The 57256-nt window shown below is 52.9% G+C and carries 60 protein-coding genes (1 of these 60 cut by a window edge); 43 read left to right on the top strand and 17 right to left on the bottom strand.

Going from position 1 to position 57256, the window contains the following annotated elements; all coding sequences use genetic code 11:
• On the bottom strand, positions 1-168 hold the 5' portion of the coding sequence (locus VMT71_01400) for a 2-oxoacid:acceptor oxidoreductase family protein (protein ID HVN22597.1). It extends 390 nt beyond the left edge of the window; 168 of the gene's 558 nt are visible here — the first part of the coding sequence; its start codon is at positions 166-168; its stop codon lies off the left edge, out of view.
• A complete protein-coding gene (locus VMT71_01395) occupies positions 165-851 on the bottom strand; it encodes a GntR family transcriptional regulator (protein ID HVN22596.1) in 687 nt (228 codons plus the stop codon). The genes VMT71_01400 and VMT71_01395 overlap by 4 nt, the downstream gene beginning before the upstream one ends.
• Before the next feature lie 165 nt (positions 852-1016).
• Between VMT71_01395 and VMT71_01390 the strand changes: the two genes are divergently transcribed.
• The 13 genes from VMT71_01390 (at position 1017) to VMT71_01330 (ending at position 15279) form a co-directional block, all read left to right on the top strand.
• The gene (locus tag VMT71_01390) at positions 1017-1559 is read left to right on the top strand and encodes a 2-oxoacid:acceptor oxidoreductase family protein (GenBank protein ID HVN22595.1); all 543 of its coding nucleotides are present in this window, start codon (positions 1017-1019) and stop codon (positions 1557-1559) included.
• A 34-nt stretch (positions 1560-1593) separates the two neighbouring features.
• Positions 1594-3363 (top strand): NAD(P)-binding protein, encoded by a 1770-nt coding sequence (locus tag VMT71_01385; GenBank protein ID HVN22594.1) that lies wholly within the window; start codon positions 1594-1596, stop codon positions 3361-3363.
• Positions 3360-4529 (top strand): hypothetical protein, encoded by a 1170-nt coding sequence (locus VMT71_01380; GenBank protein ID HVN22593.1) that lies wholly within the window; start codon positions 3360-3362, stop codon positions 4527-4529. The genes VMT71_01385 and VMT71_01380 overlap by 4 nt, the downstream gene beginning before the upstream one ends.
• Entirely contained in the window at positions 4511-5398 is an 888-nt protein-coding gene (locus tag VMT71_01375; protein ID HVN22592.1) for a thiamine pyrophosphate-dependent enzyme, read from the top strand. Before VMT71_01380 ends, VMT71_01375 begins: the two co-directional genes overlap by 19 nt.
• Before the next feature lie 144 nt (positions 5399-5542).
• Positions 5543-6238 carry a GntR family transcriptional regulator gene (locus VMT71_01370; GenBank protein ID HVN22591.1) on the top strand — a complete coding sequence of 232 codons (696 nt, stop codon included), beginning with the start codon at positions 5543-5545 and terminating at the stop codon, positions 6236-6238.
• 54 nt (positions 6239-6292) lie between these two features.
• Entirely contained in the window at positions 6293-6787 is a 495-nt protein-coding gene (locus VMT71_01365) for a TRAP transporter small permease (protein ID HVN22590.1), read from the top strand.
• Between the two features lie 3 nt (positions 6788-6790).
• A complete protein-coding gene (locus VMT71_01360; GenBank protein ID HVN22589.1) occupies positions 6791-8113 on the top strand; it encodes a TRAP transporter large permease subunit in 1323 nt (440 codons plus the stop codon).
• 70 nt (positions 8114-8183) lie between these two features.
• Complete coding sequence (gene dctP / locus VMT71_01355; GenBank protein ID HVN22588.1) at positions 8184-9188, top strand: TRAP transporter substrate-binding protein DctP; 1005 nt, start codon at positions 8184-8186, stop codon at positions 9186-9188.
• Positions 9189-9268: 80 nt separating this feature from the next.
• Positions 9269-10273 carry a TRAP transporter substrate-binding protein DctP gene (gene dctP, locus VMT71_01350; GenBank protein HVN22587.1) on the top strand — a complete coding sequence of 335 codons (1005 nt, stop codon included), beginning with the start codon at positions 9269-9271 and terminating at the stop codon, positions 10271-10273.
• Positions 10274-10276: 3 nt separating this feature from the next.
• The gene (larA, locus tag VMT71_01345; GenBank protein ID HVN22586.1) at positions 10277-11572 is read left to right on the top strand and encodes a nickel-dependent lactate racemase; all 1296 of its coding nucleotides are present in this window, start codon (positions 10277-10279) and stop codon (positions 11570-11572) included.
• 94 nt (positions 11573-11666) lie between these two features.
• A complete protein-coding gene (locus tag VMT71_01340; GenBank protein ID HVN22585.1) occupies positions 11667-12644 on the top strand; it encodes a TAXI family TRAP transporter solute-binding subunit in 978 nt (325 codons plus the stop codon).
• 41 nt (positions 12645-12685) lie between these two features.
• Positions 12686-14080, top strand: a complete 1395-nt coding sequence (locus VMT71_01335; GenBank protein HVN22584.1) for a UbiD family decarboxylase — start codon at positions 12686-12688, stop codon at positions 14078-14080.
• A gap of 176 nt (positions 14081-14256) precedes the next feature.
• On the top strand, positions 14257-15279 hold the full coding sequence (locus tag VMT71_01330) for a TRAP transporter substrate-binding protein (GenBank protein HVN22583.1): 1023 nt from the start codon (positions 14257-14259) through the stop codon (positions 15277-15279).
• A gap of 117 nt (positions 15280-15396) precedes the next feature.
• Here the strand turns inward: VMT71_01330 and VMT71_01325 are convergent, their stop codons facing one another.
• Positions 15397-16389 carry a tetratricopeptide repeat protein gene (locus VMT71_01325; GenBank protein ID HVN22582.1) on the bottom strand — a complete coding sequence of 331 codons (993 nt, stop codon included), beginning with the start codon at positions 16387-16389 and terminating at the stop codon, positions 15397-15399.
• A gap of 529 nt (positions 16390-16918) precedes the next feature.
• Positions 16919-17830, bottom strand: coding sequence for an FAD-dependent oxidoreductase (locus VMT71_01320; GenBank protein ID HVN22581.1), 912 nt, complete (start codon positions 17828-17830; stop codon positions 16919-16921).
• Positions 17831-18288: 458 nt separating this feature from the next.
• Between VMT71_01320 and VMT71_01315 the strand changes: the two genes are divergently transcribed.
• The 3 genes from VMT71_01315 (at position 18289) to VMT71_01305 (ending at position 19751) form a co-directional block, all read left to right on the top strand.
• A complete protein-coding gene (locus VMT71_01315; GenBank protein HVN22580.1) occupies positions 18289-18630 on the top strand; it encodes a cupin domain-containing protein in 342 nt (113 codons plus the stop codon).
• 108 nt (positions 18631-18738) lie between these two features.
• On the top strand, positions 18739-18975 hold the full coding sequence (locus tag VMT71_01310; GenBank protein ID HVN22579.1) for a hypothetical protein: 237 nt from the start codon (positions 18739-18741) through the stop codon (positions 18973-18975).
• Between the two features lie 128 nt (positions 18976-19103).
• Positions 19104-19751, top strand: a complete 648-nt coding sequence (locus tag VMT71_01305) for an HAD-IA family hydrolase (protein ID HVN22578.1) — start codon at positions 19104-19106, stop codon at positions 19749-19751.
• Positions 19752-19909: 158 nt separating this feature from the next.
• Here the strand turns inward: VMT71_01305 and VMT71_01300 are convergent, their stop codons facing one another.
• Positions 19910-20788: a hypothetical protein gene (locus VMT71_01300; GenBank protein HVN22577.1), complete on the bottom strand. Its 879-nt coding sequence runs from the start codon at positions 20786-20788 to the stop codon at positions 19910-19912.
• 107 nt (positions 20789-20895) lie between these two features.
• Here VMT71_01300 and VMT71_01295 point away from each other — a divergent pair, with 107 nt between their 5' ends.
• The 4 genes from VMT71_01295 (at position 20896) to VMT71_01280 (ending at position 23567) form a co-directional block, all read left to right on the top strand.
• Positions 20896-21651 (top strand): N-acetylmuramoyl-L-alanine amidase-like domain-containing protein, encoded by a 756-nt coding sequence (locus tag VMT71_01295; GenBank protein HVN22576.1) that lies wholly within the window; start codon positions 20896-20898, stop codon positions 21649-21651.
• Positions 21652-21864: 213 nt separating this feature from the next.
• Positions 21865-22434 (top strand): hypothetical protein, encoded by a 570-nt coding sequence (locus VMT71_01290; protein HVN22575.1) that lies wholly within the window; start codon positions 21865-21867, stop codon positions 22432-22434.
• A 172-nt stretch (positions 22435-22606) separates the two neighbouring features.
• Positions 22607-22918 carry a YtxH domain-containing protein gene (locus VMT71_01285; protein HVN22574.1) on the top strand — a complete coding sequence of 104 codons (312 nt, stop codon included), beginning with the start codon at positions 22607-22609 and terminating at the stop codon, positions 22916-22918.
• A 196-nt stretch (positions 22919-23114) separates the two neighbouring features.
• Positions 23115-23567: a hypothetical protein gene (locus VMT71_01280; protein ID HVN22573.1), complete on the top strand. Its 453-nt coding sequence runs from the start codon at positions 23115-23117 to the stop codon at positions 23565-23567.
• Between the two features lie 61 nt (positions 23568-23628).
• On the opposite strand, the gene VMT71_01275 is transcribed toward VMT71_01280, so the two are convergent.
• The 4 genes from VMT71_01275 to VMT71_01260 form a co-directional block, all read right to left on the bottom strand.
• The gene (locus VMT71_01275) at positions 23629-24237 is read right to left on the bottom strand and encodes a hypothetical protein (GenBank protein ID HVN22572.1); all 609 of its coding nucleotides are present in this window, start codon (positions 24235-24237) and stop codon (positions 23629-23631) included.
• A 307-nt stretch (positions 24238-24544) separates the two neighbouring features.
• Positions 24545-24811, bottom strand: a complete 267-nt coding sequence (locus tag VMT71_01270; protein ID HVN22571.1) for a hypothetical protein — start codon at positions 24809-24811, stop codon at positions 24545-24547.
• Positions 24812-24837: 26 nt separating this feature from the next.
• Positions 24838-25008 (bottom strand): DUF1328 domain-containing protein, encoded by a 171-nt coding sequence (locus VMT71_01265; GenBank protein ID HVN22570.1) that lies wholly within the window; start codon positions 25006-25008, stop codon positions 24838-24840.
• A gap of 127 nt (positions 25009-25135) precedes the next feature.
• Complete coding sequence (locus VMT71_01260; GenBank protein HVN22569.1) at positions 25136-25834, bottom strand: cell wall hydrolase; 699 nt, start codon at positions 25832-25834, stop codon at positions 25136-25138.
• 261 nt (positions 25835-26095) lie between these two features.
• On the opposite strand from VMT71_01260, the gene VMT71_01255 reads away from it, so the two are divergent.
• The 9 genes from VMT71_01255 to VMT71_01215 all read left to right on the top strand — a co-directional run bounded on the left by VMT71_01255 (position 26096) and on the right by VMT71_01215 (position 31978).
• Positions 26096-26230 (top strand): DUF3096 domain-containing protein, encoded by a 135-nt coding sequence (locus VMT71_01255; GenBank protein HVN22568.1) that lies wholly within the window; start codon positions 26096-26098, stop codon positions 26228-26230.
• Between the two features lie 151 nt (positions 26231-26381).
• Positions 26382-26693, top strand: coding sequence for a BON domain-containing protein (locus VMT71_01250; protein HVN22567.1), 312 nt, complete (start codon positions 26382-26384; stop codon positions 26691-26693).
• 110 nt (positions 26694-26803) lie between these two features.
• Positions 26804-27772, top strand: a complete 969-nt coding sequence (locus tag VMT71_01245; GenBank protein HVN22566.1) for a hypothetical protein — start codon at positions 26804-26806, stop codon at positions 27770-27772.
• Positions 27773-28022: 250 nt separating this feature from the next.
• Positions 28023-28256 carry a YMGG-like glycine zipper-containing protein gene (locus VMT71_01240; protein HVN22565.1) on the top strand — a complete coding sequence of 78 codons (234 nt, stop codon included), beginning with the start codon at positions 28023-28025 and terminating at the stop codon, positions 28254-28256.
• Positions 28257-28284: 28 nt separating this feature from the next.
• A complete protein-coding gene (locus tag VMT71_01235; GenBank protein HVN22564.1) occupies positions 28285-28902 on the top strand; it encodes a hypothetical protein in 618 nt (205 codons plus the stop codon).
• A gap of 117 nt (positions 28903-29019) precedes the next feature.
• On the top strand, positions 29020-29223 hold the full coding sequence (locus VMT71_01230; protein ID HVN22563.1) for a hypothetical protein: 204 nt from the start codon (positions 29020-29022) through the stop codon (positions 29221-29223).
• Positions 29224-29257: 34 nt separating this feature from the next.
• Positions 29258-29737 carry a Spy/CpxP family protein refolding chaperone gene (locus VMT71_01225; GenBank protein HVN22562.1) on the top strand — a complete coding sequence of 160 codons (480 nt, stop codon included), beginning with the start codon at positions 29258-29260 and terminating at the stop codon, positions 29735-29737.
• Positions 29738-29766: 29 nt separating this feature from the next.
• Positions 29767-30090: a hypothetical protein gene (locus tag VMT71_01220; protein HVN22561.1), complete on the top strand. Its 324-nt coding sequence runs from the start codon at positions 29767-29769 to the stop codon at positions 30088-30090.
• Between the two features lie 31 nt (positions 30091-30121).
• Complete coding sequence (locus VMT71_01215) at positions 30122-31978, top strand: mechanosensitive ion channel domain-containing protein (protein ID HVN22560.1); 1857 nt, start codon at positions 30122-30124, stop codon at positions 31976-31978.
• Between the two features lie 130 nt (positions 31979-32108).
• On the opposite strand, the gene treY is transcribed toward VMT71_01215, so the two are convergent.
• The 6 genes from treY to VMT71_01185 are packed head-to-tail and all read right to left on the bottom strand — an operon-like array spanning position 32109 to position 41584.
• Positions 32109-35138 carry a malto-oligosyltrehalose synthase gene (gene treY / locus VMT71_01210; GenBank protein ID HVN22559.1) on the bottom strand — a complete coding sequence of 1010 codons (3030 nt, stop codon included), beginning with the start codon at positions 35136-35138 and terminating at the stop codon, positions 32109-32111.
• Between the two features lie 39 nt (positions 35139-35177).
• Positions 35178-37022, bottom strand: a complete 1845-nt coding sequence (treZ, locus tag VMT71_01205) for a malto-oligosyltrehalose trehalohydrolase (GenBank protein ID HVN22558.1) — start codon at positions 37020-37022, stop codon at positions 35178-35180.
• A gap of 19 nt (positions 37023-37041) precedes the next feature.
• The gene (locus VMT71_01200; GenBank protein ID HVN22557.1) at positions 37042-38262 is read right to left on the bottom strand and encodes a glycosyltransferase; all 1221 of its coding nucleotides are present in this window, start codon (positions 38260-38262) and stop codon (positions 37042-37044) included.
• On the bottom strand, positions 38259-38933 hold the full coding sequence (locus VMT71_01195) for a DUF5752 family protein (GenBank protein ID HVN22556.1): 675 nt from the start codon (positions 38931-38933) through the stop codon (positions 38259-38261). The genes VMT71_01200 and VMT71_01195 overlap by 4 nt, the downstream gene beginning before the upstream one ends.
• Before the next feature lie 9 nt (positions 38934-38942).
• Entirely contained in the window at positions 38943-40316 is a 1374-nt protein-coding gene (gene cls / locus VMT71_01190; protein HVN22555.1) for a cardiolipin synthase, read from the bottom strand.
• A gap of 29 nt (positions 40317-40345) precedes the next feature.
• On the bottom strand, positions 40346-41584 hold the full coding sequence (locus tag VMT71_01185) for an MFS transporter (protein HVN22554.1): 1239 nt from the start codon (positions 41582-41584) through the stop codon (positions 40346-40348).
• Positions 41585-41991: 407 nt separating this feature from the next.
• On the opposite strand from VMT71_01185, the gene VMT71_01180 reads away from it, so the two are divergent.
• The 6 genes from VMT71_01180 (at position 41992) to VMT71_01155 (ending at position 48706) form a co-directional block, all read left to right on the top strand.
• Positions 41992-42639, top strand: coding sequence for a hypothetical protein (locus tag VMT71_01180; protein ID HVN22553.1), 648 nt, complete (start codon positions 41992-41994; stop codon positions 42637-42639).
• 34 nt (positions 42640-42673) lie between these two features.
• A complete protein-coding gene (locus tag VMT71_01175) occupies positions 42674-44515 on the top strand; it encodes a PEP-utilizing enzyme (GenBank protein HVN22552.1) in 1842 nt (613 codons plus the stop codon).
• 120 nt (positions 44516-44635) lie between these two features.
• A complete protein-coding gene (locus VMT71_01170) occupies positions 44636-45700 on the top strand; it encodes a PEP/pyruvate-binding domain-containing protein (GenBank protein ID HVN22551.1) in 1065 nt (354 codons plus the stop codon).
• A gap of 157 nt (positions 45701-45857) precedes the next feature.
• Positions 45858-47009, top strand: coding sequence for a hypothetical protein (locus VMT71_01165; GenBank protein HVN22550.1), 1152 nt, complete (start codon positions 45858-45860; stop codon positions 47007-47009).
• Between the two features lie 43 nt (positions 47010-47052).
• Complete coding sequence (locus tag VMT71_01160; GenBank protein HVN22549.1) at positions 47053-48285, top strand: Tm-1-like ATP-binding domain-containing protein; 1233 nt, start codon at positions 47053-47055, stop codon at positions 48283-48285.
• A 1-nt stretch (position 48286) separates the two neighbouring features.
• Entirely contained in the window at positions 48287-48706 is a 420-nt protein-coding gene (locus VMT71_01155; protein ID HVN22548.1) for a hypothetical protein, read from the top strand.
• Between the two features lie 14 nt (positions 48707-48720).
• Here VMT71_01155 and VMT71_01150 read toward each other — a convergent pair whose 3' ends face one another.
• Complete coding sequence (locus tag VMT71_01150) at positions 48721-49608, bottom strand: LysR family transcriptional regulator (GenBank protein HVN22547.1); 888 nt, start codon at positions 49606-49608, stop codon at positions 48721-48723.
• Between the two features lie 208 nt (positions 49609-49816).
• On the opposite strand from VMT71_01150, the gene ppcB reads away from it, so the two are divergent.
• The 8 genes from ppcB (at position 49817) to VMT71_01110 (ending at position 56640) form a co-directional block, all read left to right on the top strand.
• Positions 49817-51229 (top strand): phenylphosphate carboxylase subunit beta, encoded by a 1413-nt coding sequence (gene ppcB / locus VMT71_01145; GenBank protein HVN22546.1) that lies wholly within the window; start codon positions 49817-49819, stop codon positions 51227-51229.
• Between the two features lie 140 nt (positions 51230-51369).
• Complete coding sequence (locus VMT71_01140) at positions 51370-51927, top strand: HAD hydrolase family protein (protein HVN22545.1); 558 nt, start codon at positions 51370-51372, stop codon at positions 51925-51927.
• Between the two features lie 13 nt (positions 51928-51940).
• Positions 51941-52471: an HAD hydrolase family protein gene (locus VMT71_01135; protein ID HVN22544.1), complete on the top strand. Its 531-nt coding sequence runs from the start codon at positions 51941-51943 to the stop codon at positions 52469-52471.
• A gap of 49 nt (positions 52472-52520) precedes the next feature.
• Positions 52521-53966: a phenylphosphate carboxylase subunit alpha gene (gene ppcA / locus VMT71_01130; protein HVN22543.1), complete on the top strand. Its 1446-nt coding sequence runs from the start codon at positions 52521-52523 to the stop codon at positions 53964-53966.
• A gap of 9 nt (positions 53967-53975) precedes the next feature.
• On the top strand, positions 53976-54230 hold the full coding sequence (locus VMT71_01125) for a phenylphosphate carboxylase subunit gamma (protein ID HVN22542.1): 255 nt from the start codon (positions 53976-53978) through the stop codon (positions 54228-54230).
• A 3-nt stretch (positions 54231-54233) separates the two neighbouring features.
• Positions 54234-55568 carry a UbiD family decarboxylase gene (locus VMT71_01120; GenBank protein ID HVN22541.1) on the top strand — a complete coding sequence of 445 codons (1335 nt, stop codon included), beginning with the start codon at positions 54234-54236 and terminating at the stop codon, positions 55566-55568.
• Positions 55565-56158 (top strand): UbiX family flavin prenyltransferase, encoded by a 594-nt coding sequence (locus VMT71_01115; protein ID HVN22540.1) that lies wholly within the window; start codon positions 55565-55567, stop codon positions 56156-56158. Before VMT71_01120 ends, VMT71_01115 begins: the two co-directional genes overlap by 4 nt.
• 92 nt (positions 56159-56250) lie before the next feature.
• The gene (locus VMT71_01110; GenBank protein ID HVN22539.1) at positions 56251-56640 is read left to right on the top strand and encodes a DUF120 domain-containing protein; all 390 of its coding nucleotides are present in this window, start codon (positions 56251-56253) and stop codon (positions 56638-56640) included.
• Here VMT71_01110 and VMT71_01105 read toward each other — a convergent pair.
• Positions 56624-57256: hypothetical protein (locus VMT71_01105; protein ID HVN22538.1), on the bottom strand; the 633-nt coding region annotated here is incomplete at its 5' end. The genes VMT71_01110 and VMT71_01105 overlap by 17 nt on opposite strands.

Below are 57256 nucleotides of genomic sequence, written 5' to 3'. Positions count from 1 at the left end.
TTTTTCATCGCAGCGAAGAAAAGCCGCCACAGGCGCTCCTCTGCGTTCTGCCCCGAAGGTCGGGAACGAAGAAGCGTACTTGCCCTCGAGGACAAACGCGTATGCCAGCATTTCAGCGCCCATCACTACCCCTTGCCCTCCCCTGCCGTGTAACCGTATCTCTTTCATTGCACTCTCAACCCTCCCAGGAACTCCTTCTCGGTCTTTCTTCTTGCGTGATCGATATGGTCGTTCAGCGCTTTCTTCGCGTTTCTATAATCCTTCAGTTTCAGGAAATTGACTATTTTCTGGTGGTACCTGAGGGATTCCTCAGCCAGTTCGTGGTCCAGTTTTGTACGCCTTCTGAATCTGTGCATTTCCTTCCGCAGCGCATCTGCCATCCTTATCAGGCGCTCGCTATGACTCAGGGAGCATAATACCTGATGGAACTCCGCATCCAGCTGGATAAAGAGATCACCTTTGTACTCTTTCAAAGCTCTTTCCGCCTGCTTGAGATTCGTCTCCAGCCTGCGTATCTCAGTCTCCCCTATACTGTCAATCGCCTTTTTTAGGGCAAGGGTCTCGACGGTTTTTCTTAGTACCGAGATCTCTTCAAGGTCCTGGACATCTGCATCGACTATTTGATAACCCACCTTGTCGATTGCAGTGATGAGCAGTTCCCGCTCGAGGGCATGAAGCGCCTCCCTCACCGGAGTCCGGCTTATGCCCGTCTCCTCTGCAATTTTTGATTCGTAGAGTTTCGTACCTTTCGGAATCGAACCGGTAAGAATTGCATCTTTCAACCGTTCATAAACGATTTTCCGCAGGTGGGGTTGCTTTTCTATTTTGAAGTTGATGATATGCTGCTTCATTGTCTTTCTTGTAGCGCATCTAGGGTACAGTATTTTTGCTCGGGTGTCAAAAGGTTTTGCCAGGGCGAAAGACGTTTCTTTCCGCCTTCCTTGACACACCCCGGTTATTGGGGTACAGTATCCCAATAAACATCCCCCATTCTTTGAAATAAAGCAGAGGCCCAGATGATTGAGATAAAGTTCTTCGGCAGAGGAGGACAGGGCGCGGTCATCGCGTCTCAGATCCTTGCAAGGGTTTTTTTCACCATGGGGAAGTACCCTCAGTGCTTCTCCGTTTTCGGCGGCGAACGCAGAGGCGCCCCGGTTGCCAGCTTTCTCAGGGTGGACGACAAGAAGATCCTTCTGAAATGCGAGATCACCGCACCGGACCAGATGATTTACATGGCGCCTGATCTTGTGGACGAAAGAGAGATTGAGTCAATGCTTAAGCCCGGAGGGCTCCTGCTCATAAACAATGCTCTGACCGACAGAGATTTTCAAGCGTTGAAGAAGTTTCGTTTGGCTCTTATCGACGCACTCTCCGTCTCTGAGTCTCTGGGATTGGGGGCTACGATCAATACAGCTATGCTGGGCGCTTATGCAAAAGCCAGCAACGCGGTGCCCATGGATCTTTTGGAAGAAGTAATTAAGGAGTCGGTCCCGGCAAAAGTTTCGGCCAACGTAGCTGCGGCAAAAAAGGCTTACGAGTTGACGCAACTCTTTTACTGATTTGCCTTCACAAGGGCCCATAAGGAGTGGATAGATGAGCCATCGCACCATAGGGATAAAAGACATAGAGCCTATAATTCCCTTCTCCAGAGGAACCACCGAGGTTTTTTTTACAGGTCACTGGAGCAGCAAGAAACCGTTTTACGCGGAGAAGACATCGCCCTGCCGGCGAGGATGCCCTATAGGCAATGATATTGCCCGTGCATTCAGTCAGGCATCTCTGGGTAACCACGACGCTGCATTACGCATCTTTCGTCAGGATAATCCTCTACCCGGTGTCTGCGGGAGGGTCTGCTATCACCCGTGCGAATCTGACTGCAACCGGAAAGAATTTGATGAAGCGATCAACATTCGTGGCTTCGAGCGCTTTCTGGCCGACCACGGCAAAGTCGACACAAAGAGGGAAATTCAGGTCCAAAAAAGAAAGGCGAAAGTCGCTGTAATCGGCTCCGGACCGGCGGGGTTGAGCGCTGCCTACCATCTGGCGCGACTTGGTTATCCTGTCACAATCTTCGAGGCTCTGCCTGAAGCAGGGGGCATGCTCCGTTATGGCATCCCAGAATACCGACTACCGAAAGCTATCCTGCGCAAGGAGATAGGTTACATAGAGCAATTGGGCGTGCAGATAACAACGGGAGTTCGCGTCGGCAACGACATTTCTCTCGAACAGATTAGAGACAAGCACCAGGCCATCTTTATTGCCGCAGGCGCCCATAAGGGAATGCGCCTGAGCATCGAGGGAGAGGAACTCCCCGGCGTGATGGAAGGCATGGGTTTTCTCAGGAGTGTTAATCTCGGGGAACAAATAGCTGTGGGCAAGAGAGTAGCTGTGATAGGAGGCGGCAACACGGCCATTGATTGTGCGCGGGTCGCACGGCGTCTTGGCGCAGAAGAAGTGACCATCATATACCGCCGCTCACAAAAAGAGATGCCGGCTCTCCCCGAAGACGTGGCAGCCGTGGAGCGCGAAGGGATAAAGATCGATGTCCTTGCTGCGCCGAAACGGCTGATCGGTGATGGTACCCGGCTTTCGAAAATCGAGTGCATGCGCATGACATTGGGAGCACTAGACGAAAGCGGAAGAGCACAGCCCCTTCCTCTTCCGGGATCTGAATTCGATCTGCCGGCAGATACCGTCATCGGAGCCATAGGACAGGTGCCGGATCTCCAGTTCACAAATGGAGTTGGAATTCGTTTGGGCAGAAACGGCGTTATCGCTATTTCTCCTGAACGCGCGGAAACGAATATCGAAGGGATATTCGCTGGCGGAGATAGCGCAGGAACGAAGGCATTCGTTGCAGATGCCATTGCGAGCGGAAAGACAGGCGCTTTGGCCATACATTGCTACATCGAAGGCATCGATTTCGGACAAGAGTTTCAAAGCCATCAAATTGGTGAGAAACCCGCCTTCTCATTCCAAAGTATTATGCATCAGGGAGATTACCAGATTGATCTCAAGAAAGTCGTTCCGTATGAGAAGATAAACACCCTTTGTTTCTCTCGCGGAGAACGTGCAATGGCGCCTGACCGGCTCTCGCCGAAGCGAGCGGTAAAGAGCTTTAAAGAGGTCGCGGGCGGCATTGATCCGTCGCAGATGACGAACGAAATCGAGCGATGCTTCAAGTGTGGGACATGCACAGAGTGCGATCTTTGCTTCCTGCTCTGTCCTGACATCTCTCTGGTGAAGGAAGGCAAAAAAGGTTACACCGTTAAGATGGACTACTGCAAGGGTTGCAGCATTTGCGCCACGAGCTGCCCACGCAATGTGATAGAGATAGGAGCAACCACAGGAGCTGGCACATGAAACAACTTCTTCAGGGAAATTACGCAGTGGCTGAAGCCGTTCGCCTTGCACGAGTTCAGTTGGTAGCCGCATACCCCATCACCCCGCAAACGCCTATTTACGAAAAGCTTTCTGATATGGAGCTTGAAGGAAAGTTGACCGGCGTGATGATGCGGACAGAATCGGAACATTCTGCTATGGCAGCCTGCATTGCCGCCTCCCTCACGGGCGTGCGCACCTTTACCGCCACAGCTTCTCAGGGGCTCGCCCTCATGCATGAGATGCTCCACTTTGCTTCTGGAAACAGAGTGCCTATTGTCATGTGCAATGTGAATCGTGTAGTCGCTGTTCCCTGGGCGTTCGGCAGCGATCAATCGGACAGCCTCTCCCAGCGCGATACCGGGTGGCTGCAGTTCTACTGCGAGGACGCCCAGGAAGCGCTCGACACGGTCATCCAAGCATATAAGATAGCAGAACAGACGCTCTTCCCCGTCATGGTGGCAATCGACGGCTTTTTCACATCTCACTTCATGGAACCAATTGAGTTACCGAGCCAGGAGGCAGTGGATTCCTTTCTGCCGCCCTTCAGCATTCCCACCAGATTTAACATTGAAGACCCCGCGTTCATTTCAAACGTGGTGAGCCCGGAGCAGTACATGGTCTATCGGGAGACAAGCTTCAGGGATATGGAGAAGACGCGGCCTGTCATTGAGGAGGCAAACAGGGAATACCGCCAGATCGTGGGGAGGGGGTACGGTGTGGTGGAGGCTGTGAATACTGACGATGCCGAAATCGTCCTGGTGACGAGCGGCGCCATGACGAGCACTGCACGTGTAGCGATAGAGTCCTTGCGAAGCAAAGGCTGCAAAGCGGGACTCCTCAAGATAAAAGCCTTCAGGCCCTTCCCTACAGAAGAAGTGCAGGGGGCTTTGAAGAATGTACCGAAGGTAGCTGTGCTCGACCGGAATATATCCCTTGGCAAGGAAGGCATATTCTGCCACGAATTAAAGTCGGCACTCTATCCGCTCGTAAAAAGACCTACCGTGACTGGCTACATTGCGGGCATCTGCGGCGCAGACGTCTCACCGGAGATGATTGAAGACATGGTGCTCGAAGCTCTACAGCATGACAAACCGACCGATTTACCAGTATGGGTAAGGAGAGAAACATGGCTACAGAAACACTAGACATGGGCACGGAGATGGAATATATGCGGTCAGGCCACATGGCCTGCCCGGGGTGCGGCCTCGCCAGCACTATTCGGCTCGTCATGAAGGTGTTGGGGAAGAATACAATCGTGGTCATGATCCCTTCATGCGTGGGTCCCATCAGTGCAAATTACCCCAACAGTGTCTTTGAGGTGCCCTGCTTTCATTCGGCGTTCGAGATCGCCGCACCCACAGCAGCCGGCATAGCCAACGCGCTCAAAGTCCAGGGACGAGATGATATTATTCCTGTTGCATTTGCAGGCGATGGCGGCACGTTCGACATAGGGCTCCAATCTCTGTCGGGCGCAGCAGACCGGGATGACAACTTCATCTATATCTGCCTCGATAACGAGGCGTACATGAACACAGGTATCCAGTCCAGCTCGTCGACCCCCCAGAACGTCTGGACCATGACCACACCCGGCGGCAGGCACGGCAAGAAAAAGAAGTTCATGCAGATCATTGCCGCGCATCGCATGCCTTACGCAGCCACCGCGTCTTTCGGTCATCCTCACGATCTCATGGCCAAGGTGGAAAAGGCGAAAAGAATCAAGGGCACACGCTTCATTCATACGCTGACACCCTGCCCCACGGGCTGGAGAATGCCTGAAGAACTCTCCGCGAAATCAGCAATGCTTGCTGTCGAGACAAAGATCTTCCCGCTCTACGAGATCATAGATGGAAGGGAATACCGGATTACGCACCAGCCTCAAGGTCTGCCGGTGAGCGAATACACGAAGATTCAGGGCAGATACCGCCACTTTACCAATGAGGATGTGGCAAGGCTACAGAAGCAGGTGGATGAAGACTGGGAACACCTGGTAGCGCAGGAAAGAGGAATCTGTTGAAAAGACGGTTAACGGCTGACGGCCCACGGCTAACGGGAGAAACATACAGAACTTGTAACTGTTAGCGTTTAACTTTTGGCCTTTGGCCTTCACCTTTGGCCCTTAACCTTTTGCCTCGAGCCGTAAGCTTCAAGCTTGGTTCTTATGAAAAAACTCATCATCACCGATAGCACCACCATCCGCAAGAAGGTCCATGCGTATTTGAGGGAGCAGATCCTCAGCGGTGAGATAGGTCCGCAAGAGCGCCTCATTGAAGCGAAGATCGCAAAAGATATAGGCACATCGAGGACACCCGTCAGAGAGGCTCTTCACACCCTCGAAATGGAAGGCCTTCTGGAATCGATACCCCGTGTCGGCTATAAAGTAAATACGGTGAGCGACCAGGAAGTCGAGGAAATATGCGAGATCAGAACAGTCATCGAAACCCTGGCTGTTCGATGGGCTATGGAAAAGGCCCACGCGAGATTAGTCAAGGAGCTCAAGAAAAACATTGCGACAGCCGAGCAGCGGGTGATGCAGGGCGAGGTGAAAGCATACGTGGACCTCGATGCCCAGTTCCATGAAATTATCGCTGGACTGAGCGGAAGCAGGAGACTCCTGGAACTGGCACAGACCCTGAGGCGCCACATGGTGCGTTACAGGATCCAGAGCATCTATGCGCCGGACAATGTTATCCGGGGAATAAACGGCCACAAGGAGATACTGGCAGCGATCGTGACAGGCGATGTGGAGACAGCTGCAAAGGCCATCAGGAATCACCTCGAGCAATCAAAGAAAGACATACTGTTTTACGCGTTCCGCGAGCATGGGGAGGAAAAGATCAAACGAAGACAGACGTGATGAGGCACCGGATGAAGGTCCGGTTATTTTAAGACGACGCAGGGGGAACTGACTATGGCGGGTTTCTGGAAAGGGTTCGACAGATTGCTGGATATAATGGCTGCGCTTGCGGGTGTGATACTGGTCTTCATTTGTGCTGCCGTCTGCTACACGATAGGCATGCGGTTCTTATTCACGCGCACGACAATATGGATCATGCAGACGACCGAATATGCATTACTATGGATCGTCTTCCTCGGAACCACGTGGCTTCTCAGAGAGGGCGGTCACATCACCACGGACATCATATACAGCCACCTCAATGACAAGACAAGAGGTTACCTTGACTGCACCATGTTCATAATCTCCGGAGTTGCCTGTATCGTCATGGTCTATTTCAGCATCACCTACATGATAGAGTGCATCCAGCGCGGCATCACTGACGTACGCGCCGTTACCATCCCGAAATGGACCGTCTTTGTCATTATCCCTGTGGGGAGCATCCTCCTTACCATCCAGTTCTTCCGAATGGCCTGGAGCAGGGTTGCCGAAATCAAGGCGGGGAGGTAGCCCATGGAATGGTATACGACCATATGTATACTCTTCGGAGGCATGGTATTCCTGCTCCTCACAGGCGTGCCCATAGCCTTTGCCTTTCTCATTGTCAACATGGTGGCCGCCTACTTCTTCCTCGGCGGGATACCGGGCCTGATAGGCGTGGTCACGGGTGTTTTCACCTCCATCACCACATTTACCCTGCTCCCCGTGCCCTTCTTCATTCTCATGGGAGAGCTTATCTTTCACTCGGGCATGGGACTCGATGCAGTCAATGTCCTTGACAAATGGCTCGGCAAGCTCAAAGGCAGGCTCTCGATCCTTGCAGTCATCATGGGAGTGATCATAGGAGCACTCTCCGGTTCCACGATTGCCACATGCGCACTCCTCGGTACAATCCTGCTTCCCGATATGCTGAAAAGGGGGTACAGCAAGAACATGAGCCTCGGCCCACTCATGGGAGTTGGAACGGTAGACGCCCTTATCCCTCCTAACGCCCTCACGGTGGTGCTTGCGAGCCTCGCGAATATCGATGTGGGGCAGCTCCTGATCGCCGGCATATTGCCGGGCATTATCATGTCATCCCTCTATTTTGTATATGTCCTGGGATGGTGCCATCTCTTCCCCAATGAAGCGCCTATGTATGAAGTCGCACACGTGCCGTTGAAGGAAAAAATACGGGTCACTTTCGTCTATCTGCTGCCTCTTGGCTTCATCATCTTCATGGTCATAGGCCTTATCTTCCTAGGTGTGGCAACGCCGACCGAAGCTGCGGCAACAGGAACATTGGGCTCCTTCATCCTTGCCATATGTTACAGACGCCTCACGTGGGACATAATGAAGAAGTCGGTCATGGGCACGGTGAAAGTGACGTCCATGATATTCATGATCATCATCGTGTCGAGCACGTATGGCGAGATACTGGCCTTCACCGGTGCCGCTGCCGGTATGACCGGCTATATCACCGGCCTCAGCATTCACCCGTTGATAATACTCGTCGGTATGCTCGTGGTCGTGCTCATCATGGGCTGTTTCATGGAAACGGTGGCGATCATGATGATCACCATTCCTATCTACATGCCCGTGGTCACTGCGCTCGGGTTCAACACGGTTTGGTTCGGCGTGATGATGCTGATCGCCCTTGAGACAGGCTTGATTACCCCACCCTTTGGTGTTACGCTCTTCGTGATGAAAGGCGTGGCGCCTCCCGACGTAACGATGGGAGATATATGGAGGGCGGTAACCCCTTACGTCATAATAGATTTGCTCTGCATTGGGATCGTGCTCGCCGTACCATCAATAGCAACTGTGGTTCCGGCACTTATGGGTATGGTGAAGTAACTGAAAAATAGGATCAGGGGTCAAGGGACACGGGTCTAGTGAGGCAGAAAACAATAAATGAGGAGGAATTATGAAGCAGAAAGCAGGCTTTCTTTTTGCTGCAGTCGTTGCCTTATTCTTTTTTGCTTGTACGATACACGGTATCGCCAACGCACAGACAATCACGCTGAAGGTCGTCACTGCCTGGCCAAAAAACACCACCGACAACAAATCACTTTTTTATTTCATGGACAGCGTCGAGCAACAGGTGGCGAAGAAATATCCCGGCGAGCTGAAACTGAACCTCGTCGGTGGTCCCGAAGCGGTCAAGATCCAGGACCAGGCGCACGCTGCTCAGACCGGCATGGTTGATATCGTCCATACGACCAACGCGTACTATGTCTCTGAAGTTCCCGAGGTCGATGCTATGAAGCTCTCGGACTTCAAACCATGGGAGGAGAGGGCAAACGGAGCCTGGGCGTACTTCAATGACTTGCACGAAAAGAAAGGCCTTTACCTTCTGGGTAGACTCGGTATAGATGCGCCGTTTTACCTTTACCTGACACGACCGATAAAGACGGCCGACCTTAAAGGGTTCAACATTCGAGTCTCTCCCATGTATCTTCAGGTCATCAAGGGCCTTGGCGGTAATCCAGTGGTCATTCCACCGAGCGACGTGTACCAGGCGCTCGAGCGCAAAGTGGTAGATGGATATTGCTTTGTCCTCGTGACGATCCGGGAGTGGGGATGGGAGAAGCAGACCAAGTACATCGTCGATACGGGATTTTATTCAGGACCGCATCCTCTCATCATGAATCTGAAAGCATGGAATGCGCTGCCTAAGAAATTCAAGGATGTGCTCACAGAGGCCGCCATGGAGTCGGAAAGAAAGACTGTCGCCTATTATGAGGAGGAAGGCAAGAAAGAGATCCCTCTTCTGAAAAAGGCCGGTATCCAGGTGATCGAGCTTCCTCCGGCCGAGAAGGAGAAATTCCTCAAAATAGCCTACGACGAGGGCTGGAAAGACGTGATAAAGAACAACCCGAAAACAGGCCCTGAACTGCAAAAGTTACTGACAAAGAAGACCGGAAAGTAAGTCAGGTATATCACGGTAGAGTAAAGGCGGTCCGGCTCAGACAAATACGGGCTGCACAGAAACTTGAAGGGAGGCCACCGATGAAAAAGGGATCATTCATTCTTTTCTGCACAGTTATTTTCATGGCTTCTGTATTTACCGTCCACACCCCTGTTGCTCGGGCTGCTGAATCTGTCACCCTCAAGGCAGTGACCGCCTGGCCAAAAACAGCCACAGATAACCAGGCTTTCTTCATTTTCACCGACCTGGTCGAACAGCTTGTAGCGAAGAAGGCGCCGGGTGAGTTGAAAATTCAGTACATCGGCGGCCCGGAAGCTGTGAAGACAAACGAGCAGGTGGCAGCTGCGCAGCGCGGCATGGTGGATATGGTCTTCACTACAAACGCCTACTATCTCTCGGTGCTCCCCGAAGCGGATGCAATGAAGCTTTCCACGATGACACCCATGGAGGAAAGGGCGAGCGGAGCCTGGGCGTACTTTAACACGCTCCATGAACAGAGGCTAGGGCTTCGTTACCAGGCGAGGCTCGGACTCGATCTCAAATTTCACCTTTATCTGGTTAAGCCGATCAAGAGCGCCGATTTAAAAGGGTTGAACATCAGGGTATCTGCAAACCAGCTGCAGGCAATAAAGACCCTGGGCGGGAACCCGGTGGTGATACCACCGACAGAAGTATACGCGGCACTGGAACGCCATGTTGTGGACGGTTATTGCTGGCCCTCTGTCGGGATCCGCGACTGGGGCTGGGACAAGGTAACGAAATACGTCGTCGAGCCGGGGTTCTACAACGTGCCCAATCCCGTCCTCATCAACCAGAAGACATTCAATGGTTTGCCGAAGAAGCTTCAGGATATCCTGAATGAGGCTGCAGTGGAAGGCGAGAAAAAAGCAGTCGCACTCTTCGACGATCTGAAGAAGAAGGAACGCCCTATACTGCAGAAGGAAGGCATCGAGGTCATCCAACTCTCCCCTGCTGAAAGCGAAAAATTCCTGAAAACAGCGTATGATGCGGGATGGGCAGAGTTGATGGAAAAAGCTCCCAAGACAACTCCCGAGTTGAAGAAATTACTTACCAAGACGAGGTGATAGATGGCCGAGGCACGTGAACGTTACGTCATCTGCGAGGGAAAGCAGATGTGCTTCTCTTTACCCCCGGGGTGGAAAGTACTCTCTGATCAGGACAAGCCGACAGTTCCAGGCGTAGCCGATCCTGTAGCCGAAATCAAGAGGGCGCTCGACAATCCCGTAGGAGGGCCAAGGCTGGAGGAGCTTGCTAAGCCCGGGATGGATGTCGTGCTGCTGTTCGACGATCTTCAGCGGCCGACACCCGCACACCTGGCGCTGCCTGAATTGATGAACCGCCTTAACCGCGCGGGGATTCCTGATTCGCGCATGACTGCGGTATGTGCCCTGGGAACACACCCGGTCCTATCATATGAACAGCTGAAGAAAAAGGCGGGCGAGGAAGTCGCAAAACGGTTGGGTGAACGGCTCGTCTCCCACGATCCCTACTCCACACAAAACGTTGTCATCGGTCGAACCCACAGGGGCGCTCTGATCGAGATCAACCCTCACGTGGCCTTTGCTGACCTGATCGTGGGCGTTGGTGAGTGTATGCCGCATCCCACTGCAGGCTTCGGTGGCGGAAACAAGATTATAATGCCCGGCGTCTGTTCCTATCGGGCAGTAGCAGATCATCATTTCGCCTGGATTCGTCATCGATATGCCAAAGTAAACGTGATGGACGGCAATCCTTTTTACGAAGAGATCACCGACGCAGGACGACTGGCACGGCTCGCGTTCAAGCTCGATCTCGTCATCAACGACAGGAAAGAAATCATTCGCGCGTTCGCAGGAGAAACGGTGGCTGAGCACAGAGAGGCTGCCAAGTTCGCGGCGTCCCTTTACTTCGTTCCTCTTGCCAAGGTCGCTGATGTGACGATCACGTCGGCGTATCCCCTGGAAATCGCCGTGCAGGCTACCAAGGCCCTGACCATGGCCGGCTACTGCACCCGTTCGGGAGGCATCATCATCTGGGTCGCCCCTCAAAAGGAGGCCGGTCCGATACTGCCTCTCGTCCAGGAGATGGCGAGTTCTGAAACCGCCACTGATTTTCACCGCAGGTTGATCGCCGGGAAGATTCCCGACCAGCTAACCTCGTTTGGCATCTCGTATATTATGCAGGTGGTCTTCTTCAAGGAACTCGCAGAGAAGTTTGACGTGATACACGTCACCGAAGGGCTGCCGACAGAGACCGTACGGATGATGAAGTTCACTCACGCTCGCACGCTCCCCGAGGCAGTGGATATGGCTGCGAACAAGATGCCGCAGGCTGATGTTGCGATCTTCCCCTCAGGGGGCAATATCATACCGGGAGTGGCCTAAGAGCAGCAGCAAGTGAGCAGTCAGGGGTAAGCGGTGAACAGCCTTGAGCATCTTGCAGGAGACAAGCGACCAGCAAGAGCGTGGGAGGATCAAAATGAAAGATATCATCCTGATCACCTTAGTGAGCTTAATATTCGCAGTCACGGTACTGGCAACGAGCACATCCCGAGCTGCGGAACTTGCTCCTTTATATACGCCGCCCTCAGGGGGAACAGTCTACGTGCTCGGCGCCGGGGTGGCGGCAGTTACCAATAAATACATGACCGATGTCAACTTCGTTCATGAGGCAGCCACAGGAACCATGGAGATGGTCCGCCGCATGATGCAGAGGGAGGCAGGCAAAAAACCGGCATTCGCTCTTTTCGGCACGCCTGACGGCTATCGTGCGTATAAGGGGCTTGGCGAATACGCGGGTAAGCCCTTCTCAACATTGCGGGCGATATGTTTTATCAACGGATCGGACCAGTACTTTGCTGTACCTGCCAGGGGCCCCATCAAATCCTTTGCAGATGCCAAAGGCAAGCGCATAGGCATCGGAGGGCCGGGCAGCACTGTCTCCACAAGCGCTCTTCTTTTTTTTGAAGCGCATGGTGTGACAAAAAACGATTTCAAACCGTACTACTATGTCTTCAAAGAAGTAGTCGAGGGCATACAGAACGGGAGCCTGGACGGTGGCTTTCTTGGAGGAGCTTATCCGATGCCCTCCTACATGGAGCTTTCACAGCTTACGCCCGCACGCGTGGTACCGGTGGATGAACAGGCATTTAACAAGATACTTCCGGAACACCCTTACTATTACAAGAGGATCATCAAAGCAAAATCATACAAAGGAATGGACCAGGATACGCCGGTCTACGGATTTGCCACCAGCATCTTCACGCATGCTGACGTGAGTGAAGATCTTGTATATCGATTCCTGAAAAATCTCTGGGAACACCGGCAGGACTACTATGCGATCCACGCTTCGACAACAGGTGATTTTACAATTGAGAATATGACGAAGGCCACACCTGTTCCTTTTCACCCGGGAGCGGAAAAATATCTGAAAGAAATCGGCGCTTGGAAGAAGTAGTTACTCTAGCGTGAAATGTGTTCCTTAAGGAGGGCTTATTAATGGCGAGAGATTTAAGGACGTTCATGGCGGATTGCGAAAGAGAGCTGCCGCAGGAGTTCGTGAGGGTCACGCGGGAGGTTGATCCCAAGTATGAGATCACCGCAATAGTAAAGAAACTGGACCTTATGGGCAAATACCCCATGGTTCTCTTCGAGAAGGTGAAAGGGTACAGCACGCCTGTCGTATGTAATACCGAGACCAGCGCCACCAAGTACAGCCTCGCCCTTGGTATCCCTCCGCAAAGAGTTGAAGACTTTTACGGCGAGAAGGAAGAGGAGGCAATCCGGCTGAATAAGTATCCCGCAAAGGAGATCAAGAAAGAAGATGCTCCTTGCAGGGATGTTGTACTCACGGGCAAAAAGGCGGATATGACGCGTTTCCCTTTTATCACTCATCACAAGGGCGAAGCGCCTTATCTCACAAGGGCGGTGGGCATAGTGATGGATAGAAAGATAAATGCTCCCCATTGCTCTCACTACCGCTTCATGGTAAAAAAGCCGCACCTCGGTGTAACTCACATCACGCCCGGTCGTCATTTCTGGCACATCTATAATGATTACATGGAACGCAACGAGCCGATGCCTATCGCATTTGCCATAGGGCTTCATCCTGCGTGGGCTACCGCTTTTCAGAGCCGTGTGAGCCATCCACCTTCAGAATTTGACATTGCGGGAAGCCTGATGGGAGAGCCCCTTGAGGTGGTGAGATGCGAGACAAGCGACGTACTTGTGCCCGCACGTGCCGAGATCATCATAGAAGGCGTCATCCCCCCGGGTGTCCGGGAGCAGGAAGGCCCGTGGGGTGATTTCACCAAGTACCACCAGGTGGCCATGCGCCACCCTGTAAAGATCACAGCGATAACCCATAGGAAGAACCCGATCGTGCACGACATGGGAGCCTGGCCGAGCAAGGGTATGCTGATGGGCCGTATCCCGCAACATTCCTTTATGAACCGCAAAATTAAAGAGGCCGTACCCGACGTAAAGAAATTCAAATTCATCGCGGCAGCAGGTTGGTGGTACGGGTTTATTCAAATCGATAAGAAACATGCGGGGCAGCCAAAACAGGCTATCCTTGCGGCATTTGCCAATGACCTGTACCTCAAGTACGTTGTCTGCGTTGATACCGACATCGACCTGGACAATGGTGCCCAAATGACCTGGGCGCTCGCCACAAGGGTGCAGGCAGACAGGGACGTAATGATCCTGCCGGGCGTGCTCGGTACGGACCTTGATCTGTCGTCAGCGCAAGAGGCTGTCGTGACAAAAGTGGGCATAGACGCGACCGCAAAGCCGTTCCGCAAGGATCTGCCCCCTGTGGCAGCTATACCTGAGGATGTAATGAAACGGATAGATCTGAAGAAGTTTATTCCAAATCCGGAGGACCTGGTCTAAGACAGAAAACAGGAAAAAGATAAAGCAGGTTGAGGTAAAGGCTGAAGCGAAGGTTAAGATAAAAACGAAAGTGGTGTACGCTTTGTCTCAACCTTTATTTCGTTTTTTCCTCTGCCTGCTTCTGCCTTCACCTTGTTCTATCCTTAACCTGTATTCACTACGAAGGAGGAATTGTTATGAAAAAGTTTTCTGTTGTTGGCATCGGTCTTATCATGCTGGCTTTTCTTATCTGCCTCATCCCTAGTCAGGGAGGCGCAGCCGAAGAAAAAACCATTACGCTCCGCTATTCGACCATGTTTCCGGCTCCGCACCGGCAGAGTCAGGTAGTCAATGACTGGTGTAAGGAGGTTGAAAAGAGGACCAATGGACGGGTGAAGGTAACGGTGTACCCCAACAACACGCTTACGCCTGCCGTGCAGACATACGACAGCTTGGTTAAGGGCATCGCCGACATCGGTCTCGCTGATGCGGCCTATACCAGAGGAAAGTTTCCGCTCACCGAGGTTGTCGGTCTCCCTCTCGGTTACAAGAGCGCCACGCAGGCAACGCACATGACCAATGCATTCTACAACAAGTTTAAGCCTAAGGAATGGGATGAGACGAAGGTCCTCTATTTTTACAGCCACGGCCCGGGTCTCCTTCACAGCAAGAAACCGGTCATGAAGCTCGAAGATGTCAAAGGTCTCAAGATCAGATCTCAAGGTGTAGCAGCGAACATTGCTCTGGCTCTTGGGGGCGCGCCTGTCGGCATGCCAATGGGTGAGTCATACGACGCCCTCTCCAAAGGCGTCGCAGATGCCATTCTTTGTCCTTTTGAGGCGATGAAAGGATGGAAGCTGGCAGAAGTCGTCAGCAGCCATACGCTGGATTACGGGGCGGCTTACACCTCTGCACATTTTGTCGTCATGAACAAGGCGAAGTGGAATTCCATCTCTCCTGTGGATCAGAAAATAATCGAGAAGATCAACGAGGAGTGGATCGAGAAAGAGGGCAAGGCATGGGATGAGATAGACAAAGAAGCCATGGATCTGGTACAGGCGCGGGGTAGCAAAATCATAGCCCTCTCAAAAGAGGAAGACGCGCGATGGGCTGCCCAGGTAAGGCCCCTGCTGGATGAGTACGCGAATAACATGAAGGCAAAAGGACTTCCCGGCGATGAAGTCCTTAAGTTTTGCCTCGAGTATCTAAAGTCGCACTAGCGGTGAGCGCGAACATCTGAGAAGAACCGAAGAAGCGGGCGGGTTCAATAGGCTGCACAACACTTAACAGACCGGTCCGCTTCTTCGCGTTATCAATTCCTCATTTCCTGTCCACTATTACGTCTGCTGAAGTTTCTGGAGGAGCTGTTCCACTTTCGCATTCTTCGGGTTCATGGAAAGCACGAACTGGAGTCGCCGTGCGATCGGTTCCTTCTTGTAAGCCCCGGGGTTTGCGGCATACTGGTAATACTCGAGCCTGGCGAGGTTAAAATGAGCATCTTCGTGGAAAGAGTCTATAGAGATAGACTTTTCGTACGCTGTCACCGCATCATGGTATCTTCCCAGTTCTTCGTAAATCGCACCCAGGTTATTGTGTGCGTCCGCATTGTCCCCTGATACCCCCAGCACGCGCTGGAGGCACTCTATAGCTTTTCGGTACTGGCCCTGTTTGGTCAGCAGGCTTCCCAGGTTGAGCAGAGCCTTTACATGTGCGGGATCCAACTTGACAACCCTCTGATATTCTTCGACGGCTTCATCGAACATATCGTGGCGATCGTACAATGTGGCAAGACAGAAATGCGCTGACACTGCATCAGGACGGGCTTTGATTGCCATCTGATAGTAGCCGAGGGAGCCTTGATAGTCCCCCTGCAGGTCCGCGATGTGGGCGAGGTTGATCAATGCTTCGACATCATCAGGCCGCACCTGCAGCGCTTTCTCGTACATCTGCTTTGCGGCACCCAGCCGGTCCATCTTCTCATAGACGTAGCCGAGGTTGTTGTATGATTCGGGATTATCGCCTTCGAGTTCGGCTACCTTGGTGAAACATTTCAAGGCTTCTTCGTAGAGTTCTTTTTCAAGATATGCAAACCCGAGGTTAACGTGCGCATCGGTTAGATTCTCGTCCAGTTGCAGACTCTGTTTGTAGGCTTCAATCGCTTTGTCCGATGTTGCCCTGGCACCATCGCAGGCCATACCTTCCTCAAACCACTGCCGTGCCGTCTTCTTGGACTGCGTGGGTTCTTTCTGGGCCTCTTTCTCAACGACAGGATCAGGCGCGGGCCGCTCCGCGGCCTGTTTTCTCCTTCGGACAAGGGAGATTTTCTCCATGACCAATCCTTATTTCAAAACAGTGCGCTGGCTGACCGGTTCAGTCCGAACGCTTCGCCCATCTCACAAGAATTATCGGCTAGCAGCATATTTTAGCTAAGCAAATGTGCTGCGTCGTTCGGGTCACACTACACCACAAACTTTGACCTTTCACACGTACTCCATATCCCGCAGGCAGATCTAAGGGATACATCTGAAAACTCGCTGAGTTAGAGAAGTTTTCCACAAATCCTGTTGAAAACTTGTAAAAAATTTGTCGAGATAGATGCGCAAGCGCCCATTTTTACTAACGTTTTTTCAATTTGCCCCATGGTGTGGCAATCGCAAAAGCCCAATGGTTTCAACTAATATCCGGTAAACTGAATATTCTGATATGATTACCTGCCAGGAAAATGCTCAGAAAAAATCACCTTTGATTATGGCAACTTGGCGATACCCGGTTTTGACCCGCCCATTCGGGCGAAAAATGGCCTTGCGGAAGGAGGGCCTCTTGTGACTTCCTGAGAGGCCCGGTAGAGTAAGCGTGAATCTATCCGAACTTTTGAAGATAACGGTAGGCCTGCAGGGCAGCCTTGGCTCCCTCGCCTGCTGCAACAACAATCTGCTTTTCAGGAACATCAGTGACGTCTCCGGCTGCAAACAAACCCGGAACCCCGGTCTCTCCGGAACAGTTCACCTCGATCTCACGAACCTTATTGAGCCCGAGCAGGTCCCTCGCCAGATCAGAGTTGGGAATTAATCCGATTTCAACAAAGACTCCTTGTACTTCCAGTGTCCGCTCCTCACCCGTTTTGAGATCCTTGATGCGGATGCCTGACACAGAAGAATCACCCAGCACCTCCTGGGTTTCGTGTTCAGTGAAGACTGTAACATTCGTGCCTTCTTTGACCCGTTCATGAAGGATCTGGTCGCACGTCAGGGGCGTAAGCGAAATCATATACACATGTTCTGCAATCTTCAGCATATCGATGACCGCTTCTACGGCCGAGTTGCCGCCGCCGATCACAGCCACTTTCATTCCCTCGAACAGCGGGCCATCACACGTGGAACAGTAGGTGACTCCCCGACCCCGCAAGCGCTCTTCTCCTGGAACGCCAAGCGACCGAGGCCGTTTACCGCTGGCAATAATCACTGTCTTTGCCTGGTAGCTTCCTGCTCCTGCCGTTTGTAACCCGAAGCCGCCCTCCACTCTTTCTAAACCGACAACCTCTTCTTCTATTTTCACATCTATGGGAAACTGGCGTACCTGCCTCTCGAATTTCTCAATGAGCTCCGCTCCCTCTATAAACTGATAACCCATATAGTTTTCTATCTCGTTCGTCCAGAGTGTCTGGCCGCCCACATCCTTACTGATCAAGAGTACGCTCAGCTTCTTCCTTGCGCTATAGACTGCTGCTGTCAGGCCCGCAGGTCCGGCGCCGACGATGGCCACATCGTACATGTAAGACCCCACAGAAAAGAGAGATTAGAGCCCGAGAGCTTCCTTCAATTTGCTCTCAGAAAATCCGACCACAATTGTTCCGTTGATATCGAAAACAGGTACTACCATCTGTCCTGCTTTCCGGGACATCTCTTCGCGTGCTGTTTTATCTGCTGCAACATCCACGTCTTGAAAGGAGATACCATTCTCCTCGAGGAACTTTTTCGCCCTCTTGCAGTGCGGTCAGGTCGGCGTCGAGTAGATCAGAACCTTCTTGTCGCTTTCCATACTTCACCTCCTATTCTGTTGTCTGCTTCTGTTGTCTGCGTCCGTGTCGATTCATTTTTTCTATGTTAGTATTGCGCCTCCCGCCCCTGTTGTCAATGATTGAATATGGATTGCATAGGGCTCGCAGCACGCTTGACACCGTCTCAGCGGATGCTATAATTCAGCAACCCCGATCCAAAGGAGCACAAGAAATGATCGTCGTGAATGTAGAAAGCCCGGAAGCCGAAAGAACAACTTACGTAGCTCATCGCGGAGGCATTGCCCGCATGCTGCTTACTTCTCATTTTATGAAATCCATGGAATTTTTTGCGTGGGCAGTGGTGCCACCCGGCAATACCCTCGAAGAGCATGTGGATGCTGTAGAGGAAGTCTATTTCATGCTTTCAGGCGAAGGGTCGATGAAAGTGGGCGACGAAGAAAGAGCGGTGAAGACGTGGGATGCGATATGGCTCCCCGCAGGCGTACCCCATGCGTTCACCAATACAGGCAAAGATAATGCCTTCATCGCTGTCGTTGCGGCTTACCCGAGATGAGCAGCAAAAAGGGCAACCCTGAAGGAGGTGGTACCTGTGGCACACTTTGATGCCGGTTGAGCAGACTGAGGGGACGACTACACCCCGCCACCAGTTAGTTGGCGCATATTGAAATTTGCTGATGATACGCAGGCCGGCGTGTTTGGCCTGGACGAAATACTGGCCGAACTCCACGCAGAGGACCGCAAAGCCAACGATGCCACTGCAGAGGAGATCATCACAAGGCTGGAAGCGATGAGGAACTATATCCCTTCCTCAGGCCGCGTCCGTAGAGAGTATGCCTATATCCTGTTGAAGGAGTACAAGAAATACCTTAAGGATAGGACTGATGAACGCAAGAAATAACTATTCATATACGGTGAGGCAAATGGCAGAAACAAAGAAAGTGGAAGCATTTGTGGCGGGCTGACCGCTCTTCCCCCTTTACCATCTTGCCTGCTTGCGCATTCGAAACAATTCCATTACATTATTGCGTGGCCCTCCAGCTAATACTCTTTGACCTCGACGGTACCCTCGTGGACTCGGCAACCGATATCGCCAACGCGTTTAACTACTCGATAGGTCTGCACGGGATCCCGCCTATCTCGCGCACCGAGATAGAAACTATACTGGGTGAAGGCATGACCCTCATTATGAAGAAATTTGACGAGTGGAAAAGCCTGGGGGTTGACCCCGCCACTATCCGCAAGCATTTCAGAGAATATTACCTGGAACACATAGCGGTCTATTCCGCGCCCTACCCGGGGGTGGAGGATACCCTCCAGCGACTGAAGGATTTCAAGAAGGCTGTTGTCTCGAACAAGCTGGAAGTATTCACCATGAAGACACTCAGACAACTCCGGCTTCTGCAATATTTCGATCTGGTTGTGGGAGGAGATTCAGGCCCTGAACGGAAACCGAGTCCTCAGGCCATACTCTCTGTACTTTCAAAATTCAGCGTTCCGGCAGAAGAAACCTTAATGGTAGGCGATACCTCTTATGATATTGAGGCCGGCCGCGGCGCGGGCGTAAAGACTGCGGCTGTCACCTACGGGTACGGTTCGTCAGGTTTCACCGACGGCGCAGATTTTACCCTGGACACGTTTCCTGAGTTGATCGATATTGTCACCACGCTCTGGTAACGTGAATGAAATTCATCCACGTTAAATTTTAAATCGCAATATCGAAATTCTAAACAAGTCCTAATATTCAAAATTCTCTCAGACGGCGTTTAAGTCTTGGGACATTTGATATTCGCATATTTGTTTGGAATTTCACGCTTGGAATTTGGGGTTTCGCACTAGGCTTTGAGCATCAGGTATTGCCTCGGGTTATTCGTAACAGCATTCATGACCGTATTTTCGCGCAAACCCAGCGCCACAAGTCTTCGAGCCGACTCGGTTATGGTCATGCTGCCGCCCTGGAGTCTGCCCGAAGGATCATCTATTCTTCCATATCCCCCAGCCGTGCGCGTCTCCTTCACTGAATCGGAAACCAGGACTATTTTATTGGGCTCCTTCATTTCAAAGATCAGTTTAAGTGTTGCGTCATGCAGATGAAAAGGATCGGCTATGACTTCCACGTAGATATGCCTGTTCAATAGCCCAAAGCCTGCCAGCCCCGGTTCCCTGTGATGAAATCCTCTCATCCCGTTAAAGAGATGCGTGATCCCGCGAGCCCCTGCATTAAAACCAGCCTCTGCTTCAGAGTACGTAGCGTCAGAGTGACCCATGCTGACCACGATACCCAGGTCGGAAACTTTTCGTATGAGTGCACCAGCCCCCTTTCGCTCCGGGGCGACCGTGATAACTACGATGCTATCTTCGAACCCTTCTATGAGTTCACGAAATACACGCTCTTCCGGATCAATAAAGAAAGAGGGATTAAGCGCGCCAGACCGTGTCGGGTTCAAGAATGGCCCTTCGAGATGAACACCCAGAATACGGGCTCCGCCTCCGTGAACAGCGACTCCTGACCCGTGAACCTGCCTTTCCATTGCCTCTCGCACCAGTTCTATCTGCCGCCGCATTTCCCGTATCGGTGCGGGGTAGATTGACAGCACGATTTTCGAAACACCTGCTGCACCGTGGATTTCTGCTATTCGTAACATACCATCAACAGTGCTGCTTCTCGTGTCGAATCCGTCTATGCCGTGGGTGTGAACGTCGACGACTTTCATGGCAGGTGCGCTGTTCTTATTTCTCTCACAATCACTCCATCTATGCAACAGAATAGTCAATCCGTCGGAAGCGGTCACAGCGTGGTATACTATCGGACTGGTCCACCATGACTACACAAGCGCAAAGGCAGAGGGTAAGGGTCTTGCTCGGCAAGTGGAGCCGGCATGATCTTGATGACATGCTTGCTGCTGCTGAAAAGATCTCACCTGCAGGCAGACGGGTAGCGTTTCTCTCTGCGCAGTTCCTGGGTATTCCCTACAGGGAATCCACTCTGACGGGTGGCGTAAGCACGCCAGAAGTTTTTACCGTCAACCTGGAGGCTGTTGATTGCTTCACGTACCTCGATTACGTCGAAGCCATGCGCCAGTCTGACAGTTTCAAATCTTTCAAACAGAGGCTGCGGGTGATCAGATACCGTGGAGGCAACGCTGGATACGAGACCAGGAACCATTTTTTCACTGACTGGACCCAGAGAAACTCCCGGGTCTGTGACGTAACCGCCGATATCGGCAGGCAACATGTCAGGCACGTTCGCAAGAGACTCAATGATCGGGGGGATGGAACCTACTTTCTCCCCGGAATAAGCCCGGAGGAGCGCGACATCGCATACATTCCACGCAAAGAAATTGATATCGAAATCATTCGCCGCTTAAGAACAGGCGATTACATTGGCATATATGCGAAGACGCGAGGCCTCGACGTGTCACACGTGGGCATTCTGATCAAAAGAAGGAGGACTGTCTGTTTCCGCCACGCTTGCTCTTTGCCATCCCAGAGAAAGGTGATCGACCAGGATTTCAGAGCATACATAACGGGCAAACCCGGTATTATCGTACTGAGGCCGCAGGCAGGAGAGCACTAGGTCAACGCCGCACATTCCCACCTTTTCATTTTGCCGCGTTCGCAATTCGACGTCCATGTAATGACCTCTTCATGTATGTTCATTGGGGGCATCAAGTAGGCTCAACGGCTGGTCGATACATATTCTGATGCTTTCGGCTGGCCTTGCAGCGAGGCTGATGAGTGATTAATCTATGTACGAATGCGACATTCATGCAAAAGGAGAGGACGTCGTATGAGAGGAAATGAGTCGCGCGTCTTTCTGACCGGAGCTTTACTTCTGTTCGCCGTCTGGATACCTGCAGCAAGTGATGCCCAGGTCAGCGTGGATATCCATATAGGTCCTCCGCCCCCGTACAGCATACCTGCGTCCCCTCCGGTCGTGGTCATACCGGGAACCTACGTTTACATGATACCTGACATTACCGCGGAGATTTTCTTTTACGGGGGTTTTTGGTATCGTCCATATGAAGGCCACTGGTTCAGGGCTCACTCCTATAATGGCCCATGGCTCAATCTTCCACCGGAAAGGGTGCCCCCACCGCTCCTGCGGCTTCCTCCGGACTATCGTAGAGTGCCCCCGGGATACCGCCGGATACCGTACGGACAGATGAAAAAAAACTGGGCAGGATGGGAACGCCAGCAATACTGGGCCCGCGATAGGCAATGGCGAGAGGGCTGGCATGGAAAACCCGAAGAGCGGGGCATGGGACACGGAGAAGAGAGGCACGGGGGTGGTGAAGGAAGAGGCGGGGAAGAACATGGAGGAGGACACCACCAGCATGAAGGACAAGGGCATCACTGACGCCGTGCGGCCGAAACCCGGCACTTTCAAGAACGCCCTGACAGCGCGTTCTCCGAAGGCTAGCAGCGGGAAGATGCACTCCCTGCCTTTACTTCCAGTGAAGGCGCAATGAAAGAAAGGTAGTTTGTATAACGCTTCCAGGACACAACAGCAGAACAAAAGGAGGGTTGCTATGGAACACGAAGGATCAAGCGGGGTATGTTCGGTGGTATCTTCGTTCCTTCTGGGCGGACTGATCGGCGCAGGTGTCGCGCTACTGGTTACTCCGATGACCGGCAAGGAAACACGCGAGCAGATCAGGGGCTTCGCGGGGGATGCGAGGAGGAAGGCCGACGATTACTACGGGCAGATCAAAGATGCGGTCATTTCCACGCTGGAGAACGGAAAAGGCCTCATTGAGGACAAAAAACGGCGTATTACCAGCGCAGTCCAGGCCGGTATAGAAGCATACGAAAAAAAGAAACAGGAACCAGCGGAAGGGTAATCCAACGCATTTTCATGCCTCAGCTTGATGGAGAGATGGATCACCGCTGCTATTGACTTTGTCCCGGTCCGAACACAACCTGTCACTATGCGACCGTCTCGTAGTGCACGCCCAGTCCAGCCATCCGCGAGTGGAGATTCTCTCTCATTGACTGGCTGATTACGCGGGTCGCAAATACGGATGGGGAGGTATGTGAATGAAACGTTGCAAAGTCTTTGGATTGTTCTTGTTGACGGTATGCCTGCTCGCGACGGCCTGGGCGCTTCCAACGTACTCGCAGCAAAGCGGGGAGTCAGCCCAGAAGTCCATGGCGACAGGACAAGAGGGCAAACCCGGGATGAAGGGGAGCACCGCGGGGGCTGAGGAGTCGAAAGGAACGATGGAAGCCTACAAGAAGGATTTGGAAAAGGACCTCCGGGCAATGGATAAGAAGATCGCGGCGCTCAGCAAGAAGGTCAAGAAGCAAGGGTCAAAGCTGGAGGCTGAAACAAAGGAAAGCTGGAATGACCTGAAAGCAAAGCAGAAGACAGCAAAAGCCAAAGCGAAGGCTCTTTCATCAAAAGCGTGGGAGAAGACCAAGGCTGAGGCCGATACTGCCCGGGATGATCTTCACAAAGCGTACGACAAGGCTGCGTCGTACTTCAAGTGAGCAGAACCGGAAGCGGCATCAGGGTGTCTACGGTCCTGGTCCTCTCGTAACCTGATAAGAACTACTGCAGTCCTTTGATGATGTCAGGAAGAAGCTCCTGCATGACGCGATTCAGCGTTTTTTCAAGGGCCAGCCGGATTGGTTCTGAAGAACGGTCCGCCCCCTCTTCGTAGTCTTGGGCCGACACGGTTAGCGTCTTCGCGAGCTGCCCATGGGTCCAGAGTTGTACCTCCAGTTTAACGTCAGTGGTTGTAACAATGGTCAGCACCTTGGAGGACTGATTTGCGGAGAGGGTCAGAAAAATCGTGTTTATTCCTTTTGAAACGCCTGCTGGAAGCGTCGGGACAGTCTTCACGTCGTATCCAGCAGCAGACAGCTCCAGCTTGAGGGCCGATAGAAGCCAGTTGGCAGGATTCTCTCCTATGACTATGTCTATGTCCCCTGACTTTCCTATGATCTGCCTGCCCGAGGGAAGTACCGCCAGATTCTGCTTCATCACCGGCTGCGCAACGAGTACCTCGCCTGAGCCTCCCGTGGCTTTGACAGAGCTTCCATAGGTGAGGTCAACGCGTTTCTCCACCGGAGCACAGCGTGTTACAATGAGCAAAGCGAGGAGTATTAACGAAAATGCGCACTTCTTCAACAATAGCAACTTCTGCTGCCTGCTCATCGCATTCTCAACATCATAATCTTAATGTCTCCCGCGCGACAGTCAATGTCCCAGGCTCAAATTCTTTCAGTGCTCAAGTTGAGGTTTTCCGCGCCGTCCGCTAGCGCGTGCCGGATGGGTGGCGCCGCACCCAGATAAGCACGTGGATCGTTGCGTCCACACCAATGCCGATTGCAATGTTGGCGCCCGGCGCCGAAATGATGTCTATGGGCACACGAAGGGCTTCTCAGGGCCTCCTCGACATCGTGCGGACCTTGCGTCAAGGACTCGACCGTGTCTATCTCCGGGAACGTTCCGAGTTCATTCGTTAGCGCTCTGACCTTGCCCAGATAACGTGGAGAATGAATCTCTCCCCCGCGCTCAGGATGAGCTGCGGTTCCTGCATGAAGATCCTGGAAATCTGCCGGTCAGCTTGAAGTTGAGGATCATGGCTGGAAAAGAAAAAGTTTTGATCCACCCGCGGCTTCAGGTCAACATACCGAAGAACAAAAATCAGAAACAGCAGGGTCAGAGCGCCCAAGCCCACAGCGGGCAGAACATAGAAGAGGTGCGACCTGAGCGGCCTCATGGCCACGTGATTCTCCGTTCCGTCCAGCTAGCTTAAGCTCTGGGGCGTTTCCATAGGTGCGTCAGCAAGCTGATGAGGAAGAGCACAAGAAAGATAGCGAAAAAGACTTTGGCAATTCCTGCTGCGGCCAAAGCAATGCCAGTAAAACCAAAGACTGCCGCGACGATCGCAACAATAAAGAAAACAAGAGCCCAGTACAGCATGACAACCTCCCTATATCTTGCATTTCTTGATATGACCCGTCACGCACTCGCCCAACGGTTCCTTTGCGAGCTCTGCAGCACCCTGCGGTATCTAGCGAGCCAGTACAATGATGCGCTGTCGCCTCTCTCATTTCGCCTTGCCACCACGCGGCTTGTAGAATACGTGGCTGCCGACGGTGGCGGTCCTCATATATTTCTTCGCCCAGGCGGGAGATGATCCTTTACCGCGGAAGTAGAGAGCCCCCCTGGTCACATCGACCAGTTCCCGGTTGAGCGCCTTACGTGCAATTTCTTTGGCAACCGCATAGGACTTCTCGTCCTGCGCCGTGTCCGGAAGTCCATCGCACCACCAGGAAAATTGGCAGGTGCGCTGCTTTTGCCCTTTTTTGACGATTTCACAGATAGTGCTCGGGAAACCTTCGTGGCCGAGCCGGTTCATGACGACATTGGCGATGGCTTCCATGTCAGCAACGCCTGCGCTCCTGGCTTCCCAATATATAGTGCGCGCAAGACACGTGATGGCATCATCCAGGTGCTCTTTGCCGGCGGGATCAACTGCCTGAGCTTCGCTCTTCGTGATCGCATCGGCCGCTGGTGCGTTACTGCCCTTGCCTGCCGCTTTCTCCTCGACCGCGGCTTTGTTCTTGGCGCGCTCCTCTTTATCGGCCTGCGCGCTGCCGCTCCCATGGCAGGCAACAAGGAATGCCGCAAGACAAACTATACCTGATATCTGTGCTATGGGCCCATACTGCCTGCATCTGTCGAGTACCAGCGGCGTAATCAGCGGCCATTCTCTCCTGGCACACGACCCAAGGTTCTCGCTCATCTTGAATCATAATTCTTGAAACTCAATTGAGCAAGGCAGGAAACGGCCCTGTCATTCGCACCCAAGATTCTACCTTATTCGATTGTCGGAGCCTCATAGATTGCAAGACCGCCGGAGGTTGACAAACAGACTCTTGGACAACAAGATTAATGAGATGACTCTCGGCGACCCGAGAGGCAGACCTGGGTGCGGCGAAGAGCGATACATAGGCTGCTGGCCCTGTTCCCGGGTCTCGAGCGAGCAAAGAAAAGGAGTCTACGTATGACAGTAGCGCCCATGCATCACGCAATCATTTCGTTGATGGCCGGTATCCTGATCCTTATCATTCCAAGGTTACTCAACTACATTGTGGCGATATACCTGATCATCATCGGCCTGCTTGGTCTGGTCCGATAAGGCTGGTTCGCGCGTGCGCACTGCTGATGCCGAGGAATCATCCAATATCTTATCTTGCTCATCCCAAACAAGATCCCTCTCCTGCCTTGACAGGCTTCACTGCAGACCTTAAAGAAAGGCTAAGGAATTCTCTCTGGCTAGGAGGTACGCCATGAAAAAGATTATCTACGCTACATTCCTTATCGGTTTCGCATTGTCCCTTTGTTACGCTTGCCAATCAACTACGGGAAGGACCGCCGGCGAGATGGTTGACGATACGACCATCGCGAACACGATCAGGACGAAGATTGTCGAGGACAAGGACCTGAGCATCCTCAAGATCAACACCGACGTGTTCAACGGCAACGTCACCCTCCTCGGCGTGGTGCCCAACAAGGAGTCTGAAGACCGCCTCATAGCGCTCGCGAACAGCGTCAAGGGTGTCAAGTCCGTCACCAGCAAACTGATGATCCAGACGAAGTGAGCAGAGAAGCACTTTGCATAAGCTCCATGAAGTGCTCGATTCCGTAGCGTGCTCAGCGTACGCACGAAGACGAAAGCGACGCACAATGCTATCTGACCTGGAGGCAACCCATGCGCACCGTTCTGTTTGCTCTTCTTTTGCTCGGCGTTGTTGCAGTACCATATCTCGTGGGAGCCCAGGAAGTGTACATACGCGGGGGAGAAACGCGCGAGACCGGCGCCACGAAAAGCTCCCAGACTTACTCCTACGGGGTCTCCTACTTTCAGGGGTTCGGGGAGAACCTGGCATGGAGCATCGGCTATCTCAACGAGGGTCACTTTCCGAACCACAAACGGGATGGCCTCGATTTTCAGGGCTGGGCACGCATCAACGTGCTCAACCGGCGCCTCTCCTTGGGTGTGGGGGTCGGCCCCTATCTCTACTGGGATACCGTATTGGCAACCACCGGGCCCACCTATTCGGATCAACACGGGGTGGGTGCGATCTTCAGCGCCGCAGCCAACTGGTACACCGACAGCCGCTTTATTATCCAGGGGAAAGTGAATTACGTCGTCACAGCCAACAGCATCAACACCCTCAGCGCGACCATCGGGCTCGGCTACCAGCTCGATAAACAGGCGACACCGGGCCCGGCCACCGGACCGAGCCCGGCTCCGGTGCAGGACCTGAAGAACGAAGTGACCTTCTTCGCCGGACGCACGGTCGCCAACTCGAATAACGATTCATCCGCTCCCGCCGAGTACCTCCAGTACCGGCGCAACCTCGCAGCCCATGTTGACTGGACAGTCGGCTGGCTCAACGAGCATAATCCCATTTCGCGCACGGGTCCCGCCACGGAGATCTGGGCAGGCCGCACCTTTCTTAACGACCGGTTCGGGCTGGAGATAGGGGTTGGCCCCTATCTCGCCTACGACTCCAGCGGACCGAACAACGTCACGAAACTCGACTGGTTGGTGTCCTTGTCGAGCAATATCCGGTTCACCGAGCACTGGATACTCCGCGCCACATGGCACCGGGTGACCACGACCAACAACCGGGATAGTGACATATTTCTGGCGGGAATCGGGTATCGTTTTTGAGGGGAGAGAGGTAAGAACAAGGAAACGAATTTCTGTTCATACTCCAGACGATCTGGTCTCAGGCGCAAGAGCCTGTCGATTGATGTCAGATCACCGCTCTTGACAAGGAGCTGATAAGTACATAATACGACAAGGAGTAAGACGAAAAGCAGGGTGCGCAAAGAGAGCACTCCAGCACATCAGCACTGCGTAACGCGTTGCAATCGGGTTAGGGCTTGCGATACGTTTGCGGGGCAAAGGAGGGCGCGACATGAAAGTAATCAGGACACTCACGGCCATCATGGTGGTGCTGGGGTTACTTGCGGGGTGTGCAAACATGACCCCCCAGCAACAGCGAACCCTGAGTGGCGGGGCGATCGGCGCGGGTGCCGGTGCCGCACTCGGTGCCATCACCGGCCACAGCATTGCCGGAGGAGCAGCGATTGGCGCCGCTGCAGGAGCCGTGGGTGGCTATATTTACGATCAATCGAAACGGAGGCACTAGCAGAAAGTACATGAGGAGGAGGTCCACCATGAAGAAGATCCTATCCGGAGGGTTGCTCGCGGCTCTCTTGTGGGCATTGACCGCATTCGCAGCCGTCTACCAGAGCGATTTCGGGTTTCGCATCGAACTACCCTCGGGCTGGACGGTCGTGAATAAAACAGGCGTGAAGGAAAAGCCGGAGTTTGTGGAGGCGGTCTTCGAGGCCGCCGAGAAGAACCGGACACTCCTGGACATGCCTGAGGAGCTCTATGCCAAGCTGAAGGAGAAGATCGCAGGTGGTGAGGTGGAGTACTACCACAAAACTGACGGCCCAAGCTTCAGTATATCCGTCTTCCAGCAGCCGGGGACCATTCCGCAGTCCGGCCAGGCCGCCGAGGAAACGTGCCGTACCCTTCCCGGAGAGCTTTCGAAGCTTTCCAAGGCGCCGGTCAAGGTCTACGAGTGCCGCCTCACTACTCTTGGAAATGCTCCGGCCCTTTACATGGTGGCCGATGCGTATGAACCGGGAGAGCGTTATGTCGAGTACTTGGTGCAGAAGGCGCCGGATCATCTCCTGCTCTTCGCTGCTGCCTCAACCAAACGGCAGGACTTTACCAAGATGAAGACTGAGTTCGACGAGATCATGAAATCGTTCCAAGCACTGTAATCCCTCTCGGGAAAATGCGAGACGGTGGAAGAGGAATGTTACGCGTTCTGATCGGCCGTGTACCTGCTGGGTTCGATAGGTGTTGCCTTAATTCCCAGCTAAGCTCAGGAGGTAGTTATGGAACTCATGAAGATGAGCAAAATGGAGGAAGTTGTATTTGGGAAAGGCTTTGTGACCGTACTTGCAGCCTTCTTCACCGGTACCGAGGAGGAGATTGCTCAGCTCAGCACGCTCAAAAAATCAGGCGACCGGATTCACATGGTGATTGATCCTGCTGGCTCTGTAACATTCGAGGGAGAGAAGACGGGATCGTCCAGGTAGCCGAACTTAGCGTCATTCCCGAAGGAGGTAGACCATGAAACGCATCAATTGTCGATTCACCTGCTCCACAGCAGTTTTTATTGCGGCTGTCTGTTTTTGCATGAGCATCGTTCTCGCACGTCCGCTGCCATCAAGGGCAGCAGAGACCACTTCCCCTGAAAGTAAGCCGAAGGCGTCCCAAATTGACCGGACCGAGGCGCGCATCAATGAACTTCATGCCAAGCTCAAAATCACACCGGCACAGGAAGAACAATGGAGCAAGGTTGCCCAGGTTATGCGTGAGAATGCCACTACGATGGAGACACTCATACAGGCCAGGAGAGAGAAGGGAAACAAGTTGAACGCCGTCGAAGATCTCAGGTCCTATAGCACGATCACGGACGCACATGCTACAGGGCTGAAGAATTTCATTGCGGCCTTTGAGCCCCTCTATGCCAGTATGTCTGATGAGCAGAAGAAGATCGCCGATACGATTTTCACGAAACATGACCAGCGGAGATCAAAGAAAAAATGAAACCAAGGTACACAATAAGGGAGGAAGCCGTGAAGAGTTCACATACGAGAGTCAGCGTTGCCAGGAAGGCTACGGGGATCGTGACCGTTCTCGCCCTTGTCTTCACCATCCTCGGAATCTCTATAGTACCAGCTCTTGCGAAGGACGGGTACCACGGGCATGGCCGCTACTACGGGTATAGGCCATACTACGGACATGGGCGGTATCACTGGTATGGCCCCTACGTCTACTACCCTCCTTACGGTTACTACTACCCTTACGGTTACTACTACCCGGCACCTGTCTATCCGCCTCCTCGAGTAGTATACCCTCCACCGGGAATCACCTTTGTCTTCCCTTTGCGCATCCATTAGTGGCGGGTCATTTACGAAAACTTACGCCAGATTGATCCTCGTAGTCTGTGCCGTTGCCCTCAGTGCACCAGCCCTGCCGAGAGTTGCCCTACCCGCACAGACACCATCGATCAACACGGAATCCGCAGCCGTTCTCGACCACCTGAACGCGGCAATCAGCTGGTATCGTCACCTGGCAAGCGTGGATGCTACCGCAGGCAGTCCGAGCGACGCGCTGTATCTGCAGAATGCGCGAACTCAAGCGTTGCAGGCGCTGCAGTTGGCTTTTCAGTCGGCCCGGGAAGAAGCGGCACTGATAGAACAAGCCGCTCCCGCGAAAGCTTCATCCGAGCAGAGCACGGATCAGGAGAAGATCGCTAAAGCAGCGGCTGACGTCGCTAACCGGATCGAACAAACCCAGGCGCGCATCGATGCACTCAACAACAATATCAGGGCCGCGGTGGGAAAGAGGCGCCAAGATCTCCTTGATCAGCGCAATGCGCTGCAGGGCGAACTCGACTTGGAGAAGGCACTCCAGGGGGGGATCGCAAAAATCTCCAGTTTCATAAGCACCGAATACATAGGCCTTGCAGGACAAATCAACGCCTTGAAAGCATCCGTCCCGGAACTTGCCTCGACAACGGCAGCGGGTGGAAAGCAGTCCGGGGCGCAAGCCTCGAAATCGAGCAGGGCGTATGCCTCGGGACTGATCGGCCAAGTATCCATTCTCCTGAGTCAGATCGGTGACGTGCGGGCCATCGATGAGCTCTTGAAAGAGACACTGAAGCTGCGCGATACCGCCGAGCGACTTCAGAAGCCCATGCGCGACTCCCTGAGGGGCCTGCTACAGGAAGGACGCGACGCCGTCAACCAGCCGGCCGCAGCGTCCCAGGGCGGTGGCACACGGCAAGCGTTCGAGGCGATGACAGCGCGGTTCAAGAAGGTTGCCGAAGCTGCACTTCCCCTCCGTCAGGAGATCCTGCTACTCGACCAGGTCCGGGCCAACCTTCTGGAGTGGCACACGTCCGTCGAGAGAGAATACGGCGCCGTTCTGCGCTCGCTACTCGTGCACGTGCTTGCCATTCTCGTCGCCCTCGCCCTGGTGGTGCTCTTCTCCGAGGTCTGGCGCCGCACCACGTACCGGTACGTGAGGGAAGTCCGGAGGCGCCGGCAACTGCTGCTTTTGCGCCGGTTCGTCACAGGCTCTTGCATGGCAGTCGTCATTATTCTCGGTTTCGTCAGTGAGTTCAGTTCGCTCGCGACGTTCGCCGGCTTCCTTACCGCCGGCATCGCCGTTGCCCTTCAGGCGGTAATCCTCTCGATCGCCGCCTATTTCTTCCTGATCGGTCGATACGGCGTGCGTGTCGGCGACCGCGTGACAGTGTCGGGTGTCACCGGGGACGTGATTGATATAGGACTGCTGCGCCTGCACCTCCTGGAACTCTCAGGGACGGGGATCGATCTCTACCCTACGGGACGGGTGGTTGTCTTTTCGAACTCGGTGCTCTTCCAGGCCTCTCCGCTTTTCAAGCAAATCCCCGGCACGGCCTACACCTGGCACGAAGCCGCAGTCATGCTTAACCCGGGAGCCGACCACTCTCTCGCAGAAAAAAATATCCTCGAGGCAGTGAACGGTGTCTGTAGCCAGTACCACCATAATCTTGAACGCCAGCACGGCGCACTCGAACGGATCATCGATGCCGAAGTGCCCACGCCCGCACCACACGGGCAATTGCGGTTCACCGATGCCGGGTTGGAATTCGTTGCCCGCTATCCGGTGGAGATCCGCCGTGCCTCAGAGATTGATGATCAGATAACAAAGAAACTGGTAGAGGCAATAGAGCGTGAACCGGACCTGAAAGCCGCAGTCTCCGGCCTGCCGAAACTCCGGTCGGTGATCAAGGGCTGAAGCGAGCGCCAGGTGACACAGACAATCATCTATAGGACAACCATTGTTATCGACGACGGCGCAGCCCATCCTCAAGCCCTCGTCGAAGCGGACGGGGACTGATACGTGTTTACGACCGTCACTCTCTGTCCTATCCTTGACTAGTGAAGAGGGAAGAACTCAAGAGCGCTACGGGGAAGTTTGCAAACACCTCGCCTAGGCGCAGATGCATCGCGCCATCCCGTTCAACTGCGGTGATGGTCTCGCCCGTGAAGATGTTGTAATACGCCTTCGGTTGGATCTCGTCAGGGATCGGAATTGTTGTGTCTTGCCATAGCTCATTGCCGAAAGGCTTCTCGTCCACGCTCCTTAGTATGCGTGTCAAAAACCTCGGAACCGCCGTGATTGCGACATTATCATCTCCGACCCTGGCAAAGGCGCACACGAGTTCCTTAAGAACCCCTTCTGGAGCGAGCGACGCATAGGCTCCATGCCTGAAAAGTGGATAATGTTCCTTTCGATAGGTAAGGGCTGAATAGATGACGTAGAGTTTAATTGCGCCGTCTGCCCAGGAGGCAAAGAGGCGGCCAGCGAAGTCCGTGAACATCCCGCCCGCACGCTTCATCCCTTTCTTCAACCTGTTGAGCATTTCCTGCCTTGCGGTAAAGTCAACCGGCCTTCGATTGTCAGGGTCTACCAGACTGAAATCCCACAACTCGCAGCCTTGATAAAAATCGGGTACGCCCGGCGAGGTGATCTTAAGGAGGGTCTGTGACAGAGAGTTAAACATGCCGAAATAAGAGATCTTGTTTTGGAAAAGAGTAAAGTCTTCGATGAATGGATCGCGCTCTGACCGTTGCAGGATCGAATCTATAAAATTGGTGAGCGCCTCTTCATAAGGCGTGTCGGGGTTAATCCAGCTGCTGTTAATCTTGGCCTCTCTGATCGCTTTTACCATGTACTCCCTGATCCTTCTCTTGAAATCTTCGTATTTCACATCATCCATGCGGTGACCGGGACCGGGCCAAGAGCCCACTAACGTCTGATACAGCAGGTATTCCTCGTTACGGTCGGGTACCTGTTGCCCATCGATGATCGGTTTCTTCTTCACGTTTAGCCTGGCCCACCTTCCAAGACATCTTTGCCACTCGCCTGGAATTTCAGAAAGCACATTGATTCGTGCTCTGACATCTTCACTTCGTTTCGTGTCGTGGGTTGACGTAGTGAGAAAAGAATGGGGTCTCGATCTCGCCCTTTCCAAATTCTGTCCGTGAAAGGCCTCCAGTGAAGTGCCGAACGCCTCAGGGTTCCCGCCCACCTCATTAAGGGAAATGAGCCGGTTATAGATATAGAAGACAGTATCTTCTACGCCCTTGGCCATCACCGGCCCTGTGATCTGCTGAAGTCGCATTGTAAATTCGACCCATTCCATCTTGTCCGATTCCTGAAAATCGTCTGGACAATCGATCAATAAGACACGTTTGAGATAATCAAAGACGCTCTGGCTCAAGGTTGGGTTCTTCCGTTTTGCTTTTGCTATCGCCTGCTCAACATAGCGCCGGTCTCTTTCGCTCACGCCCTCCTGTGTTATGTAGGTCCTGTAGACTGGAAAACAGGCAATGGTCTCCATGATCGCGCCCCTCAGGCTGTTGAGTGTGAAATCCCTCGTGTGCCTGTTTTTTTCCGAGAGGCGGTTGAGATAATGGGCGAGTGTATTGATTTCACCAGACAAGCTGACGAGCATAATCAGCCGTTTCTTTTCGTAGACCAGATCCTGATAGCTCATCTTCAATACGGTAAATCTCTCATACAGCCGCTCAAAGATTTTGCTGTTTGCCGTATCCACAAATATTCCGTTCACCGGATTCAGGAACTGGTAGCCGATGCTGCTGAAGACAGGCCAGTCTTCGGGCAGCTTCTCACCTTTTATGAGAATCTTTTCTCCTACGATATAAAAAGGCTTGAACTGCGGATCCAGGACGATCATCTCCGCATAATCCTTCAGCAGTTGCGATTCCAGATCGGTTTCGTCCGTGACTCCGGGCTTCTTCCTTTTTTCTCTTTCCGCATCCGAAAGGCGCACACGGAGAAACGACTCGCGCTGCAATCTTTTCATGTATTCGGAAGGATTGTAGAGACCGTCAGGGTGGTCAACTCTCAGTCCGGTTATCTTGCCTTCACCAATGAGCTTGAGGAGCAGTTCATGGGTCTTCTGGAAAACCACCGGGTTTTCCATCTTAATGGCGGCAAGGCTGTTGATATCAAAGAACCTCCGGTAGTTGATCTCTTCCGTGGCGACGCGCCAATAGGAGAGCCGCCAGATCTGCCTGCTCAGCAGGTCATCGAGAAGATCAAGACTGTGGGGCTCTTTCTCGTTTCCGTTGAAGGTGCGAAGGTTCTCGTCGACGAGGTCCCGCATTATCCGGTTTTCTCTATAAAGCTTGTATAACCGTTTCTTTATGATCTCTTTCTCACGGCTTCGCTCGGTGAGCTTTACCTGCTCTCTTTCCGTGTATGAAGGCAGACAGCTGAGGGCTGTCAAAATGCTTAGAAGCTCCACCAGTGACGCGTCATCGACGGGCAAGAGCGATTCCAGCTTCTCTATGCCGTGTCTCAGTACGTACATGTACGTTTCAGGCAATATCGGAAGCCTGTGGTCGTAGTAGGTTAGAGAAAAAGTACCCTTCTCAAATATCAGTTTCAGTTCCCGGCGCTCCAGCACCGTCCCGTACTGATCGCCCAGAATCGGGATCAACACTTTATTCTCGAGCTCTCTCTTGACGGGGTGCCAGTCTATATCAAAAAAGGCTGCATACGGAGAGGCAGGGCCATTCTCAAGGATATCCATCCACCAGCCATTGTCTTCATGCTCTATGTACATATGGTTCGGTACGATGTCCAGAATCTGCCCCATCTTGCGTTTCTGCAGCTCGTTTGTAAATCGGTTGTAATCCTTCTCCGTGCCGATCTCCAGGTTGAGCCTCGTAGGATCGACAACATCATAACCGACAACAGTTCCTTTACGAGCTGCAAAGCAGGGAGATGCGTAGACGTCGCTGATCCCCAGTTCGTCCATATAGGGGAGGATCTTTGTCGCATCCGAGAAAGTAAACCCGTTATTGAAGTTCAGCCTGTACGTGGACACGGGAATTCTGGGGAGAGTCACGTTATCGGTATCCATTTTCTGACCTATCGTACACACGCCTAGACATGGTCGCTCTTAGCACTCACTTGTCCGGTAAAGAACAACGCTGTATGGATTGAGGTTTATCTGGTCTTCTATTCCACCAGAGACGATGCGGAGCGGCGCCAATTCCCCGGGGCCACCCCACTTTCCCGAGGAAGAGTCTACTGCCTTGACCCACTTCCCTTCGGGAAGCGTCACGGTAACACGTATAGTTTCGACATTGAAATTATAGAGACAGGAAAGATTCTCTCCCGAAAACCACCTTCTTACAAAAAGTACCCTTTTGTCTTCATAATCTCTTATTTCCATCTGTTCTCCGACAGGATCTGCAAGTACAGGAGTTTCCTTTCTCATGTGCAGCAGCGCCCGATAGAAGTCGGACAGGTGCACCTGCTCGTCCGACCGATAACCGCAGAGGTCGATCTTTGACGTGAGAAACGTCGACTCTGCCTGCGGATCAGGAACTTCCGATGCCCAGCCAAATCTCCCGAAGTCTTCCCTCCTGCCGTTGCGCACTGCTTCGACGAGGGTTTGATCCGAGTGGCTTACGAAATAGTAAAATGGTGCTTTCTCGGCGTATTCCTCTCCCATAAACAGAAGAGGAATGCACGGAGAGAGCAGCACCACGCTTGCGGCGAGCTTCATCTGCTCGAGCGACAGAATCCGGCTCACCCTGTCCGGTCTATTGCCTGCCTGATCGTGGTTCTGAAAAAAAATGACGAATTGATGGGCGGGCCTCTCTTTTGAAGAATTGCCATGTCTCCGCTTTCTGTATGACGAGTACTGGCCTGAATAGACAAAACCTTCCGACATCGCTTTAGCCACGTGGGCCAGCCCGCCAAAGTCCTGATAGTAGCCGTTAGTCTCGCCCGTGATCAGAGCGTGAAGGGCATGCTGAAAATCGTCGTTCCACTGGCCGTCGAGTCCGTAGCCACCGATGGCCGTCGGATTTATAACTCTCACATCGTTAAGATCGCTTTCGGCAATCACGTAAATAGGGTGTCGCAAGGCTACAGCCAGTGAGTGTACGGCATGTGCAAGCTCCTCCAGGAAATGGCGTGCTCCGAAATCGAATATACCGTGTATGGCATCGATCCTGAGAGCGTCGACATGGTATTCCGTTATCCAGTAAAGCGCATTGCTGATGAAGTAATGCCGCACCTGGTCGCTGCATGGTCCGTCGAAGTTGATCGCTTCACCCCACGGCGTCTTATACCTGTCTGTGAAATACGGGCCGAAACTGCTAAGGTAGTTGCCTTCAGGCCCCAGATGGTTGTAGACGACATCGAGCACTACCGCCAGCCCCTTTCTGTGACAGGCATTAATCAGCCTTTTCAGGCCTTCGGGACCCCCATACGTATTCTGCGGTGCAAAAGGATAGACTCCGTCGTAACCCCAATTCCTGCTGCCAGGGAACTGTGCGACCGGCATCATTTCCACGGCAGTAACTCCCAGGTCCGTGAGATAATTCAGATGTTCGACGATCGCTTCGAAAGTGCCCTCCCGCGTGAAGGTGCCCACGTGGAGCTCATACATGATGAACTCCTTCAACGGTATCCCTTTCCAGTCCTCATCAGCCCAAGAGAATCCGCGAGGATCGACTATCCGGGACGGGCCGTGGACGCCTTCGGGCTGATACCGTGACGCAGGATCGGGCCGCACGATTTCATCATCCAGGACATAGAAGTACTGCTCTCCCGCGGATACGCTTCCGGCCTCTCCTTCAAAGTAGCCTTTCTTATCTCTGTGGAGCGGAACTTCTCCACCATGAGTGCGAGATGAAAGCCTGACGCAAACTGTTTTTGCGCGTGGTGCCCAAACCCTGAAGTATACCGCCTCTCCCGCAACAACCGATGCCCCTATGTCCAGCTCCCACATGATCCAGTCTCGCGACTTTCTAATGCTGCCACAGCTCCAGGACCGTTCTTCCTCCCTGCTCCAGAGAATACCAGACAGCGAGATAGTCCCGTATCTGCCGCGTTATGAGAAAGTTTGTTCTCACGTGATCCTTCGCGCGCTGACCCATCTCCCGGGACATTTCAGGGTTATTGAGAAGTTGTCTTACCCTGAAAGCCGCCCCCTCCACCGAATGAACAAGAAAGCCGTTGAGGCCGTCTACGATCTGCATGGGGATCCCGCCCGCTGCTCCGCCTATAACAGGCTTTCCTTTCCACATGCCTTCTGCCACGGTAAGGCCGAATCCCTCCTTGAGAGATTTCTGGAGAATCACCGTGGCCATCCGCTGCAATACATTGATTTCTCTATCACTGTTCGCTGGCAGCATCAGGATATATATGTCCGGGTCATCCGCTGCAAATTCCCTGACAGCTGCCAGAACAGCCTCCCCTTCCGGGTCGTCTGTCGCGGGGCTCCCGGCAAGTATGAGGATGCAATCGTTGTATTTCTTGACCATTCTGTAGGCCTGGATAACGCCGACGGGGTCTTTGAAAAGGTCGAATCTAGAGACTTGAAGAAGAATGGTCCTGTCTGCAGGGATATGGAGCCTTTCGGCGGTCTCCTCTATTTCCTCCTTTGTCACCTCTCTGTTCTTCTCGCTGAGAGGGTCAATGGATGGTAAAATGATAAACTGGTTTATGGTCATGGGCATGACAAACTTTGCCACTGAAAAAATCGCTGCGTCATACTTCTCGCAGTACCCCTTAAGAAAATGAGCCACATCTTTGGCCGGGTTGGATAGATCAATATGACACCGCCAGATCCACTTGCCGCCTGTTCTGAACTCAATCAAGGGTGCCGGTTGGGGGTCATGGATCAGGACCGCGTCTGCTTCCAGGTTCAGCCTTTCAGCGTTCTTCTTGTTGATCTCGGCGTGGTAGTCCCACATCTCCGCTGAAATCTGCACCTGGTCGCCCTGAAGGGCGTTGTGAATCTTCTTTGTTATGTCGAAGAACCTCTGGTCGCCCTCTATGATATCCCAGCGCGCCTCGATGCCGAGCTCCGCGAGAATCGGCACCATTCTTTGCAGAATTTCGGCCACGCCGCCGCCCAACCGTGTCGAGTTGATGTGAAGGAAGGATTTACCGCTCAATCTCTCGCCGAGCTTTTGGAGCAGCAACAGATCACCTTTCGGCGAAATACCTGCATAATCGGTAATCATGACGTTATCTCTTCCATAGCCCTTCTCACTTCATCCTCCACCGCCTCGACAATGTGATTCCTTATTCCTTCGAGGGTGTGCATGAAAGGGTCTATTGCGTTTAGTCGTTCGCCCAAGCTCTCCTGGCCAACGGAGTTACTGAACCATTTCGAAAAGTCATCTGTTCCGCCCCCAAGCCGCATCCTCGCCTCATAGAAATGATAGTAGATGGAACTCTTATCGATGTAACGGATCGCGATGAGAAACTCTGCGAGATTTCTTGCCCTCACATGCAACGGAAAGATGAGGGTTAATGCCTCACTAAAGAAAAACTCCTCCCCAACCATCGCGTCGCGAGGCTCAGGGAGTGCTTCCAGCCGGAGGTCTATCGCTTTCAACAACTCGTGCCGAAACGCTTCGATGTTAGGAAAGGAATAGGGATCAATGTTTGACAAGTGCTCCGAAAGCGCCTTTTCGCCAAGGCTCTCCGCAACCCAATGGGCAAAGGCGTTCGTATACTCCAGGACGTGACCTGACAGGAAGTATTGATACGTGTGGTGGAATATCGACTCATCGCTCACACTGGTCAACAGCGTTCTTAACTGGCGGAGGTTTGCCGCGCTTTGACCCGTGGACTTGGGGACGATTACACACTGCTTGAACTCAAACGACCCAATTGTTTTTTCCATCATACACCTCGCCTAAAGCCAGTACGAAAGGAGACGCGAGAACCACTCCTTGATGCGATTGATCACCCCCCGGTGTCTCCATTCCTCCGGCGTGATTCCTTGCGACGCCTGTATGTCAGCGGCAAACATGCTTTCCATCTCAACGGCAAAGTCCTGGCCGATAATGATTGCATTTACCTCGTCGTTTCTCGCGAAGCTCCAGAGGTCAAGGTTAGTTGAACCAACCGTGGACCAGACACTGTCGATCACTGCTGTCTTGGCATGGAGCATGCCACCCTTCCGCTCATACAGTTTCACGCCTGATTCCAGAAGATCCTCATAGTGGGACCTTCCCGCATAAAAGACAAGGTCGCTGTCGCTGACCCCTGGAACAATCAATCTCACGTCCACACCGCGTTTCGCCGCATCGGTAAGTGCTGTCATGGTCTGACTGTCCGGTACAAAATATGCGTCGGTCAGGTGAACACTCTTTTCTGCGAATGTGATCGCTGATATATACATGATGTACGTCTCCCGGTTACTCTCACCCGGCGTACTTCCGATTACCTGTATCAGGTCGCTTCCCTGCCGCTTGAGCTCCGGGAAGAAATTTGTCTGCGCAAGCTCCGGGCCCTTCTGCCGTTTCCAGGTATCCAGAAAGAGTTTCTGTAATTCAGCCACTGCAGGACCTTCTATCTGAACATCGGTGTCACGCCACGGCTCTTTGCCGCTGGAGGTAGGACTGGAGGGACTGGAGGAATAGACACCGCTTATGTTCACACCACCTGTAAACGCTATTTTGCCATCCACAATCAATATCTTCCGGTGATCCCGATGCGTCAGGAAATCTACCTTCTTCGCTTTCAGGGGATTCAGCGGGTTAAACTCCAGCACTTTGGCCCCGGAGTCCCGCAGGCGCTTAAAAAAAGCGGTCGACGTGTGCATAGATCCGACACTGTCATAGATAAGATTGACCTGAACACCCTGTCCCTGTTTTTCCACCAGGAGATCCGCGAACCGCCGGCCTATATCATCATCTTCGAAGATAAACGTCTCGAAATTGATGTGATCCCTGGCACCATCAATCGCCTGCATCATCGCTCCATATGTGGCTCCTCCATCTATAAGCAGAGTGGCTTTGTTCCCGGCAATGAGGGGACTTCCACTGATTTCCTCGAGTACGATGGTCTGCCGCGTGAGGAGATCAGTCGACCCGGACTGTCGTCCGAGTCGGTCCAGAATGTGCTTGCTTTGCTCGGGCGAGAGTTCACCCCGAGGGCCGACCACTGTGGGCGAGCGTAGGTCTAACGGGCCGTATATAACGTCATTTGCATCGGGGAGGCTGGCGCAGTTATAAAGGACGACAAGGAGAAGGAATGAAGACAGTATTGCCGAAATGCGGCGCATGTGTAAACATATCCATTATTGCCACTATTTCAATGCTTGAATATCGCTGCGTCACGCATCCACCAGAGAAGTGCGAGCCCGGGCAACGCGCTGAGAGTGGCAAGGAGAAAAAAATTCGGCCACCCTATCAATTCCACTGCAAGGCCTGAGGAGAGCGAAATGAGAACCCGACCGAGGACGGCTAATGACGAAAGCAGCGCAAACTGCGTCGCGCTGTAGCGATGATCACAGAGTCCCATGAGAAAGGCCACGAAGGCTGACGTGCCCATACCCCCGGTGAGATTCTCGAATCCCACTGCAAATACAAGCATGGGATAGCTTTTCCCCGCAAGCGCAAGGGCGGTGAACGAAAGGATCGAGACCGCCTGAAGAATCCCGAAATAGAGGAGCGCACGAAAAAGCCCGAGCCGTACCATGAGCGAGCCGCCTATACCTGCCCCGATAATGAGAGAAACCATTCCGAACGCCTTGTTCACCTCTCCGACATCGCTCCGGGAAAATCCCATGCCTCCGATGAGGAATGCTGTGGTCAGGCTGCTGGCGTATGCGTCTCCCAATTTATACAGCACAATGAATACGAGCATGGCACATGCATGATTGCGGGAGAAAAAATCCTTAAGCGGTCCCCATACGGCTTGCCGCAGCGTCCTTGGGGCTCTCCACGTACCATCCGGTTCAGGCCCCATAAACGTGCCGATCATGCCCACGACCATCATAAAGGCCATCAGAAGATAGGTATTCCTCCAACCGGCACGTTCCGATACGATGAGGGCTCCCGCCCCCGAGACCAGCATGGCAATCCGATAGCCGGTCACGTAGACTGCAGTCCCGGCGCCCCGTTCGGCCTCTTGCAGCAAATCGGTCCGGTACGCATCGATCACAATGTCCTGTGAAGCAGAAAAGAATGCAACTGAGAACGCCAGAAAAGCCAACACCCCCAACCCATGCTCGGGAGATGCAAACGCCATGGTAACAATGGCCAGCAAGAGAAGGACCTGCATGGAAACGATCCATCCTCTTCGTCTTCCCAGCCACGGCACTGCGAATCGGTCCATAAGAGGCGACCAGAGGAATTTGAGCGCATACGGGAGACCTATTGCCGAGAAGATGCCCATGGTCCGGAGATTCACTCCTGATACGGTCATCCATGCCTGGAGTGTTCCGCCCGTGAGAGCGAAGGGCAAACCCGACGAGAAACCGAAGATGAGCATCAGGCCGATACGCCGGCTGCGGTAGACTTCAAGGTAGGGGCGAAGGCGGATGGCCATGGGGTTACCCGGATCCGCCTATTCCGAGAATCCCTTGGTGAGCCTTTAGAGAACCGTTACGATTTACCAGTTGTGGGCTACGAGTTTGCGGCCGAAACCCAGCATCTCCCCTGTCTTTAACCTTTAGCCTTGAACCTTGAGCCTGATCTTTTGGCGACATGACGCAGTTTATCAGATTACGATTTACCGGCTCAACTCTTTTGCGGACAAGTCTGTCAAAATTCATATAAGTTTTTCTTATATAGCATAAAAATAAATTAGTTGACATATTCACTGCTCATTATACAATTGCAGTTATGTTTCTGTTTTTGCACAAAATTCAAATCAATCGTAGTCAGAACTGCCTTAGTCAAGTGTGGAGATGAGATCCACGCAAAGTAATGTCACGATGAGCCAAGGAGGTTTTTATGTCTGTTCTGTTCACTACAGCCTATGACATCATTCCGGGGAAAGAGGACGAATACGCGAATTTTATCGCCGGTACCTACCTGAAGGAGTTAGCAGCTACAGGGCTCACGCCGGTCGGAGGCTATTACGTTGAGGTCGGTTTTGGCCCAAGGGTGATAGGCGTCAACCTGGCAACCGACCTCGAACTGCTTTCCCGCGTTATTACGAGTGAACGATTCAAACAGCTTTCACTAAATGTTAAATCGCTTGTCTACAGCTACAGGACCACCGTCCTCGAGCCGACCGGCAGGGTAAAGCGAGAAACATACACTATTCAGAAAGGTGTGTGGAAATTTAATCAGTACTACGACCTGAAGCCGGGAGTAAAAAAAGAGTACGCGGACTTCATCGTCAAGGAATACCTGCCCACTATCCAAAAAATAGATTACATGGAAGTGACAGGCGGATGGAACGTTGTTCTTGGTGGAGTCAGCGAAATCGTCAGCGAGTTCACTTTCAAAGATCCGGTGGACATCGGGCGCCTCCTGAATAACGAGGAGTTTAGAAAACTCAACCTAAAGCTGAAGGGTAAGTATGTATTGAACTACGCGAGCCGTGTGCTGCGTTGTACCGAGCGGTTCGATGAACCGCGATGGTTCAGACTCTAGTTAGCGCCACTAAAAAAAAGGGGAGGAGGAATTTATGGCGAAAACATTTACGGACCCACACGATGTACCAATGATTCCGGGAACGGAAGGCTGGGAGAAGCTGTACCCTTATCAGTATATCTTCTCCAAAGAAGATCCTGAACGTGCCAAATTTGAGAGCAGCCAGATATGGTTCTATGATGGCCTCCATTACCCGGAGCCTCATTATCCTTTCGATCTCATCTGGGATGAAGCGTGGTCTCTGGCTCTTTCGCAATATAACACCCGCCATTACATCATCCCGCCCGCCCTCGGCATCGACCACAGGATCGTTAACGGGTATGTGTACATCAGCCCTGTCGGCGTTCCCGACCCTGAGGAAGTGGGAAAGCGGGTGCCGCATTTTATGGAGCGCGCAGGGTATTATTTCCAGAACTGGGACAGGTTGTATGAAAACTGGAAGAAGAAGATGACCGCCACGATCGATAAACTCGAATCAATGAACTTTACCGACCTTCCCGTGATGGAGGATATCAGCGTCATCAAGGACGGGCTTGGAAAGGGGAGCGGCTACGAGCTCCTCAGAAGATACGATGAGCTGATCGACCTTGGCCTGCTGTGCTGGCAGTATCATTTTGAATTCCTGAACCTGTGTTACGCTGCGCAGGTGACTTTCTTCGGCACGGCTAACCAGATTTTTCCAGATGTACCGATATCAACGCTGGTCAAGATGTCGGCCGGTTTTGATCCTATCCTTTTCAAGCCCGATGCTGAACTGATAAGGCTGGCGAAACTCGCTATCGAAGTCGGTATCGAAGACATATTCGCCAAACCATTGAAAGCCGATGAGCTCATGAAGGAACTGGAGAAGCATCCTGTGGGCAAGGAGTGGCTCAAGGAACTGGAAAAAGCGCGCTACCCGTGGTTCTACATGTCTACAGGCACAGGCTGGTATCACACACATATCAGCTGGAATGATAATCTTAACGTTCCCTTCGATAATATCCGGACTAACATTAAAACCCTTAAAGCAGGCAAGGAGATCGGCAGACCGACGGCCCAGATTCTCAAGGAGCGTGATCGGATCGCGGGTGAGTACAGGAAGCTGATAAAGACCGATGCTGACAGAGAGGCATTCGATCAAGGCCTGGCTATAGCTCGGTTGGTGTTGCCTTACGCTGAGGATCATAATTTCTACGTGGAGCACTGGTTTCACAGCCTTTTCTGGGGGAAGGTCCGCCAGGTGGGCCAGATCCTTCAGAATGCGGGATTCATCGAAAATGCCGACGAGGACATCTGGTTCCTGAGGCGTGATGAGATCAAACAGGCGCTCTGGGATCATGTCACCTCCTGGGCAACGGGGGTGAGGGCGAGAGGACCTTCCTACTGGCCGAAAGAGATTGCCTGGAGAAAGGGTGTTTACGAAAAGTTCAAACAGTGGACCCCGCCGCCGGCGCTTGGCGTGCCACCAGACGTTGTGACAGAGCCCTTCACCATTGTCCTCTGGGGAGTCACCAACGATGCCCTCCAGAAGTGGCTCGCCGGCCCCGCAGAAGGAGGAGCGCAGAATGAGATCCAGGGCTCTGCAGGCTCATCCGGTGTGGTCGAAGGAAAGGCCCGGGTTCTGAAGACCGTGGACCAGCTTGCTGATCTTCAAGAGGGAGAGATACTGGTGGCGACCACCACGTCGCCCAGTTGGGCACCTGCGTTCGTCAAGATTGCAGGGGCCGTGACCGACGTGGGTGGCCCTATGTGCCACGCTGCCATTGTCTGCAGGGAATACGGATTGCCGACCGTTGTCGGGACAGGCAAGGGCACACAGCTGATAAAAACGGGTGATCTGCTCCGGATCAACGGCGACACCGGGTTAGTGCAGATACTGGAAAGAGCAAAATAGGTTAGAACAGGTTGAGGCTAAGGTTGAGGTTGAGAAAAACGAAAAGATCAGCGCTTCGCATCATGCAATTATTTCATAACCTCGACCTTGGCCTTAGCCTCAGAGTCCGGGGGTAACAAGATGACAGAAAAAGAAAAAAGGCTCACCATCTGGTACGACGAAATGGACGGTAACGACTTTCCACTCGTCGGTAAGAAAAATGCCAATCTCGGAGAAATGATCAAAGCGGGCATACCGGTCGCTCCGGGATTTTGCATCACCATTTATGCCAACGAGAAATTTATTGTTGATACGGGAATAAAATCAGAGCTGGAGAAACTGCTAACTGAGCTTGGTCAGGTGACATTTGAAACCGCAAAGCAGGCAAGCGAAACAGGCATTCGCTTAATTGAAAACGCGCAGGTACCATCCGACATAGAAGAAGATATACTCGCCAATTACAAGAAGCTTTGCGAAAGGAGCAAGACGGGCGTCTGTCCTGTGGCAGTCAGATCGAGTGGCGCCGTATCCATGCCGGGCCAGATGGAGACATATCTCAATATACGCGGAGAAAAGGACCTTATCGACTACGTCAAGAGATGCTGGGCCAGTGCCTACAATGTCGAAGCTATCATGTACCGCATGAACAAGGGAATGCCGTTCCTCTTCAATATAGGCGTCGGTATCCCTAAGATGGTCAACTCCAGAGTATCGGGGATAATCTTTACCATTAACCCCGTGAACGGCGATCTTTCAAAAATTTCGATTGATGCGAGTTGCGGTCTCGGAGAGGCTGTAGTCAGCGGCATGGTAACGCCAGACACATACCTTGTCGACAAGATCACCCTCGACACCATAAAGACAACCATAGGCAGCAAAGAGACCCAATGCGTTTACCGGGAGAATGGGAGCGACATCCTGCAGACAGAAGTGCCTGAGGAGATGAGGTGTGTTCCCTGTCTCACACACTTTGAATTGAAAGAGCTTGCCCGCGTCGGAAAATTGATCGAGAACTATTATGGAAAACCTTACGACATCGAGTTCGGGATCGATGCCGATTTTCAGTTCCCCGAAAATATCATCATTCTCCAGGTGAGACCTGAATCCGTCTGGAGCAAGAAGGAGGTTGCGCCAAAAACTGAACAGAAGAAAGATGCCATGGACCGCATCTTAGGCCAGTTACTGACGGGGGTGAGGATAAAATAGGTTCGCATGCTCAATCGCATCGGATGATCAAGAGAGCGGCAGGTTTCGAAGCGGCTGATCGGTAGAGATGGGGCGATGCAAGCGACCGCGAGGGGAACGGCAAGCGGCGCATAGTGCAAGGCATCGAACAAGTGCACAAAAAAGGGGAGAGGAGATTATGGGGAATGAAAGAGAGGCAACAATTGGCGCGGGGGAGGTACTTGGAGACGATACGAAATCGAAGATCGGTGTTGGTCCCGAAGGGAGATTGGGTGGCCTCATCCAATTCATCGGTCTCACCATCCTTGGCACAATTCTTTTTGTGTACGCCGTGCCGCCGGCATTGCTTGTACTGAAACTTCTGCCTGCCATTCTTATCATGCTCATCGCGGAAGGGCACCTGGTACTTATAGGGGATTGCTTTCCGTGCGCGCCTCCTGCAGGTAACTGGACGCCTGCAATGTCTCGCTTCGCAGTGGGAGTCAAAATGACCATCCTGTGGGGCATATTCACGTTTGTCATCTTGCTTTTCATGCGGTTCGTCTATCCGCAGTGGCCGATAGGGCCTCTCTATCTCTGGTTTGGCGCAATAGGGTTCTGGTGTACGCTCCTCTACGGCAAGAACTGGAACACCTGGCCCTTTAAAGGACGACTCCATCCCTGGGGCACTATGGTGGCAGGGTTCATTGTTGTCATGGTCGTTACCATCCTAGTCTGGAATTTCCTGACCAATCTTGACGGAACACCTGTTGCCAATGCCCCGATGGACCATAAAGGTCCTCTCAATGTGAACTGGCTTACCGGATACATTGTATGGGCAATCGCCTGGTTTTTCGTGTTCTGCCCGGTGTTTGTAACGCAGGGCTGGCCGTTCAGGAAATGGGGGCATCCCGGAGCAGCTATAGGCCAGACCATCCTTTCGCACATTCTCGCGTTGATTTGCTGGCAGGGGAGCCTGGCACTTGGTGTCAGCCCCTCGTTCTCCTTTGGGGCCGTGGCTTCTTCTATAATCACCTGGTCGCTCTTTTACTCCTGGCATTTTCAGTTCTGGGGGATCACGAAGCTTACGGGAGCGGCAAGGGCGGTTGCGGCCTTCGTAATAGTGATCGTGATCAGCGCCATCTGGATAGCCATCTGCAATGTGATATTGGGACCAGTGGCTGACAGTGTAGCAGCTGCCAAGCTTCCTGCAGACATAAACATACTCATCATCTATCTCAACCTTTGTATTTTGGCACCGGGCTTTATTGCCCACAACGCCTTTTTTCTGAGATGGCCATTGACGCTACCTACACCGCCCGGAACCCCACCGCCAGACCAAAGCGTCTAGGAAGAGGGGCAGTAAACCGAGCGGAGAATTCTATCAGGCTTGCATGAGTTCACGAAAAAGACTTCTTGTTATTGCCACACTGGACACCAAGGGGCGGGAGGCAGCCTACATCAAGGAGTGCGCCGAGGGGCGGGGCGTCAAGACAATGCTCATGGACGTGGGAACCCTCGGCCCACCCCAGGCGCCTCCCGACCTTACGCGTGACGATCTTGCATCTGCAGCCGGCTCAGATCTGGCTGCGAGCATCACAAAGCAGACCAGGTCAAATGCAGTCAGGACCGTTCAAACGGGCGGGGCCATCATCGCAACGCGCCTTCAACAAAGAGGTCAGATAGACGGCGTCATAGGTCTCGGAGGCGGTACGGGAACCGCTATAGTAACTTCAATCATGCGGTCGCTGCCCTTCGGTTTCCCCAAGGTGGCCGTGTCTACGGTCGCGTCACGGGACGTCAGAGAGTATGTCGGGACAAAAGATATCCTGATGTTTCACTCGGTAGCAGACCTTCTGGGGTTTAACGATTTCATGCGCCATATCCTCGCCCAGGCAGCCTATGCCGTCTGCGGCATGATGGAAAAGGAGAGCACGATCAGAACAGAACGGCCTATGGTCGGCGTTACTGCGTACGGGATCAATTCCGGCTGCGCAGTGCTCGCAGAGCCGCTTCTGGATGCGCGAGGATACGATATGATCGGTTTTCATGCGAATGGTTGCGGCGGTATGGCGATGGAAGAGATGATCGCAGAAGGCCTCATTGCAGGTGCGCTCGATTTCAATCCTCATGAGATAGCCGATGAGATGTTCGGAGGGTACTGCAAAGGAATAGGACCGGAGCGGCTTGAGACCGCGGGCAGAATGGGCATCCCGCTTATCTTCGCGCCGGGTGGGCTTGACAACGCCGTATTCAGCCCGTATTATCCTATGCCTGACGAATTGAAGGGAAGAAGAATTCACGGCCATGACACTCGGTTCTGTGTGCGCATGGAAGCTCCTGAAATGGAAAAGTTTGCTCGCATAGTGGCAGAGAAGCTGAATAAAGGTAGAGGTCCCGCTCGGGTGCTCATCCCCACGAAAGGCTGGTCGGATGCAGACAAGCAAGGTATGGCACTCTTTGATCCTGCTGTTGATCGCATCTTTACAGAAAAGCTCAAATCGCTCCTTGATCCACGCATACCCGTGGAAGAACTCGACGTACACATAAGCGAACCTGCTTTCGCAGAGCGGGCGGTCGATATTCTTGACGGCATGATAAGAGCCTCACGGGCGGGGACACTGTAAGGTGGCAGCCGCTCCCGGCACAGGTCTTTCATCTTCTGTAAAATCTGGCGCAGTATCCGTAAGAAAGGGGAAGTTCAAGGTAAGCGCAATCATCTACGAGATGGGTCCGGACATCCTGGTGGCCGTATGGGGCGGCACATACCCTCACGTAGGCGCCGTCGGAATGGCCCAGCCGCGCCAGAGCCTCAAAGACCCTGAAGAGACATCGGCTACCAGCTCAGTCTTCACATTTGCGGGCCACAAGGAAGACCTGCTGGTCAAACCGCTTGCCGAGGAACTCGCCCGCAGACTCAACCGCAATGCTGTAGTCACCGCAGGTATTCACTGGGATAAGCTGACGGAGGATGAGATAAAGATTGTTCAGGAAGTCTGCAGCGAGCTTCCAGAAAAAATCATCAAGAAATGCAAAACTAGAACGTAGACTCCATCGGACGCTTACAACCGCAGTTCTCTCACGTGGCTGACGAATTTCTGGATTGAAGGATCATAGCGCCTCGCCTTGAGGAAGAGGACAGAAACCTCCAGGAAAAGGGGGTCGCGTAAAGAGATACGGGTGATGGACTTATCCTCTTCTTCGTTCACGGCACGCCTGATAAGTATGGAAACACCCTTTTCTTGCGCTACCCACTCCTTGATGAATTCAGTACTTTTTGCTTCGATCAGCACGGAAGGAGCAATGCCAATTCGTGAAAAGGCTGCAAGCACCACATCCCGGGTTGCAGAACCCTCCTCCCTGATAATCAAAGGGTAGGCTTTAATGTCGGATAGAGAGACTGTCCTCCTGCGTGCCAGAGGGTGACCATTGGCCGTTATCAATACGAGTTCCTCCCTCAGGACCGGGAAGGCTTGCATCTTCTTCGAGACGTGAAGCGTGGCTGCGATAACGATATCGTTCTGGCCGGCGACGAGGCTTTTTTTCATTTCATTGGAAGAGCCCACGTCCAGCCTTATCTTTATGTTTGGATACGTCTTCTGAAAATCTCCCAGCACGTAGGGCATCATGATCCTCGAATACGTAGGCACAGTCCCTATGCGAAGATAAGGGCGCAGTTCTTTGTGCAACGTGCGCAGAGTATTCTCCAGATCCTCTGCCATCTTTTCCAGTTTCTGCGCGTAACGATAGATCACCCTGCCTTCCTTGGTAAGCTCAAATTTTCCCCTGTCCCTCTTCAGGAGCTTCAGGCCCGTCTGCGCCTCCAGCTGCGCAACGTGATTCGAAACTCCCGGCTGCGTCATAAGGAGGGCATCCGCCGCCTTGGAGAAACTTCTGTGTTGAACCACTCTGGAAAAGACAATGAGAGAGCCAAGGGAATAGGAAAGCATAAGTTTTACTTATAGAATATAAGAACAAATAAATTGACATGTCAAGCAGATATCATAGAATGGGTAAAATGGAATAGTGAGCGGTAAGCAGTGAGCAGCCGTAAACACTGCAGCGTTTCTCTTGATCCGGCTGATACATTTACTGTTTACCGGATGTTTGTTCCTTTCAACTGCTCGCTATTAACTGTTCACTGAAAAGGGGGTGTCTATGGATCTTCGGGATTTCGTGGCACAGTGTGAGAAGGTAGGTCAACTGAAGAGAGTCAAGGCCGAGGTTGATTGGGATCTGGAAATCTCTCATGTCGCAAAGATCGTTGAAGAGAAAAGTGGCCCTGCACTTCTATTTGAGAACGTGAAGGGATATAAGAGTCCCGTCCTGACCGGTGCGTTCGGTACAACGCAGAGATTGGCGATGATACTCGGCAAAAACCCGGACCTCTCCATGGTGCAGCTCACAAAGGAATGGGTGAATATCGCAGTCAAAGAGGTGCTTCGGGCGAAGGAAGTGAAAGACGGCCCTATCTTCGAAAACATCGTCGAGGCTGATAAAGTGGACACGTTTGCCTTTCCTTCTCCGAAATTCTATGAGCTGGACGGAGGACGCTACTTCGGCACCGCAGTATTCATGGTTCTGCAGGACCCGGAGACGGGGAACATAAACCTGGGCACCTATCGTATGGGCATCCTCGACAACAAGACTATAGGAGTCCAGATACTCAAAGGGAAAACCGGAGACCGGATCATGAAGAAGTATGGCAAGGCCGGCAAGAAGATGCCGGCGTGTGCCATCATAGGCGGGGATCCCCTCCATATCTTTGCGAGCGCTGCGACCGTCAAGGCCAAGAGCGGGTACGATGTTGTGAGCTCTCTGCGCGGTGAGCCCGTTGAAGTGGTGAAGGGGCAGCTCACAGGCCTGCCCATTCCCGCTGCTGCGGAGATAGTTCTGGAAGGAGAGATCGACCCGCAGCAGCTCCGTAACGAAGGGCCCTTCGGTGAATACACCGGGTACTACACGGAGGAGCTGATAAAGCCTATCCCAAAGCCGGCACTTAACGTACAGCGCGTCTATTTCAGAAACAATCCCATTCTGTGGGAGACAAGCGTGGGCAGGCCCGTAGGTGATCAGCACATGCTCTACGCCTTCACGCGTAATGCATCCCTGTGGACCGATCTTACCAAGATGGAGATCCCCGGCATAAAATCGGTTTACACATTGCCGGAAGGCTCAGGACGTTTCATTGTAGTGGTCTCGGTCCAGCAGATGTACCCCGGTCACGCGGATCAGGTAGGGGCTGCGGTCATCGCGAGTAATACGGGCACCTACGGCATTAAATGCGTTATTATCGTAGATGACGATATTGACGCAGACGATCTCCCGAGAGTCTGGTGGGCGCTGGGGACGCGTTACAGCCCTTCGCGCGGCACACAGATCATCAACAGGGGAAGGTCAACTCCTCTAGACCCGGCAATCGGCGCCGACGAAAACAAGTTCATCACGTCACGCATCATCATGGACGCCACCATACCGTTTGATTGGAAGGTCAAACCTTCAGAGATCAAACTCTCGGAAGGCATGCTTTCTAAAGTGAAGGCCAGATGGGCTGAGTATGGAATAGATTGAGTAGCGCGAGCCCGGACCCGCTTGCGGATCGGCCGCGAAATCTATCTAGCGAGCGCCGCGAGCGAGAAGGGGAGGCTCCGGCGGCTTTGCCGATGGAGGGGGCGACGCGAGCCCCATTAATAGACTAAGGGGGAGAAGCGATGGCATCGGAAAAGGATATGAACGCTGCGAAAGAGAGAGCAAAGAAGATAAAGCTGTTTGCCCATGATATTCACGGCGTACTGACGACTAATACGGTCTTCTGCGATGTGGAAGGAAACAGGCGCTACGCCTTCTGGCACATGGACGGCTTTGGCGATCTGTCGATGATGGCAAATGACATCAAGCCTGTTTTCCTCGATTCCACCTCTATTGATGGGGAAGGATTGTATCGGGCGAAGGAGCTGAAGCTGGACAAGATGTATTTTGCAGTCAAGGACAAAGCGGCCAAACTGGAAGAGTTGAAGAAAGATTTGAATCTGACAGACGAGCAGATCGGCTACATCGGTTGCGAGTTGACGGATATCCCGCTGATGAAAAAAGCAGGATTTGCGGTGGCCGTGGCCGATGCCATTCCAGAAGTGAAAGAGTTGGCCCACTACGTGACCGCAGCGCCAGGGGGCAAAGGCCCGATAAGGGAAGTATGTGAATTCATCCTGCGGTCAATGGGCAAGTGGGATGAGTGGGTGGAGAAGGTAACAAAGATGGGTTACAAATAAGGGGGGTGAGTCTATGAGCCAGGCAGATGCAACCGAAAAAGCAAAAAAAGTGAAGTTCGTTATCTTCGATATTCATGGCATACTCACAGACAACACGCTCTTTTACACACAGGACGGCGTGAAGTCTGAAGCGTTCTGCCTCCATGACCGCATCGGTATCAAGGCACTCATGGATTCCGGCGTCGGCGTTTCCTTCCTGACAAGCAAGGTCGCGAGAGACGTGGAACAGATGGCAACAATTTACGGTGTTCCACCTGATATGCTCTGGGGGAGTTCAGCAAAGATGGCAAGGCTCGACGAGTTCGAGAAGCAGTCGGGGCTGAAGGACGACGACATATGCTACGTGGGCGATGAGATGATCGACCTCGGGATCATGAAGCGGGTCTTCTTCTCTGTGGCTCCGGCAGACGGCTCGCCCGAGGCCAGAGCAATCGCTGACCTCGTTACAAAGGCCGGCGGAGGTAGAGGAGTAGCCCGTGAACTGGCCGAGTTTATTTTAAGGGCACAGGGCAAGTGGGACCAGTTTGTAGCGCAGTACGGATAAGAAGGACAAAGGCCAAAGGCTCACGGCTAACGAATAGAGGGGGTAACAGATGGCTTACAAGTACTACAAAGACAACAGAGTATACATTGAAGCACTGCAGAAGACGGGTGATCTGGTCGTAATCAATGAGGAGGTGGACTGGGACCTTGAGATGGGCGCCATCGTGCGTAGAATGTGCGAACGCAAATCACCGGCCGCCTACTTCAAGAAGATAAAAGAGTATCCCGAATTTGAGGCATTCGGCGCGCCGATCGCCACGTGGCGCCGCCTCGCCATCTGCTTTGGACTGCCTCCAGAGGCGACAATTCCTGAGATCCAGACGGAATACTTGAAAAGAACCAGCGGACCGGCCATCCCACCGCGCATTATCGATAAGAAGGATGCCCCCTGCAAAGAAAAGATTCTCATGGGTGACGACGCGAACCTTCTTAACCTTCCTGCGCCCATGGTCCACGACGGTGATGGAGGCCGCTACATCTGCACATGGCACTTTGTTGTGGCGAAAGACTACGACACGGATTTCGTCAACTGGGGTATGTATCGCCAGATGCTCTTTGACGAAAAGACAATGGTCGGACCGGTGCTGCCTTTCTCGGACATGGGCAAGATGCTGTACGGCAAGTACGCGCCGCGAAATATTCCCATGCCCTTCGCCACAGTTATAAGCCCTGATCCTCTCTCGGCCATAGCAAGTTCCGCACCGAGCCCCATTGCAGAATCTGATTTCACGGGTCAGCTCATGGGAGAGCCTGTTGAACTCGTCAAATGTGAAACATGCGATCTCTATGTGCCGGCCCACGCCGAGATCATCATCGAGGGCGTCATTGTGCCCAACCTCACCATTGAAGAGGCACCATTCGGTGAGTACACCGGCTACAGGACAAGCCCGCGCGACAAGCGGACCGTCTACCGCGTAAAAGCAGTCACCATGCGCAAGAAACCTATCATGGCCGTTTCAAACATGGGCGTACCCACGGATGAAGGGCAGCTGCTCCGTTCCTTCTCCATGGCGCTCGAAATGGAAAGAATGCTGCGAGACCAGGGGCTTCCCATCTCGGGCGTCTACATGCTCCCTGAGTCAACACACCATCTTGTGGTGGTGGGCGTGAAACCGATATACGCCAATATCGCCACACAGATCAGCCAGTTGGTCTTCGGCAGCAAGTTCGGCGCGTGGTTTCACATGGTGCTCGTGGTAGATGACAAAACCGATATCTACAACAAGGATGAGATCATTCACGCGCTCTCCACGCGCTGCCATCCTGTAAGAGGCATACGCGTGACAGAGCACGGCTTCGGTACGCCGCTCAATCCCTTCGCGAGCCCGGAGGAGCGGAAATTCAGCAGGACGCCCAAGGTCGTCTTCGACTGCCTCTTTCCGCCCGAATGGCCTACATCCGACCTGCCCATCCCGGTGAGTTTCGGCAGCACGTATCCAAAGCAAATCCAAGAGCGCGTGCTCGAAAAATGGCGCACTTACGGCTTCAAAGATTAGGAGGTCTTTATGGCAACCTGGGATACTTACATACAGAAAGATTTTGGAGCGTTAGGCGAGGATGAGGAGTGGGTGGCCGTAATTCGCGACCTCACGCCCGGCCGAGGAAAGTACAGGTCGACGCATGCAAGGATACGAATATCAAAGGACCCCAAAAAATATCCTGAGACACTCTGGGTGAGGCTCGGCAGGGGCCAGCTTATTGAAACCCCTTGCTCCATGCAGATTCTCGAATTTGTCGACGTTTTCCCAGAAGGGATGTGATTCATGGAGTCGCTGCGGGACTACGTTGCGTTTACCAGGAAGCACGGCCTGCTCCTCGAAATCGATGAGCAGGTTGTCAGGGAAGACATCCCCCAATTGATAGAGCAACTCTCGGACACAAAGAAAGTGCTGCTCTTCAAGAGCCTCAAAGGATACACGTGCTCCCTTGTTGCGAACCTCGTTCCATCGCACGAAATCTTCCGCCTCATCTTCGACACGGATGATCCGTACAACTTCTTTCTTCAAAGCCTCAAAAAAACAGCAAAGACCGTGCAGACTGAAAGAAAACTGGAGACGGTGAGCGTTAAAGGGCGGGACCTCCTGTCATTGCTCCCCATACTGAAGCACTACGAAAAAGATTCGGCACCTTTCATAACCACGAGCATCGCCTCAGCCCGCGACCCGGATACGGGCGTAGTGGGAAGAGGCGTCCATAGAATGGAGTACCGGGGCAAGAACCGTATGGGTATCGCTATCATCAACCCTCCTCTTGTCGATATTTACAGGAAACATAAGGCAAAGGGCGAAAGGATGCCCATCACTATCGCCATCGGCGTGGACCCGCTTCTTTTCCTGGGGATGGCACTGAAAGCTCAGCCCGGCCAGGACAAGCTGGAGATGGCAGGCGGCTTGAAAGGAAAAGGGGTGAAGGTGGTGCAATCCTTCGATGCCCGGATCGACGTGCCGGCAGGTGCAGAAATCTATCTCGAAGGCTACATCGACACTAAAGATGTGAGACAGGACGGCCCTCTCGGGGAAATCAGCGGCTACTACATGACAAACAAGGAAAGCCCCACGATGATCGTGAATCGGCTCTCCTACCAACCCGCACCAATGTATCATGCACTTCTGCCGACCAGCCTTGAAGGAGATACCTACCTCACGTTCGTCAGCAGGGCTCTTATAGAAGAAACACTGAAGAAACTCTTCCCGTTCATCGTCGATCTTGCATTCGTACAGAAAACGTTTGGGTCCTCAGTTGTGGTTTCCGTCAAACCGGTTCACAGATCGAGGATACGCAACCTGTTGCTCTCTTTACTTGCCTTCCAGACCATAAAGAAAGCAGTTGTGGTGGATGAAGATATTGACCTCCACAATCTCAGGGATGTAGAATGGGCTCTGGTTACCAGGTGTGTGGCTGACAGGGATATTCTGATCATACCTGACCTGCATGCGCAGGCCATCGACCCTCAGGCTGAGCACGGCCTGGGTGTTTCGAAAATGGGAATTGATGCCACCACACAGGGAAAAACCTTCGAGGAAAAGGCGGCTGTAGCAGCCGGGAATCGCAGGAACATTGAACGCATTCTCAAATCACTGGGAGGGGTCTGTTCATGAGGATCATAGTCGGCATTTCAGGTGCGACCGGTGTGGTCTACGGTGTGCGCATGCTGAAGGCGCTGCGCGCCTGCGGTGTTGAGACACACCTTGTCGTGACACAGTCAGCCATCAAGAATCTGGTCATAGAGACAGAGTACACGAGGACCGACCTGGAATCCCTGGCGCATACAGTGTACGACGTGGAGGACATCGGTGCAGCCATCGCCAGCGGTTCGTACCAGGTCGACGGAATGGTCGTCATCCCCTGCTCTATCAAAACGCTCTCTGCGGTTGCCAATTCCTTCAACTACAACCTTCTCGTCAGAGCAGCAGACGTAACGCTCAAGGAACGCAGAAGGCTCGTGCTCGTGGTAAGGGAAACACCGCTCCACGAAGGGCACCTGGACCTCATGGCCAAAGTAACACGAACGGGCGGGATTATCATGCCGCCTGTGCCGGCCTTTTACCACATGCCGAAAACGATCGACGATATTATTGATCAGACAGTAGGAAAGGTTCTCGATCTTTTCTCCATCGACGCCAAGATCTTCAAGAGGTGGGGAACGAAGAACAATATGAAGCTGGTACGGGAACGGGGAAGAAAGTAGTACCCACAAGAACGTTACGAGTTACGGGTTGCGAGCCACGCGTTACAAAACGTCAAACTCTTTAACTCGAAACCCGCAACGAGGGCTGTACGATGAAGATTAAGGGTAAAGTCGTCACGGGGCTTGGCGAATCAGGAAAATTTCTTGCGATAGATTGGGTGAATCGGGCAGTATGCGAGAAGTTCACCTTCACGCCTTTCTGCGGCACGCTCAATATAGAGGTGAGAGATCCGGCTATCCAGAAGGAACTGATACAAAAGGCCGAAGACAGAATTGCTTCATGTGAAGAAGGTTTCTGTGATGCGGTGACCTATCGCGGACGGGTCAACGGACGGTATGAATGCGGCCTCATAATACCCCTGGTTCCGAACTACCCGGAGCAGATACTGGAGATTGTCGCGCCGGTTCACCTGAAGGATGCGCTGAATATCAAAGATGGTGATGAGATCGAGCTGGAGCTGGAAATTACCGGGCCTCACTGAGCCGGGAAATTTTTGCCCCGGCGTGCTGCATGTGTGACAGGTAGTCATCCAACAGCACTTTTTTTACTGACCCGCCTCTTTTCTTTGTCCCCGAAGCATGTATGAGATAGACTGATCGGCCCAAACCGTCATTCCTCGTTTCAATCTTGATAATGCCCATGTGGGCGATGAGCCCTCCCTGGGTTCTGGCAGGGTCCCTGACAAAATAGAGTATGTCACCTGTGTTCAGGCGATGTAAGGCAGCATGTATCTCGGACGGAGGCAAGAAATCGAACCGCGTACCGCTCTTCGGCTCGGCGAACTCACGGGTCTTCCCGACCGTAGCAGTAATCTCAAGCCCGTACTTTCCGCTTGCTATCATGTCGATCCCGTCCTGGTACCGCTCATCGTAGTTGATTACCTTTCCATCCTTGACAAGACCCCTGGTGTGGAAGCGCAGCACAAGCGCCTTATCGACGGCCCCTTCAGCATTATCTGACAGAGCCAGTTCAACCGATCGAAAGGTGAGATACATACAGTCAACACGCTCGTCGGCAACGATGAGCGACCTCCTGACGTAATCACCTAGGGGATCTGTGTCATAGGCCGTGCCGATGAACTGCTCGGCCCACCACGC

The organism is Syntrophorhabdales bacterium, from assembly GCA_035541455.1.
In the GTDB taxonomy this organism is placed as follows: Bacteria; Desulfobacterota; Syntrophorhabdia; order Syntrophorhabdales; family WCHB1-27; genus JADGQN01.
Note: the sequence above shows the minus strand (reverse complement) of the source record. Positions and strands in the feature narration are given on the sequence as shown.

Bases quoted from the DNA above. Each gene is read 5' to 3' on its own strand.
- VMT71_01395 (HVN22596.1), bottom strand. From the start codon at position 851: ATGAAGCAGCATATCATCAACTTCAAAATAGAAAAGCAACCCCACCTG.
- VMT71_01390 (HVN22595.1), top strand. From the start codon at position 1,017: ATGATTGAGATAAAGTTCTTCGGCAGAGGAGGACAGGGCGCGGTCATC.
- VMT71_01385 (HVN22594.1), top strand. From the start codon at position 1,594: ATGAGCCATCGCACCATAGGGATAAAAGACATAGAGCCTATAATTCCC.
- VMT71_01380 (HVN22593.1), top strand. From the start codon at position 3,360: ATGAAACAACTTCTTCAGGGAAATTACGCAGTGGCTGAAGCCGTTCGC.
- VMT71_01375 (HVN22592.1), top strand. From the start codon at position 4,511: ATGGCTACAGAAACACTAGACATGGGCACGGAGATGGAATATATGCGG.
- VMT71_01370 (HVN22591.1), top strand. From the start codon at position 5,543: ATGAAAAAACTCATCATCACCGATAGCACCACCATCCGCAAGAAGGTC.
- VMT71_01365 (HVN22590.1), top strand. From the start codon at position 6,293: ATGGCGGGTTTCTGGAAAGGGTTCGACAGATTGCTGGATATAATGGCT.
- VMT71_01360 (HVN22589.1), top strand. From the start codon at position 6,791: ATGGAATGGTATACGACCATATGTATACTCTTCGGAGGCATGGTATTC.
- dctP (HVN22588.1), top strand. From the start codon at position 8,184: ATGAAGCAGAAAGCAGGCTTTCTTTTTGCTGCAGTCGTTGCCTTATTC.
- dctP (HVN22587.1), top strand. From the start codon at position 9,269: ATGAAAAAGGGATCATTCATTCTTTTCTGCACAGTTATTTTCATGGCT.
- larA (HVN22586.1), top strand. From the start codon at position 10,277: ATGGCCGAGGCACGTGAACGTTACGTCATCTGCGAGGGAAAGCAGATG.
- VMT71_01340 (HVN22585.1), top strand. From the start codon at position 11,667: ATGAAAGATATCATCCTGATCACCTTAGTGAGCTTAATATTCGCAGTC.
- VMT71_01335 (HVN22584.1), top strand. From the start codon at position 12,686: ATGGCGAGAGATTTAAGGACGTTCATGGCGGATTGCGAAAGAGAGCTG.
- VMT71_01330 (HVN22583.1), top strand. From the start codon at position 14,257: ATGAAAAAGTTTTCTGTTGTTGGCATCGGTCTTATCATGCTGGCTTTT.
- VMT71_01325 (HVN22582.1), bottom strand. From the start codon at position 16,389: ATGGAGAAAATCTCCCTTGTCCGAAGGAGAAAACAGGCCGCGGAGCGG.
- VMT71_01320 (HVN22581.1), bottom strand. From the start codon at position 17,830: ATGTACGATGTGGCCATCGTCGGCGCCGGACCTGCGGGCCTGACAGCA.
- VMT71_01315 (HVN22580.1), top strand. From the start codon at position 18,289: ATGATCGTCGTGAATGTAGAAAGCCCGGAAGCCGAAAGAACAACTTAC.
- VMT71_01300 (HVN22577.1), bottom strand. From the start codon at position 20,788: ATGAAAGTCGTCGACGTTCACACCCACGGCATAGACGGATTCGACACG.
- VMT71_01295 (HVN22576.1), top strand. From the start codon at position 20,896: ATGACTACACAAGCGCAAAGGCAGAGGGTAAGGGTCTTGCTCGGCAAG.
- VMT71_01290 (HVN22575.1), top strand. From the start codon at position 21,865: ATGAGAGGAAATGAGTCGCGCGTCTTTCTGACCGGAGCTTTACTTCTG.
- VMT71_01285 (HVN22574.1), top strand. From the start codon at position 22,607: ATGGAACACGAAGGATCAAGCGGGGTATGTTCGGTGGTATCTTCGTTC.
- VMT71_01280 (HVN22573.1), top strand. From the start codon at position 23,115: ATGAAACGTTGCAAAGTCTTTGGATTGTTCTTGTTGACGGTATGCCTG.
- VMT71_01275 (HVN22572.1), bottom strand. From the start codon at position 24,237: ATGAGCAGGCAGCAGAAGTTGCTATTGTTGAAGAAGTGCGCATTTTCG.
- VMT71_01265 (HVN22570.1), bottom strand. From the start codon at position 25,008: ATGCTGTACTGGGCTCTTGTTTTCTTTATTGTTGCGATCGTCGCGGCA.
- VMT71_01260 (HVN22569.1), bottom strand. From the start codon at position 25,834: ATGAGCGAGAACCTTGGGTCGTGTGCCAGGAGAGAATGGCCGCTGATT.
- VMT71_01255 (HVN22568.1), top strand. From the start codon at position 26,096: ATGACAGTAGCGCCCATGCATCACGCAATCATTTCGTTGATGGCCGGT.
- VMT71_01250 (HVN22567.1), top strand. From the start codon at position 26,382: ATGAAAAAGATTATCTACGCTACATTCCTTATCGGTTTCGCATTGTCC.
- VMT71_01245 (HVN22566.1), top strand. From the start codon at position 26,804: ATGCGCACCGTTCTGTTTGCTCTTCTTTTGCTCGGCGTTGTTGCAGTA.
- VMT71_01240 (HVN22565.1), top strand. From the start codon at position 28,023: ATGAAAGTAATCAGGACACTCACGGCCATCATGGTGGTGCTGGGGTTA.
- VMT71_01235 (HVN22564.1), top strand. From the start codon at position 28,285: ATGAAGAAGATCCTATCCGGAGGGTTGCTCGCGGCTCTCTTGTGGGCA.
- VMT71_01230 (HVN22563.1), top strand. From the start codon at position 29,020: ATGGAACTCATGAAGATGAGCAAAATGGAGGAAGTTGTATTTGGGAAA.
- VMT71_01225 (HVN22562.1), top strand. From the start codon at position 29,258: ATGAAACGCATCAATTGTCGATTCACCTGCTCCACAGCAGTTTTTATT.
- treY (HVN22559.1), bottom strand. From the start codon at position 35,138: ATGGATACCGATAACGTGACTCTCCCCAGAATTCCCGTGTCCACGTAC.
- treZ (HVN22558.1), bottom strand. From the start codon at position 37,022: ATGTGGGAGCTGGACATAGGGGCATCGGTTGTTGCGGGAGAGGCGGTA.
- VMT71_01200 (HVN22557.1), bottom strand. From the start codon at position 38,262: ATGATTACCGATTATGCAGGTATTTCGCCGAAAGGTGATCTGTTGCTG.
- VMT71_01195 (HVN22556.1), bottom strand. From the start codon at position 38,933: ATGATGGAAAAAACAATTGGGTCGTTTGAGTTCAAGCAGTGTGTAATC.
- cls (HVN22555.1), bottom strand. From the start codon at position 40,316: ATGCGCCGCATTTCGGCAATACTGTCTTCATTCCTTCTCCTTGTCGTC.
- VMT71_01185 (HVN22554.1), bottom strand. From the start codon at position 41,584: ATGGCCATCCGCCTTCGCCCCTACCTTGAAGTCTACCGCAGCCGGCGT.
- VMT71_01180 (HVN22553.1), top strand. From the start codon at position 41,992: ATGTCTGTTCTGTTCACTACAGCCTATGACATCATTCCGGGGAAAGAG.
- VMT71_01175 (HVN22552.1), top strand. From the start codon at position 42,674: ATGGCGAAAACATTTACGGACCCACACGATGTACCAATGATTCCGGGA.
- VMT71_01170 (HVN22551.1), top strand. From the start codon at position 44,636: ATGACAGAAAAAGAAAAAAGGCTCACCATCTGGTACGACGAAATGGAC.
- VMT71_01165 (HVN22550.1), top strand. From the start codon at position 45,858: ATGGGGAATGAAAGAGAGGCAACAATTGGCGCGGGGGAGGTACTTGGA.
- VMT71_01160 (HVN22549.1), top strand. From the start codon at position 47,053: ATGAGTTCACGAAAAAGACTTCTTGTTATTGCCACACTGGACACCAAG.
- VMT71_01150 (HVN22547.1), bottom strand. From the start codon at position 49,608: ATGCTTTCCTATTCCCTTGGCTCTCTCATTGTCTTTTCCAGAGTGGTT.
- ppcB (HVN22546.1), top strand. From the start codon at position 49,817: ATGGATCTTCGGGATTTCGTGGCACAGTGTGAGAAGGTAGGTCAACTG.
- VMT71_01140 (HVN22545.1), top strand. From the start codon at position 51,370: ATGGCATCGGAAAAGGATATGAACGCTGCGAAAGAGAGAGCAAAGAAG.
- VMT71_01135 (HVN22544.1), top strand. From the start codon at position 51,941: ATGAGCCAGGCAGATGCAACCGAAAAAGCAAAAAAAGTGAAGTTCGTT.
- ppcA (HVN22543.1), top strand. From the start codon at position 52,521: ATGGCTTACAAGTACTACAAAGACAACAGAGTATACATTGAAGCACTG.
- VMT71_01125 (HVN22542.1), top strand. From the start codon at position 53,976: ATGGCAACCTGGGATACTTACATACAGAAAGATTTTGGAGCGTTAGGC.
- VMT71_01120 (HVN22541.1), top strand. From the start codon at position 54,234: ATGGAGTCGCTGCGGGACTACGTTGCGTTTACCAGGAAGCACGGCCTG.
- VMT71_01115 (HVN22540.1), top strand. From the start codon at position 55,565: ATGAGGATCATAGTCGGCATTTCAGGTGCGACCGGTGTGGTCTACGGT.
- VMT71_01110 (HVN22539.1), top strand. From the start codon at position 56,251: ATGAAGATTAAGGGTAAAGTCGTCACGGGGCTTGGCGAATCAGGAAAA.